This window comes from Bacillus sp. L75, assembly GCF_003676355.1.
GTDB lineage: Bacteria > Bacillota > Bacilli > Bacillales > Bacillaceae > Bacillus > Bacillus velezensis.
This window is the reverse complement of sequence record NZ_ML064909.1, coordinates 1-55,756: the sequence shown is the minus strand read 5'-3', so window position 1 is coordinate 55,756 and position 55,756 is coordinate 1. Positions and strand designations below refer to the sequence as shown.

Genomic DNA, 55,756 nt, shown 5'->3' with positions numbered 1-55,756 from the left:
TCATGAGAGGAGATGAATGAAACCTGTGCACGATTATGGCGCAGGGGCATCCGTTTGCCTCTGTGTCTTTTTGCTGTGCTGAAATATGGCATGCAATCAGCATTCGGAGACATCATAGCAGTAAGGGTTTGTAAATCAAACGGAAAATGAAAAAAAGGGGAAGACAACAAATGTACCATTCAATCAAAAGATTTTTGATTGGGAAACCGCTGAAATCACAGGCTGCCGGAGAGCAGAAACTCACGAAACTCAAGGCGCTCGCCATGCTTTCTTCAGACGCGCTGTCATCAGTTGCTTACGGAACGGAACAGATTCTGATCATTTTGGCTGCGGTAAGCGCGGCCGCGTTTTGGTATTCCATTCCGATCGCAGCGGGTGTTCTCATTTTGCTGCTTGCTTTGATTCTGTCCTACAGACAGATTATTTACGCTTATCCGCAAGGCGGGGGCGCTTATATGGTGTCAAAAGAAAACCTTGGTGAGAAGCCGGGCCTGATTGCGGGCGGCTCATTGCTTGTTGATTATATTCTGACGGTGGCGGTAAGCATTTCTGCCGGAACTGACGCGATTACATCGGCATTTCCGGCTTTGCACCCGCATCATTTGCTCATTGCTGTTTTGCTTGTGATTCTGATTATGATTTTAAATTTGAGAGGACTGTCAGAGTCGGCGTCCATTTTGGCGTATCCCGTCTATCTGTTTGTGGCGGCGCTTGTCCTTTTGATCGTCGTCGGGCTGTTTAAACTCATGACGGGCCAGGTTCATCCGGCCGAACACACGCCGATCGGCACACCTGTGGCGGGCATCACGCTGTTTTTATTGCTGAAGGCCTTTTCTTCGGGCTGTTCGGCACTGACCGGTGTTGAAGCCATTTCAAACGCGATCCCGGCCTTTAAAAATCCTCCGGCAAAAAACGCGGCCCGCACTTTGGCCATGATGGGGATTCTGCTGGCGATCTTATTTACGGGGATTACGGTGCTGGCGTACGGCTACGGCACGGGTCCGAAGCCTAACGAGACCGTTATTTCGCAAATCGCCGCGGAAACCTTCGGACGCCATACGGTGTATTATTTCATTCAAGGCGTTACATCATTGATTCTCGTGCTTGCGGCGAATACGGGCTTTTCCGCATTTCCGCAGCTGGCGTTTAATTTAGCGCGCGATCAGTATATGCCGAGAATGTTTACGGTACGAGGCGACCGGTTAGGATTTTCAAACGGAATCATCTTTCTCGGTATCGCGTCCATCCTGCTCATTCTTTTATTCGGCGGCCGCACGGAACATTTAATTCCGCTTTATGCCGTCGGCGTGTTCATTCCGTTTACGCTGTCGCAGACGGGAATGTGCATCAAGTGGATCAGGCAGAAGCCGAAGGGCTGGGCGGTAAAAATGCTGATCAACTCATGCGGCGCCGCCATTTCATTTATGGTGCTGTGTATTTTATTCGCGACGAAGTTCAATCTTGTCTGGCCGGTGCTGTTATTCATGCCTGCTGTCGTCATGCTGTTTTTCGTCATTAAAAATCACTACACCGCGGTCGGCGAACAGCTGCGGGTCGTTGATCAGCAGCCTGAGGAAATCAGGGGAACCGTCGTCATCGTGCCTGTCGCCGGTGTCACCACCGTCGTCCAAAAATCGATTCAGTATGCGAAATCATTATCGGATCAGGTCATTGCGGTTCATGTTTCCTTTGACAGAGAAAACGAAAAAAAGGTGGAAAAGCGCTGGGAAGAGCTTCATAACGGTGTCCGCCTCGTCACCCTGCATTCCTCATACCGCAGTCTGGTTCACCCGTTTGATAAATTTTTGGAAACGGTCGAACAGAAAGCGAAAAAAGAACAGTTCTCCGTGATGGTGCTGTTTCCGCAATTCATTACGAAAAAACGCTGGCAGACCATCCTTCACAACCAATCAGCCTTCTTGCTCCGCGTCCGGCTGTTTTGGAAGAAGGACATCATCGTCGCCACCCTGCCGTATCATTTTAAAAAGTAACGGCAAAGACCGCAGGCTAAAATGCTGCGGTCTTTTTTGTAAAGGAGGACGACATGGCACAAGGCGCTTTTGTCATCATACAAAATGACGGGCGGGACATATTGCTCGTAAAACGAAAAGACATTCCCTTATGGGATTTGCCCGGGGGCAGGATTGAAGAAGGTGAAACATCTGAAGCCGCAGCCGTCAGAGAGGCCTTCGAAGAAACCGGTTATAACGTGACCATCCTGCAAAAAGCCGGTGAGTATGAAAGGCCGGCATTTGAAGATACACAACATGTATTCATCGGAGCCATTAATGGGGGAACTCCGCTGATGAACGGGCCGGAAACCGCCGCTTTACGCTGGTTTTCCCCAAACCGGCTGCCGCTGTTCATGGTGCCGAACAGAAAACGGCAAATAAAAGACGGACTCAATGGGGCGGCAAATCAAAAGGCAGTCCTTAAAGACCGAAATCTGTTATCCATCCTTGATCTGCTAAGAAAAAAGCTGAGAGTATAGCTCGTGTTTCAACCTGTATGAAAAAGGGGATGAATACAGGTAAAAGGAGGATGCAGTATGCCAAGTAAAACAGCAGGACACGTAATGACGGAGCTGCTTGAACAATGGGGAGTCGGTCATATATACGGCATTCCCGGAGACAGCATTAATGAATTTATCGAAGAACTGAGACATGAACGGAATAACCTGACATTCATCCAAACCCGGCACGAAGAAGTCGCAGCCCTGGCAGCCGCGGCTGAGGCAAAACTGACCGGCCAGATCGGTGTCTGCCTTTCAATCGCAGGACCGGGGGCCGTTCATCTGCTGAACGGTTTATACGACGCCAAAGCGGACGGCGTTCCGGTGCTGGCGATTGCGGGACAGGTGGCTTCCGATGAAATCGGCCGTGACAGCTTTCAGGAAATCAAATTAGAGCAAATGTTTGAGGACGTGGCGGTATTCAACCAGCAAGTACATACGGCAGAAGCGCTGCCCGATCTTCTGAATCAGGCGATCCGCACGGCTTACAGCAAAAAAGGCGTTGCCGTTTTAACTGTTTCTGATGATTTATTCGCGCAAAAAATCAAACGGGAGCCGGTTTACACATCGCCGATATACCTCAAAGCTGATATAGAGCCGAAAAAAGAACATCTCGTGACATGCGCGCAATATATTAACAACGCAAAAAAACCGGTCATTCTCGCCGGCCAAGGGTTAAAATCAGCAAAAGAGGAGCTGCTCGCATTCGCCGATAAAGCGGCCGCTCCGATTGTCATTACCCTTCCGGCAAAAGGCGTCGTGCCTGACAGCCATCCCCACTTTCTCGGGAATCTCGGGCAAATCGGCACAAAGCCCGCCTACGAAGCAATGGAGGAATGCGATCTGCTGATCATGCTCGGCACATCGTTCCCATACAGGGATTATCTCCCGGATGATACGCCCGCCATTCAGCTTGATTCGGATCCGGCGAAAATCGGCAAGCGCTATCCCGTCAATGCGGGAATCGTCAGTGATGCGGCTCTGGGGCTGAAAGAGCTGACGGAATACATTGAATATAAAGAAGACAGAAGATTTTTGGACGCCTGCACCGAGCACATGAAGCATTGGTGGAAGGAAATCGAAAAGGATGAAACCGAAGCGACTCATCCGCTCAAGCCGCAGCAGGTCATTGCCCGGCTTCAGGATGCGGCCGCAGAGGACGCCGTCCTGTCAGTGGATGTCGGAACGGTTACGGTGTGGATGGCCCGCCATTTTAAAATGAAGAAGCAGGACTTTATCGTCTCAAGCTGGCTCGCCACGATGGGATGCGGGCTTCCGGGAGCGATTGCCGCAAGCCTTGCCGAACCTGAGCGGCAGTCCATCGCCATTTGCGGAGACGGCGGATTTTCAATGGTGATGCAGGATCTGCCGACAGCTGTTAAATATAAACTGCCGATTACGGTTGTCATATTAAACAACGAAAATTTAGGCATGATTGAATATGAACAGCGGGTCAAAGGCAACATTGACTACGTCACCCAGCTGCAAAATATGGATTACGCCGCTTTTGCAGAAAGCTGCGGGGCAAAAGGGATCAAAGTGACGAAACACGAGGAATTGGCTCCCGCTTTTCATGAAGCGCTCAACTCAAATGAGCCGGTCGTCATCGACGCCGTCATCGGCGACGAGCCGCCGCTTCCGGGAAAAATCACTTACGGTCAAGCGAAGGGCTTCAGCAAATACATGCTGAAAAACTTCTTTGAAAACCAAAAAATCGAAATGCCGTCACTCAAGAAAAGCTTAAAACGGCTGTTTTAAGAAGCAGGTGGTTATAAAAAAATAAACAGGCAGCATGCCTGTTTATTTTTTTGTTGGGCGGCTTGCTTGCATATAGCCGTCCTAAACGAAAACGGAGATTGTGAAAAGCCACAGCTGGCGAGCGATGGCTGATCAAAAAACTTATGAAGGACCAGGACAGTTCATAACAAACGTGGTTCGCACATCGCATCGCCCAGCCCTTATCAGCAAAAACAGAAACCAAGACAGGCGGGGCGACGTACACCGTCAAGAAAGGCGATACTCTTTCTGTCATTGCACAGGAAACTGGCGTGAGCATGGCGACCCTGCAAAGGTTGAACAGTATCAAGGACCCGAATTTTATCAAAGTCGGCCAAGTATTAAAGCAGACGGACTCGGCCAGCTCTCCAACAAAAGGCAAAAAATCATCTTACACGCTGCCATCAGGCGTTTTTAAAGTGACAAGCCCCTTAACTAAGGGAACGGCCGTGAAACAGATCCAGACAGCTTTGGCGGCTCTTTATTACTATCCGGACAAAGGAGCAAAGAACAACGGAATAGATGGCTATTACGGTCCGAAAACAGCAAACGCAGTCAAACGATTCCAATCTATGTACGGGTTAACTGCTGATGGAATTTACGGACCGAAAACGAAAGCAAAAATGTTGTCTCTTCTGAAATAAATGAAACAGCCCTTTAATAGGGCTGTACCACAATTCTATATATTTCATAAAAATAAAGAAGTATATAGAATTGTGGTTCGCATCAATGGTAGAATGTGTTTGTTGGAAGGCATTTCAAATACTTGTAAATTTGTATAAAATTTGAAGGGTAACCTTACGAAGAAATAGTGAAACAACACATTGCCTGATAAACATCGTGCAAAACCCAAATCCTATAGTTCAGTTGGCACTGCATATCCCGATTTTGTGTCATTATGCACTAGATAGAAATGATTAAAATATCCTAAATAATTAAAAAAAGGTGTTTACAACCTTATTTATATCCTATATCTTAGAAAAGAAGGAAAAATATTCAATAGGGGGATACTGACGTGAAAAAGAGTAAATTTTTACTTACCACCATGTTCTCTACAACTATGTTGATTTCCGGTTTAGGCTTGGGATTTGGGAAAAGTGCACATGCTGAAGGATTTCCGCAACTTACTAATGAAAAAGTCCAAACGGAAATACAGGAAATGAAAGATGCCGGCATGACAAGTGAGGAAGTACAGAAATTCTATGAAATGAGTAAAGAAGAGTATGCGTATGTACAAGAACATGCAGAAGACTTGTATAAGGGTTCCCAAAAAGAAATCAAAGAATTGAAAGCCTCTGGTCAAATTGATGAAGTTCTTCCTAAATACAAGGAGCCTGAATATCAGCCCAAGAACCAAATTGCAGCAAAAGCGTTAGGTACAAAAGGTGATGTTCTTACAAGCTATGAAATTAATTCTGGAAGTTGGTCTATTGGTGTAGGACATGCTGCGGTTGTTTCAACTAACAAATCAAAAACAGTTGAAGCATGGGCGAAAAGCTGGAGCCCTATAAACCAAGATGGAGTTCGCAGATATAATAATAACTGGGGAAGTAAAAAGAAAGTTTATGGTCTATGGGTTAAAGGATCGAATAACAATAAGTATATAAACGCTGCAAAATATGCGGAAAAGCAAGCAGATAATAAAAAGAAATATAATTTCAACTTTTTAAATAAAAAGACAACTGCTAAATTTTATTGTTCTCAATTAGCTTGGCGTTCTTGGAAAAACCAAGGTATTGATATTGACAATGTCAAATGGGACAGCGTTGTAACACCAATGGAGCTTGTAAAATCCAATAACACAACAATCTTTTATCACAAGGGTTAAACAAATTGACAAAAACAATCGGTGCTGCACCGGTTGTTTTGTCATTTCAAAGGGAGGAAAATATGAATAGACTTAAGACCCTGTTTATTTTCATTTGCATACTGATAGTCACAACCTCTTGCGGTCTCATCCAAACTGGGAATGAAAAAGAGGAAAGAAGCAGCAATAAAAAGACTGTATTAAAGGATATTGACAATGCAAAATTTATTGTTGGTTTTTCTAACACTTTAGATAGGGGAAGTGAGATTGGGGTTTACGGTGAAGATGGTGCTAAAATGGATAGCTTGGAATTGAAAGATGGTATAAATTTCACGATGTCTTCATATAACAAAAACGATACGTTCTTCTCATCAAATAGAAGCAATAATCACTTGATGATAGACAATAAAACCGGAAAAATAAACAAAATAAATGAAAAGAGTTTGTCAAAAACAACTGAGGATGAAGGTGCTTTCTTTATAAATAGTTCTGACGGTTATATCATCCATGACATTAACGTTGGATATACAGACAAAGGGCTGGAAAGTGAACTGGTATATTGGAAGGGAAACAGCCGAAAAAACAAGAAACAAATAAAGCTTGACGGAGAACTTGGATCAGCAATCGTCGCTAAAAATAAAATTTATGTCATTTCAAGTGATGAAGAAAGTATGTCCATCCTTTCAATTAACCCAGAGACAAATAAGCAAGAGAACAAGGCATCCATACCGAATAAAGGGATATACTTCATGGATGAAAAGGATGCATTCCAAGCTCTAGATGAAAATACATTTGTACTGGCAGTTAATGATAACGTGAATGAGAAAGAGAATTCTAAGCTCATATTAATAGACAGAGAGACTCTTAAGGTAAAAAAAGAAGTCGAGATGGAGAAAGGGTTTCATCCTGCAAAATTGAAAATATTAAAAGATAGCATCTTAGCTGTTTCTTTTGAGGGGAAGCTGCAGGTGTTTGATAAAAAAATGGTTAAGAAAAAATCTTTTGATTTTTATGCTGGGGATGATAACAAATTAATGAATGATGTTCAATTCAATGACAGAGAGATGTATGTTTTACTCAAAAACTTTGATATCCAGCGTGATAACAAGCTTGGAGATATCACGTCTTATGATTTGAAATCAGGCAAAAAGGTAAAAACAATCCCGCTAAAAGCAAAAAAAGAGTGGGAAATTGCCCGGTTCGAAATTTTAAAATAAGTAGGAGGTGTTTATATTAGCCCGTTTTTGAGCCCTGCATATATCATACTCATTATTCTTCCGGCAGCTTCTTTTATGCTGGGGATAATAGGGTATTTCATCTTTAAAAAAGTATGGACTATGGTTGTCGTCGTATTGATCCTGTCATTGATATTTATGTTTGTTGTGATAGGGGCAGAGCCAACATTTTTAATTTGGGTGTTTATCATGACGGGAGCCTGCCTTATCTCCGGTTCAATCACTAAGACTATAATGAATTTTACAAAGCGAAAATATTAAATGGAATAATCAAGAGTGTACATCAAAACCATAATCCCAAAAATCCCGCGACGAAAATTGCGGGATTTTTTCGTTTGTGTTTATTGTAGGAAAAGTTATAATATTACAAAAATAGTGATTAGAGGGAGGGATAAGTGTGGACCAAGTTTTACCGTCGTCCCAAGTTGGTGTCAAGATCAATGAATGGTACAAAATGATTCGCCAGTTCAGTGTGCCTGATGCTGAGATTTTAAAGGCTGAAGTAGAACAGGAAATAGAGGAGATGGAAGAGGATCAGGATTTGCTTGTCTTTTATTCATTGATGTGCTTTCGTCACCAATTGATGTTAGATTCCTTGGAGCCGGAAGACAGATATAGAGATCGCCCTACAGTCGACGAACTGCTTGAAAAAATAGAAAAACCACAAAAAAGACTTACAGGCCTCTTGAAATATTACTCATTGTTTTTTCGTGGAATGTATGAATTTGATCATAAAGAGTATGTTGAAGCGATAAGCTATTATCGCAAAGCAGAGAGAGAGTTGAATGCTGTATCAGATGAAATGGAGCAAGCTGAATTTCATTACAAAATAGCTGATGCCTATTATCAAATTGATCAGCACTTTGTTTCCCTCAATCATTTAAAAAAAGCCAAGCAATTGTTTGAAAAAAGTCAACTATACAAAGTGAAAGTGATTGGCTGTAATATGATGGTCGGTGCTAACATGTACGATATGTACAGGCTGACGGAGGCAGAATCATATTATCGGGAAGCATTAAGTATCGCCCGTGGCTTGGATGAGGAAAAAGTGAAAAGAATTATCGGAGTGATCTTTCATAACTTAGGCTTAGTTTATTTAAGAGGGAAAAATTTGATTGCTGCTGAAGAGAATTTCAAAAAGGCAATAGACGTGAAAGAACATATTGATACAGTGTATGGAGTGAGATCATTATATATGATGGCGAATGTCCTGTACCAATGTGATAAAGCCAAGGAAGCACGTTTCTTTTATGAAACGGCTCTAAATCGTGCTCGGACTTCTAATGAAGAAGAATATTTGGCTAAATTAAAAATCATTAATTCATTATAAGAAGAATATAATGAAACAGAAGTGAAACAAAGCTTAGGTTACTTGGAAAAGAAACGCCTTTGGTCTGATTTCGCAGAGCTAACCGAAAAATTAGGTGACTTTCATTTTGAGAAGAGAAACTATGTAGAGGGAAGAAACTTTTTAAAGAAAACCATACATGCCCAAACACAAATACTTAAGGTTACGGAGGCTATATAATGAAGAAACTTATAATCAGCTCCGCTTTAATCGGTATTCTTTTTACTGGATTATTAAGTGTGACAAATGTTTATACTGCTGAAATGAGTGACTCTGGAACTTTTTATATCGCTGAAAAAGCTATAAATATTTAAGTGTTCTCCAATTTTTGACCTCCACCTTTTAAGACTGGGGGATTTCTTTTTCTTATCCAGTAATCAACATACGCTGCCTCATAAGGTTCTTAACCGTTACTTGTATTGCGTTCACCTTTCCGTTTTGCTGTGAAGTGTTTTCTTGAACGATGCATGCATGAGAAAGACGCCGTCCATTTTTAAGCCTATCTTCAATCATTCAAGGACAAACAAAAGAGCTATCGAGAAGATCTCGACAGCTCCTTTGTTTGTTGAGCGGCTTGCTTGCATATAGCCGTCCTAAACGAAAACGATGATTGTGAAAATCGGCAGCTGGCGAGCGATGGCTGATCAAAAAACTTATGAAGGACCAGTGCAATTCATCTCAAGAACAGCCAGAGAGCGGTCACAACAGCGATCATAAAGTAATCTCCCTCATTCAGTGTAGTTCCATTTTTGACAAACACAAGTGCCGTCCGGTTTGTCTTTGTCCCTTTCGGGGTTTTAAGCGCAATGTTCTTCCCTATATTGTAATAAACAATTTTAAACAAATAATGCGCCAGCGAACAGAGTAAAAAGAGCAACATGAACTTGCCAATAAACAATATCATGTTTCATTACTCCCTATTGCAGTTTTTTCGTATGAATATATGACGGAAAAGTCAGGATGTTATATAAAAGAAGAAGTATTTTAAAGAGGCTGGTGTTATTCATTAATGAATGGCTCACCGTAACATCTCTAGATCCGGAATCATTTCAAAACGAAAGAGAAGCCCGAGGATTATTAAAAAACAGTCCCTAATTTGTCCGCTTATTTTTGAACATTTGATCTAAGATGAACATAAAGAGGGTGAATAAGAAGGACACCGTAATCATATCTATCAGAAATATATTAGAGGTTCTTTTTATTAATAGCAGCCATACCACCTGCAAAACTAAAGAAATAGAAAAATAGGATATATATGTCATGATTCTCATATTTGTTACCCCCTTAGCCTAATTTCTCTTTTGTGATCTTATCCAAATTAGTGAAAAGGATATCCAATCCCGAAAATAAGAAAGTGATGAACAATGAAAGAAGAATTTCTCCACCTTGAAATATAGATATGTTCTCAATGATATGATTGGAAACGTATTGGATTGAGAAGTAAACAGCAGCCCATGCAAAAATGAATTCAAGGATATAGGCTGACCAAGCAGGCAATGTCAAAACATGAGTCATTCCTTTTACAATTGCCGTAAGGATAAGCATATAAACTAAAGCTAAGATACTTACGACGACAGAAAATATGTATAAGTCTGAAAGTGAACCATAGATGATATATTCTCCGAAAAAATGATTTACAGTTATAGCTGCAAAATACATAACTAGGCTGGGTACAGTTATAGCCAAGAACAGGGAGAATCCAATAAGTACGATGAATGCTGCATGAGCTAAGCGGTTGGGCGGTGTATCCACGATCTCTTTTTTTAATAGAATCATAAAAATAAGAGATGAAATCACAAGGCAGCATAAGAAAGTGAGCAGAACAGTAAAAAAGACAGTCATGTGACATCTCCAATGAAAAAGTGCTATTAGAGTGAATCTAACAGCACTTTGCATTACTTCATACGTATTTTCCTGACGATCATTTATGAATGATTTTAAAATGCTTTCATTGCTAAAGTTGTCAATTGAGCGAGGTTTTTAGCCTGGCTGTCAGAAAGTCCGGACTTTTTAAGTGAAAGATAAAGATTCTTTTCCACGTCAGCCCAGCTTAAGGCGACATACTCGTTCAGCATTTTCTTTAAAACCGGTTCGATGTGTTCATTGAAAACGGATTCGAGTTCATTTCTTATTTTCTTTCCTGCTAATTTTTCAACAAGATTGAATAATTTTGTTTTATTTTTCAGCACTTCTCTGATTACATCTTTGACTGGTTTTGACACAGATGCATCGCTTTGTGCTTTAAGTCCGTAGGAAAATTGCGTATCAGTCTGATAAAAAAATGATTTGGTCGTTCCAGTGGCATTGGCAGTATTATTATGATTTTCTTTAGCTAAGGATGCGGGGACAAAAGCAGTAGTTACAAGGGCTAAAGATGCGGCAAACAGAATGCCTTTAGCTGCGTGTCTAATGGGAAATCCTCCTTTAGAAATGTAGTGTAGAGAGAAATGAAAGACTATGTATTTAGGCGGGACCGATATGATCCGCTTTGAACATTTTCCCCTCTCAGATACCATTCTATCAATAGGTATTTTTGGGGTAAATAGGATTTTAATACAGTATTTTTCTTATAATTCAAAATCTTCTTTAGTAGGATTCATTTTGGCTGCAGTTTCGATGAGATGGGACATGGGCTGGAGCCTATATAACACATGTACAGGCTGATTGAGGCGGAATCACATTATCGGAGCGGTTTATAATTTAGGGTTAATGAATAAAAATAAACAGGCGGCATGCCTGTTTATTTTCGTTTGCGTGAAAGAGCGAAGAAAAACGGGAAGGCGGAGCCGGCCAATAACGTACCGAATAAAAACATGCCCCCGATGAACACATGATAGTTCACCCCGCCGATCCAAAGCCCCGTGATTAAGGAAACGATGCTTAATGCGATCATCAAAAAGCCGGGAATCAGACGTTTCTTACCCGTTGTCCGATAAGCAAAAAGAGAACAGAAGATGCCGATGACAATCGGCACAATCCACAGATAAAAAAGGATAAATACTGACATAAGCAAAACTCCGATTTTTCTTCTATCATACCAAAAACGCCCGGAAAAAGATACGAACGGCACCCGGCGTCAAAAGAAAAACCGGCCGCAATGGCCGGTTTTTTTCTAACGGAATGAATCGTAGATCACAAACAGATTAAGCGCGATCACCAAAACCGCAATCAGCCAGGCGAGAGCCGTCACCCATTTTCGGTTCGTCAGGGCGCCCATCAGGCGTTTGTTGCTTGTAAACATAATCAGCGGCACGAGCGCAAAGGAGATGCCGAATGAAAGAACGACCTGGCTCCATACGAGCGCTTCTGTGGCGTTGACCCCCGAGATAATGATGATCATCGGCGGAATGATGGTAATGAAACGCCGCAAATAAAGCGGGATACGGTAACGGATGAAGCCCTGCATGATAATATCGCCTGACAATGTGCCGACAGAAGAGCTTGAAAGCCCTGCGGCCAGCAGCCCGATCCCGAAGAGAATGGCTGAAGCCGGTCCGATATAGTGGCCGAATTGCTGATAAGCCACGTCTAAATCTTCTACATACAGCCCGTTCTTGAAGAAAAGCGCGGCAGCGACGATGAGCATGCTTGCGTTAATCGCCCCGGCGATCACCATCGCGATGAGAATGTCAATCGTCTCGAATCTAAAAATCTTTTTCCGCTCACTATCCGTTTTTCCGACGACACGGCGCTGTGTCAGTGCGGAATGTAAGTAAATGGCATGCGGCATCACGGTTGCGCCGAGTATCCCGGTTGCCAAGAGCACACTGTCCATTCCGTCAATTTTCGGGATAAACAGCCCCTCGAGAACGGAGGCGGCGTCAGGTTTGGCAAAGAAGGTTTGCAGAGCGAAGGCGATCACCACGACGAACAGAAGTCCGGCGATGCCCGCTTCCAGCGCCCGATAACCCCGGCGCTGCAGCTCTAAAATCGCGAATGATCCGATCGCCGCGATAATGGCCGCTTCAACCATCGGTATGCCGAACAGCAGGTTGAGTCCGAGCGCCGCCCCGATAAATTCTGCCAGATCAGTTGCCATAATCACCAGTTCACCCTGTATCCACAGCCCGGCTGATACCCATTTCGGATACCGGTCTCTGGCGATTTCCGGAAGGTTTTTACCCGTGGCAATGCCGAGCTTCGCGGAAAGAACTTGAATTAAAAAAGCCATCAAGTTTGAAAAGAGGATGACCCACAGCAGCATATACCCATACTTCGAACCAGCTGAGATATTCGTAGCGAAGTTTCCCGGATCAATGTAGGCAATCGCCGCGATAAAGGCGGGGCCTAAAAAAGGCAGAAGCCGCTTGAATCCCTTGCTTTTGCCGTCAAGTGCATCCTGCACGGCTTTTGCTTGCAGTGATTGTGCTGAGATGTCTTTGCTCATTATGTCTCACCTAAATTCCGATAGATTTTTAGCTAAATAACAAAAAGTTTCCTAGACGCAAATTATTTTATCTACATCATAAATCCGCTATTATAAGATGTCAAGTTCTTTATGTTCAATAAACCGGCACATTGATGCCCTGTTTTATCTATGATATGTATCCCGCCGAAGAAAGGTCCGAAAATGAAAACGGCATCGTTCCGGGAAAGAAGCGATGCCGTTCGCAAAGCGTGTTTCCGCGTCGGATCATGCGCGGATGCGTGGAGCGTTCTTTTAAAAAGGTGAAAAGAGGACACTTGCCTATATAACTTCACAACTTTCTGTCCGCCCAACTGATTTGAGAAAAAGACGCTGTATTTCCTCCGTTTTCCCGGGTAAATAGAATAATAATGTTTCTTTCCATTGGAAGATAAAACCTCTCTGTACCATTCAAATGACCTCCGGAAAAACTCCGGCCGCTCTGAATAAACGTTTGAATCAACGATATTTCAGTGATTCCAGTCTAATAAACCGCTGTTATCTATCAAAAAAAGAATCGGCATGGTCACTTGCGAAGAAAAGAAGTTGGAGCATTAGACTTATTTCAGTCTCCCGGGCGAAAAAGTATAATAACGTCAGGAAAGCTTTCCGGCCATATGATAAAAGAGGGGGAATTTTCTTGGTACGTCGTTTGTCGATCATTTCTTTAGCCATGATTTTTGCTGTTTCTTTATTCGCTTTTGGCGGCTCTGCATCAGCAGCAGCTTTCAAACCTAAAGCTGAACCGGACGTTTCCATTTTAGCCAGCGGGGGCACAGTCGGTATTTACGGTGCTAATATGCGCTCATGCTCTAAGGTCAGCTGTTCAACGATCACAACATTCTCAAGCGGTAAAAAAATTACAGGTTCTTGGGTAACCGGAGAATATGTTCAAGGCCACTACACCAATTCCAATAAATGGCTGAAGGTCACGTATGCAGGAGCGACAGGCTACGTTTCAGTCACCACTTTATCCTATTATTACGGTTTATAATCAGAAAAACCTCGTTCTCTTGAGAGCGGGGTTTTTCCTTTATTCCGATTCAATTTCCGCGTTTCGTTTCATCATCGTGTTCCATCAGCTGATCGATTTCTTCCTTAGAAGCGTTTTTTTTCCACTCTTTCGCCTGACTTGTCGCAATGGGAATAGCCCGTCCTTCTTCATAACCCTCATCTACCATCGCATTCGCGATTTCGATCGCTTTTTTCTTCACAGGTTCCTCGAGATTCTTCAATGATTGCGGATAATCCTTCATAGACCAAGGCATGTCTATCACTCCTTTATGAAAAGTGTTTCCCGCCTGAAGAAAAAGAAAACCGCCTCATCAAAAAGAATGACAGCTATTTTTACGAGAGACCAGCAATTTCCGAATAAAATATAAAGGATAAAGAAGCAAGTACAGATTGAATGCCCACCACATAAGATCAAAATCACCGATAAATACCCAAAAGGCAATCGCTTGCAGGCCTGAACAAAAGGTCAGCACAAGTGATATTAATGCGAAAGAGCGCCATAACGCATGTTTCCGTTTATAAAGAAACAAGCTGTACAGCCCGGTTATCGAAATGAAAATATCTAAGGGAAAGAATGACCAGTTCCAGGCCATGATCATGGCGTTATCATAATCTTTAAACACCATGTTTTTTGGAATCCACTCAAAAAAAGTAACAATCCAATAAACGATAAATCCAATATCTGTAATGAGGAAGAGAACCTTTAACCCTTTCATCATCTGTTTCTGTCCGTATGAACGCTGATGCCGTTTGATGACGTTTCACTTTCAGAAATAAAGTTTAAGGAAACGACACCGATGATGATCAGAAGAACAGAGACGGCTTTTATGACAGAGAACTGTTCATGAAAGAAAAAAATTCCGATCACGGAAATCAGCACGATCCCCATTCCCGACCAGACCGCATACGCGATGGAGACACTTATATATTTCAAAGTCAAAGTAAGAAAACAAAGGCTGCCGATATAAAACAATAATAATAAAATACTTGGGACAAGTTTTGTAAATCCATTTGATAATTTCATGCTGACCGTACCCAATACTTCAAAAATGATCGCTAAACTTAAATAAATCCATTGCATTCAACATTCTCCTTCAATCGTATTATTCAAAATTATACAATATACAGAATTTGAAGGAAATTAAACAATGGGATGTTTTCCGGATAAAAAATCCGTCCGGATGTAAAAAGAAAACGCCATAAAGGTATACTATGAAGAAAGAAATCAGAAAGGACGTGCAGGACGGGTGACAGAAGAGCGGACAGACCTGGAAAGACAACTGAGAGACATTCAAAAATGGGAAAAGGCGCAGCAGAGGGTGATGTTCTGGCAAACATTCACCCGCTTGCCGTTTCAGCTTTTGGACAAGCTGACACCGCAATTTATTCAGAGGAAAATCGGACTCATTCTCGATGAAACGGGAACGTTTATTCAGTCAGGCGGACAGTACCTGACATCAGAAAAGCGCATCATGAAAAAGTTTCAAAAACGGCTGCCGCACGGTACATGTCAAACGCTTCACGACATCCGCAATGCGCCGCTTGCCGTCATGGACGAAATCGCAGAAGCCATAGCGCGTACAAGCGTAAAGGCCGCGACGGTGCAGGGAGCCGCAACGGGAGTCGGCGGCGTATTCACGCTGGCGGCAGACATTCCGGCGATGCTCGGCCTGTCCTTAAAGACGCTGCAGGATATCGCGGTTGCTTACGGCTTTGATCCGAAAGACAAAAAAGAACGCGTGTTTATCGTCAAATTGCTACAGCTTGCATCCAGTGACGTCATCGGAAAAAAAGCGATCCTGCAAGATTTACGGCAATATGATCAAAACGACCGCGCCTATCAGCGCGTCGCCTCGCAAATCCAAGGCTGGCGGGAAGTCGTTTACAGCTATCGCGATACGTTCGCCGCGAAAAAACTGCTGCAAATGGTTCCGGCCGCAGGCATCATCTTCGGCGCGTCCGCCAACCGTTCAGCTTTAGAAAGCATCGCGGAAACAGGCATCATGCTTTATAAAAAACGCCGGATTCTAAAACGCATGAAGGATACAGAATGATAAAAAACCACCCGAACACATTCAATGTGTTTTCTTTGTTTAGCAGTTCTGAAATCGGGAAACCAACAACCAACACCAATTAAAGGAGGAATTCAAAAATGGCACAAGATAATAACAAAATGAGCAGAGAAGAAGCAGGTAAAAAAGGCGGAGAAGCGACAAGTAATAACCATGACAAAGAATTCTATCAGGAAATCGGTGAAAAGGCGGAGAAGCCACAAGTAATAACCATGACAAAGAATTCTATCAGGAAATTGGTCAAAAAGGCGGAGAAGCCACTAGCAAAAATCACGACAAAGAATTCTATCAGGAAATCGGTGAAAAAGGCGGAGAAGCCACAAGCAAAAATCACGACAAAGAATTCTATCAGGAAATCGGTGAAAAAGGCGGAGAAGCCACTAGCAATAACCATGACAAGGAATTCTATCAAGAAATCGGCCAAAAAGGCGGAGAAGCCACTAGCAAAAATCATGACAAAGATTTTTATAAGGAAATCGGCCAAAAAGGCGGAAACAGACGAAGCAGCTAATAAAAGCATAAAAGGCAGACAACCTGCAGATCAAAAGCGATCCGGCGCATCAGCTGGATCGCTTTTTATTTTGGGAAAATCTTGATCTGAGCCGCCGTTGCGATACAATAAATGAAAAAGGGGTTTTTCACTCGTGTCTGACATGCTGAATTTGCTCGCTATCGCCAATAAAGTCAAAGAAAAACACGACAATTTTTCAATCGCGGAGATCAATGACCACTGTGTGCGCCTCGCAGTGTTTACGGGAGAATATGACTGGCACCATCACCCTGACTCAGATGAATGGTTCATCGTTCTGGAAGGGGAGCTGCTGATCGATTTTAAGGACAAAGAAACCGCAGTGCTCAAAGCAAATGACAGCCTGCTCATCCCGAAAGGCACGATTCACCGCACCCGCTCTTACGTCAGAACCGTGAATCTGTGTGTTGAGCATACGCGTGCGAAAACAGTCATCACAGAGGAACGTCATGCTGATCAAAAAAATTGTATGTGAAACAGACGCTGCAAACGCTGAAGCATTTGCGCAAGCACAGTCAAGGTGGGGAGCATTATCATGTGTAAATGGCTTCGTCAAACAGGCCGGCGGGTGGCGGAAAAACGCAGACGGCCTGTTCATCGCAGAGATCATCAGCGTTTGGGAGAACAGACAGGCCTATGATGATTTTATGGAGAACGAACATGACCGCATATACGAAGAAAACGAGCAGAAGGCAGCGATTCTTTCAATAGAAGTGATGCTGTATGAAGAGGATGAACCTGTCATTCACGAGCTGTTACATCACCCGGACATCCGATACGAACCGGACTGGACGGTTCAGAAGGCATAATGAAAGCCCAAAACAGTTTGTTTTGGGCTTGTGTCTTTACTCGCGTCCGGGAAGCGTGTTGTGGACATACGGCGGGACAGGATCCAGCTTAGCTATTTCGCCGTGCGCTTTCGGTTCCTTTTCGTATTCAAATGGTTCTCCGTCCGGCGCTGTTTCCTTCAGCCAATTTTGTTCAGCGCTTTCTCCGCCATCTGAGAAATGAATAAGCTTATGGGAGAATGACTGTTTTTCCAGTGCCTTCGGGAATGTGGAAGGAACGATCGGGCCTTCCTGTTCTTCTAATTCTTTAATGGCCGCAAGCCATTGGTTTTGATGCATGGTATCGCGGGCCAATAAAAAGCTGAGCATATCTTTCACGCCTTTATCATCGGTCATTTCATACAGGCGTGCGACTTGAAGCCTTCCTTGTGATTCGGCGTTCAGATTGGCGCGGAAGTCTGCCAGAAGGTTTCCGCTTGCGACGATATAGCCTGCGCTCCACGGAACGCCCGTGCTGCTCTCCGGCATTGCGCCGAGTCCTGAGACAATTGCATGATGCGGATTCATCCCGCCTAAAATGGACCCGATGACCGGATCATCAGCCGCTTTTTCCTGCTCTGCCAGCGGGGCGTCTTCTAACAGTCTCGCAATCATCGTCGCGATCATTTCGACATGGCCGATTTCTTCCGTCGCGGTATCCATCAGAAGATCCTTATATTTTTCATTGCCCCGTGTATTCCATCCTTGGAACAAATATTGCATGGCGACGGATATTTCCCCGTATTGTCCCCCTAAAATTTCCTGCATCTTTTTTGCGAACAGCGGGTCAGGACGATCCGGTTTAGCCGGATGCTGCAGTTTTTTCGTATGTGTAAACATGTCTCCATCTCCTTTTTTTGCTCTGTCCCTATTTACTTCCCCGGCGGGAAAAGGGATGAAACGGAGATGGGCGTATTGGTCCTGCTAAGGCTCGCGGCGCAAGGATAACAAATCCTGCACAAGCCCGCGGCCGATCACCTGTTCATATTGTCCGTAAATCGGGTCGAGGCGTTTCATCCATGTGTTCTTTTCCGCTTTGCTCAGCACATGAATATGAATGGATGAATTCTTCTTTATCTCTTCAAGCTGGTCTTTATTCATTTTCTCAGCGGAGGCTTCGTTCCACTCCGTCGTTTCTCTCATCGCCTCCGTTAAGATGGTTCTCGTTTTTTCTGTCTGCGAATTCCAGAAATGCTCGTCGGTCATCACGGCATAACCGAGGTACCCGTGATTGCTGATTGTCAAATAATGTTGAACATTATAAAATTTTTTAGAATAGATATTTGAAATCGTATTTTCTTCTCCGTCTACGAGATTGCTTTCCAATAGCTGAAACGTGGAATTAAAGGAATCCTGCCGCGGGCGCGCGCCGAGCAGACGGTACTGGTCTTCGATCACGCTGCTCGGCATGATCCTGAGCGCCTGTCCTTTCAAATCGTCCGGAGTGAAGATCGGCCCTTTATTTGACGTAAGCTGCTTAAACCCGTTCGTCCAGTACGCCAGACCTTTCAAATGATGCTTTTCTAAAGAAGCGAACAGGCGTGTGCCGATTTTGCCGTTCAGGCCTTCTTGCACGGCTTTATAGTTTGTAAACGCGTAAGGCAGATCCAAAACACCCCATTCGGGAGACAGTGATCCGAGCTTTGAGGTGGAGGGAGCGATGAATTGCACGTCCCCGTTTTGGAGGGCGTTTATTTCTTCATTATCTGAATAGAGGCTCCCGTTTGGAAACACCTCTACTTTAATGGTGCCGCCGGACTTTTGATAGACCAGGTCGGCAAACTTATTCGCCGCCCGCCCTTTTGGCGTGTTTTCAGCAACGACATGGCTGAATTTGAAAACGATTTGATCTTTCAGGCCTTCCTGTTCGTCATCATAATACGGTTCTTCCGTTGAGAAACGATCATGAAAGCCGATGAATAAAGCGGTTCCGATACCGAGTACCATCAGGCTGAGACAAGTCAGCAAGCTTTTCATCGAAAACCCCCTCCGCCATTTTCTATAACAAGCATAATCGGGCGGGCCGTTTTCGTAAAGAGACGGAAAGGAAGAGGCCAATGACGAAAAAAAAGCTCACCATCCGCTGGAAAATCACCATACTTTCGTATATCGTCGTGCTTTTTACCTTTTTGATCGTCGGCATCGTGCTGATCGGCAATATTCAGCATACAGAGGAGCGCGAGCTGAAAAAACGGCTGATGAATACCGCGCGGACGGTATCTGAGATGACCGATGTCAAACGCGCCCTCGAGCAGAAAAAACAAAGGGAAGACGTGCGCCATGCGGTCGAAGAAATAAGGATCATCAATGAAGCGGACTACATCGTCGTCATGGATATGGATCATATCCGCTATTCACATCCCGTCAGCACAATGATCGGAAAGCGTTCAAGGGGTGAGGACGAAGCCGCGGCGTTCGCCGAGCACATTTATTTTTCCGAAGCAAAGGGAGAAATCGGCACCGCCGTCCGCGCTTTTTATCCCATCAAAGACCGGGATTTGAATCAGATCGGCGTCGTTCTGGCCGGTAAAACGCTGCCCGGATTCGGTGAAATTCTTCTTCAGCTGAAACATGAAATACTGTTTATCGTTCTGCTGGCGCTCGGGTTCGGACTGGCCGGCTCCTTTTTGCTGGCCCGCCACATCAAAAAACAAATGTTTTGGCTGGAGCCCCATGAGATCGTGAGAATGTATGAGGAACGGACCGCTACGTTTCATTCAATGAATGAGGGCGTCATCGCGATTGATAATCAGCATCACATCACCATTTTTAATGAAAAAGCGAAGCAGATATTCAATGTCAGACAAGAAACAGACGGCAGGCTGATCTGGGACGTGTTAAAAGATTCCCGCCTCCCTGAAATCGTCGAGCGGAACCGAGCGGTATATAATGAAGAAATCCAAGTCAGCGGAAAGGTGATTATGAGCAGCAGAATTCCGATCGTCATGAAAAAGAAGGTCATCGGAGCCGTCGCCATTTTTCAGGACAGGACGGAAGCGGCGAAAATGGCGGAAGAACTGACAGGTGTGAAAAATTTTGTCGATGCGCTCAGAGTTCAAAATCATGAACATATGAACAAGCTTCACACCATCGCGGGACTGATTCAGCTCGGAAAATCAGAAAAAGCGCTCCAGCTTGCTTTTAAGGAATCATCAGAACAAGAAAGTGTCACCGATTTTCTTCATCAGGCCATTCAGAATGACGCTGCGGCGGGGCTGCTGTTAAGCAAAATCAAAAGAGGAAAAGAGCTTGGCATTTCTGTGAAAATTGATGAAAACAGCAGTTTCTCGGCATTTCCGGAGCATGTCGACCAGCATGACATCGTCGTCCTGCTCGGCAATTTAATTGAAAATGCGTTCGGCGCATTCGAAACAGCGGACACGGAGGACAAACATATTGACATCAGTATCGAGCAAAATGATGAAGTGCTTGCTATATTAATAGAAGACAACGGAAGCGGGATTTCCGATCAGCACATCCCGCACCTTTATGACAAAGGGTTTACCGTCAATAAAACGGGAGGAACGGGATACGGCTTGTACCTCGTTAAACAAATCGTCGACAAAGGGATGGGCGTTATTGAAGTCGACACACGGCAGGGACAGGGAACGGCATTTTCTATTTTATTTCCGATGAAGGGGGAGGAATCATTCGATGGACATCAAGGTGCTGCTTATTGAAGATGATCCGATGGTGCAGGAGGTGAATAAAGAATTTATCACCGGTGTTTCAGGGTTCAGCGTCATCGCCACAGCCGCTGACGGAGACGAGGGAATCAGGCTTATAAAAGATCTGCGGCCCGGGCTCGTGGTATTAGACGTATACATGCCGAAAAAAGACGGAATTAAAACGCTCCAGGAAATCAGAAAACAAAAGCTCGAAGTAGACGTCATCATCGTCTCGGCTGCAAAAGACAAAGAAACAATCCAGCTTATGCTGCAAAACGGTGCGGCCGACTATATTTTGAAGCCGTTTAAGCTGGAGCGGATGAGACAGGCGCTCGAAAACTATAAACAATATAAACGGAAAATTGAAGAGCATGACACCATGTCGCAAGAGCAGCTTGACATGCTGCTTAAAATTCCGCAAAATCCGTCCCGCGATCTGCCGAAGGGGTTAAATCATTTTACGATGAATGAAATTTTGACCTATATGAAACAGCAGACGGAGCCGCTTTCAGCTGAAGAAGCCGCCAAAGCGCTCGGAATCGCCAGGGTGACAGCGCGGCGTTATCTTGATTTTCTTGAAAAAGACGGCCAGATTAAGCTCGACATTCAATACGGGGGAGTGGGCCGGCCGGTTAACCGCTACAAATTCGTCCGCTAGCCGAGACCAAAAAGACCAAAATGTCCGTTATGATCATAAGCTTCCCCTCTTCGTTTGAAAACGCTATCATTTTTGTATAGACGCAGCGAGAGGCAAGGGGGAGTAGGGATGAAAATTTTCAAAAATCTTACGGTGCAGGTCATCACGGCGGTTATCATCGGCGTCATTGTCGGACTCGTATGGCCTGAGGCCGGGAAGCAGATGAAGCCGCTCGGCGATACATTTATCAATGCGGTAAAAATGATTATCGCACCGATCATATTCCTGACGATCGTGCTTGGCATCGCCAAGATGGGAGACATGAAAAAAGTCGGCAAAGTCGGGGGAAAAGCATTTATTTATTTTGAAGTCGTGACCACCATCGCCCTTATTATCGGACTTCTGGTCGTCAATATCATGAAACCCGGTGAGGGGCTTGATTACAGCAAGCTTGAAAAAGGGGATGTCTCTCAGTACACGCAAAACGGGGGACAGGGGATTGACTGGATTGAATTTATCACTCACATCGTTCCGTCAAATATGGTTGACGCTTTCGCAAAAGGCGACATTCTTCAGGTCTTATTCTTTTCTGTTTTATTCGGTGTCGGCCTGGCGGCGCTCGGTGAAAGAGGCAAAAGCATTATTGATTTCTTTGATAAACTGTCGCATGTTTTTTTCAAAATCATCGGCTACATCATGCGCGCGGCGCCGATCGGCGCATTCGGGGCCATGGCCTATACGATCGGACACTTCGGCCTTGATTCCATCAAGCCGCTGGCGAGTCTGATGCTGTCTGTATACGTTACGATGTTCCTGTTTGTATTTGTCGCTTTGAATATCATTTGCAAACTATTCGGTTTCAGCTTGTGGAACTATCTCCGTTTTATTAAAGATGAACTGCTCATCGTTCTCGGCACAAGCTCTTCTGAGTCCGTCCTTCCGCGGATGATGGATAAAATGGAGCGCTACGGCTGTTCCAAATCGGTTGTCGGCCTTGTCATTCCGACGGGATATTCTTTTAACCTGGACGGCACCTCGATTTATCTGTCCATGGCGACGGTTTTTCTGGCGCAGGTGTTCGGCGTTGACCTTACCATCGGCCAGCAGGTTACGATCATTCTCGTGCTGATGCTGACATCAAAAGGCGCGGCGGGCGTAACCGGAAGCGGATTTATCGTGCTCGCCTCCACTTTATCGGCGCTTCAGGTTATTCCGCTGGAGGGGCTGGCGCTGCTCCTCGGCGTCGACCGCTTTATGAGTGAAGGAAGGGCGATCGTCAACCTGATCGGAAACGGAATCGCCACCATCATCGTAGCCAAGAGCGAAAATGAGTTTGACGAAGTGAAAAGCACACAGGCCGTTAAAGAAATGAAAACGGCGGTATAAAAGGAAAGGAACGGCATGCATCGGGCATGCCGTTCTTTTTTTCGGCCGCCATGAGTAAAAAAGATAAATTTGTTTAAATTTATTAGGAGGTGGACAAAGACCTTAGCGTCATTTTGTTATATAATTTACAATTAGAGAGTGAAAGATGAAATCTAAGGGCTTTTTGTCCTAGCAGGAGTGTATAAATGGCGGCTATTTTTAAATTTTTTCAGCATCCGGGTGTCAGACGTTTTTCCGTTTTTCTTGTTTTGACTGGGGTGTTAGTTGTATTCCGAAGTATGATTAATTTGATTTTGCTTACGTTTATTTTTACTTTTCTGATGGATCGGCTGGAGACTGTCATCCGGCACGTGTTGAACCATTTTTTCCGGATCAGCCAGAGGGTGGTCATCACCGTTTTATATATTGCGCTGGCTGTCGGGGCGACTGTCGGTGGCTTTGTCTTTTACCCGATTGTTGCCAAGCAGATTGAACAGCTGATTAAGCAGATCAAGCACATCGCGTATCATCCCGATGTCATTCCGTTTTATGATGAGATATCGAGCGTGTTCGGCGATATCAATATCGGTTCCTATGTAAAAGAAGGCTTTAATGTACTGTATACATACTTGGCCGATATCAGCACTTTCGGTTTGCAGGTCGTGATGTCACTGATTCTCAGCATGTTTTTCCTGTTCGAGAAAAAGCGGCTCACGGAGTTTATGAAAAAATTTCAGCACAGCAAGCTGTCTGTTTTTTACTACGAACTTGCTTATTTCGGCAGCAAGTTTGCGAGAACATTCGGCAAAGTGCTTGAAGCCCAATTTATTATCGCGCTGGTGAACTGTATCCTCACCTTGATCGCATTGGCGATTCTGCATTTTCCGCAGCTGTTCGGCCTGTCCATCATGGTCTTTTTCCTCGGGCTCATTCCCGTTGCGGGTGTGGTGATTTCGCTCATTCCGCTCAGCATCATCGCGTATACGACGGGCGGCGCAGCGTATGTCATCTACATCGTGCTGGTCATTTTCGTCATCCATGCGATTGAGACGTACTTCCTTAATCCGAAACTGATGTCAGCGAAAACGGAACTGCCGATCTTTTTTACCTTTACAGTTCTGATTTTCTCGGAACATTTCTTCGGCATTTGGGGCTTGATTATCGGAATTCCGATTTTTGTGTTCCTGCTCGATATTCTGGATGTCGTCAATAATGAAGAGAAGGAAAAAAATGGACCGGTCCCGGATAAGACATAACGTCGGCTCCGGCTCTTCACGAATATATGACTAATGTTATAATGCAGACAGTGCCTATGTACGGGCACTGTTTATTTTTTGTGAAAAAGGAGGAAGGCTGTATGACTGAGCCGATTTTACATATTGAAGGCCTTGACAAAACAATAGGCAAAAAGCACATTTTAAAAAACATCAGCATGGATGTCAGGCAGGGCGAGATCATCGGTTTGCTCGGTCCGAACGGGTCGGGAAAAACCACACTTATCCGAATCATCGTCGGTCTTTTAAAGAAAAACAGCGGCACGATTACAATTAACGGCTTTCAGCACGATGCTGATTTCGAAAAAGCGCTTGAATCCGTCGGAGCGATCGTGGAAAATCCTGAATTCTACCCGTACCTGACGGGGTGGGAAAATCTGAAGCACTTTGCCAACATGCACAAAAACATCAAAGAGGACAGGCTTCAGGAAGTCATCGAGCGGGTCGGGCTCACCAATGCCGTTCATGACAAAGTTAAAACGTATTCCCTTGGCATGCGTCAGCGTCTCGGGATTGCGCAGGCCATTCTTCACCGTCCGAATCTGCTCATTTTAGATGAACCGACAAACGGGCTTGATCCCGGCGGAATGAAGGATTTCCGCGATCACTTAAAGGAACTCGCGGAGCTTGAAGGGACGAGCATCCTTTTTGCGACGCATTTATTGCGTGAAGTGGAGGACCTTTGCGACCGTGTCATCATCATTCAAAAAGGTGAGATCAAAACAGAGGTTGTTCTGCGCGGCGCTGAGGAAAAAGAAGAAAAAGCCGTCCTCGACATTCAGCCGGCTGACGAAGCATTCGAATGGCTGTCCCAACAGCAATTTGCTCCGGAGAAAAACGGCGGGGGCATTACCGTCACCGTAGCGAAGAAGGACATCCCGGCATTAAACCGTGCGCTCGTCGGACAAGACTTTCTCGTGTATTCCATCATGCCGTATGCGGAATCGCTGGAGGATGAATTCATGAAAGTGACGACGGCGCTTCAAGAGGAGGAGGAGACGAATGTTTAAATTGACAGCGAATGAGCATATGAAACTCTTTAACCGAAAAGTCTCATTAGTGGCGCTGATTCTGATGGCCGTTCTCCAATTTATTATGGCGCTTGTCATTAAACGGCTTGTCATCAGTTCCGGAACGGATGAGAATTTCATCGGCTATATGGCGTACGCGCCCGGGCTGAATATTCTGCTTGAGGCATTAACGATCGTGATCGCGGCAACGATCATTTCCGCTGAATTTGATAAGAAAACGATCAAATTTTTGTTAATCCGCCCGGTAAAGCGGGAGCGGATTTTTGTATCTAAACTCATTACCGTATTTTTGGTCAGCTTGTACCTGTATGCGGCGTACTATATTCTGTCTCTGCTGTTCGGCATGGCTTTCTTCGGCGTGTCGGTGACATCTGAATCAGGGACGCTTCTTATGAACACCTTGAAAGTAATCGGCACGAACTGGGTCGAGGCGTTTGCGATGGCATGCTTTGGCTTGCTGTGTTCTTCTGTATTCCGAAACAGCGCAACGGCCGTCATTTTGTCATTTATCGTGCTGTACGGCGCAAAATCACTCGTGACGATTATGTCGCTCTTCCAAAACAAATGGGGAAGTTTTCTGCTGTTCGCAAATACTGACCTGACGCAATATATGAGCGGGGCGAAACCGCTGTTTGCGGGAATGACGCCGTTATTTTCCGCAGGCATTATCATTATCCATATTGTATTCTTCTTAGCCGTCGCTTGGTGGAGCTTTTGCAAACGCGATGTTCGGGTATAAAGTAAAGGAATGACATTTTTGTGAAAAAGATCACGATAAATCAATAATTTATGCTATTTTGATTTATAATAAAGGTAATGACGGAGGTGCTCACTTGAGAAATTTTATTACCGCATTACCGATTGTGTTATTGCTTGGTTTTTCCTTTGTGTCATTCATGTTCCAATTCGAACATCTTGTTTATTTCAGGCTTGCGCTGGGTTTGTTTTCTACAGTGGGGCTGTTTCTCTTATATAAAATGAAGTCGGGATTCCGTTATTTCATCATCTACCTGTATGCAAGCTGGATCGTGCTTGCGGCAGTTACCGCGTTTGAAGAGCCGATTTTTTCAAGCTTTTTCTTTGGCGGGCTTGTGATGACGATGGGTTATCTCACATATATGCTGATTTATCTCGGGCTTAAGCAGGACCGCGGCCCGGAAGCAGTCTGAACGCGCTATTCCATGGAATAGCGTGTTTTTTTGTACAGCCTCACAGTTGCGAAACGAGACTTGAATCTCTATAATACTTATTAACTTTATCGGAATTATAATGGGGGGATTCCAGTGTCTTTATGGATACAGAATGAACGGCAGAGGGAATGGATGGAAAAAATCGGCCTGCTTGCAGACGAATTTCAAAAAACAGCCGCGCTTGATGATGAGGCGGGCCGTTTTCCCGCGGAGAAAATTCAAAGACTGCGCGACGCGGGATATACGGCGTTAACGGTACCTGAGGTATTCGGCGGTGCAGGCATTTCCGTTTATGATATGGTGCTGTTTCAGGAACGGATGGCGCGGGGAGACGCGGCCGTTGCTCTCGGAATCGGCTGGCATTTATCCGTCATGGGTGAGCTCGGAGAAGGAAACAGCTGGGATGAAGATGTCTTTTCATTTATCACAGAAGAGGTGAAAAAGGGAGCTGTCCTGAACAGGGCAGCGACGGAACGGCAGACCGGCAGTCCGACGAGGGGAGGAAGACCCGGCACCTCCGCTGTCAAAAAAGACGGAAAATGGGTGCTGAACGGCCGAAAAACCTTTACAACCCTTTCACTGACTTTGGATTATATGCTTGTGACGGCATGGATTGAAGAAAAACAAACGACCGGTGTTTTTCTCATTCATAAAGATCAGTCAGGCGTTTCAGTCGAAGAAACATGGGATATGATTGCCATGAAGGCGACCGGAAGCCATGATCTCCTTTTAGATCATGTCACGGTCAGTGACGAGCGGCTTGTGGAGCTTATCAGCGGGCCGAGAGCGGCGAAAGTGAATGGCTGGCTGCTTCACATTCCCGCTGCTTATCTGGGCATCGCTCAAGCGGCAAGGGACTATGCCGTCCGGTTTGCATCCGAATATTCGCCGAACAGCCTGAACGGACCGATTAAAGACGTGCCGGCCGTTGGGCAGCGTGTCGGGGAAATGGAGCTTGAATTGTTAAAAGCGAGACAGTTTCTCTTCACGGCGGCGCAAATGTATGATGACCCGAAACGCCGTCCTTTCATCAAAAGCGAGCTTGGCGCCGCAAAACATATTGTGACAAATGCGGTCCTTTCTGTTGTTGATAAAGCAATGAGAATCACCGGCGCAAAAAGCCTGGAGCGAAACAATCCGCTTCAGCGGTATTATCGGGATGCCCGGGCCGGCCTTCACAATCCGCCGATGGACGATGCGGTCATCGGCAAATTAGCGGCGGAAGCCTTTGAGCAATAAAAAAAAGAGCCTGAAAAAGGCTCTTTTTATGTATGGCTGTTGTGCCGGAGCAGTTTTTGATGCTTGCGGTCAATTCTGTCATAGATCACATTCATCAGCTTTTGATTATTCATAATGGCCGCCTTGTTTTCTTTTATCAGCTGTTCGTATGTTTTTATTTTACGTTTCGCCATGAGCCCGCACCTTCCTTACATATTTGTATTCGCTTTCTAATTCTCCGAGCGATAATTCATATAAATGCCGTTCCGACTTTTTGTATATTCCGTTATTGATCAGCAAATGGATCAGATGTTTTTTTCGTCCTTCAACTGATGATCTGAGCTGAGGAGAAGACCTCATGATTACCCTCCTAATCAAATGATATTGAGAATCATTATCAGTTAATGAAAGTATACAATGGGCATATTCATATGTAAAGGGAAAATACCGCCAATTTTTCGACAAAAAGTTTCCCGGGGAATAATGCTGTCGAATATTGCACTTGCTCAGATCAAAGCTGCTATTTTTCCGCTTTTCCATCCATACTATGAATGAGAATGGAGGAGTCCTTACATGAATGATCAAACGGCAAACTTAAAACGGGGCGAAAAAGGCGCGATTCTTAATATCGCCGCGTACCTCATCCTTGCCGCCGTCAAACTGGTGATCGGTCTTATTTATCATTCCGAAGCGCTCAGAGCGGACGGGTTAAATAATGCCACGGATATTGTCGCATCACTGGCTGTGCTGATCGGGCTCCGGATTTCCCAGCGCCCCGCGGACAGTGATCATGCCTACGGACATTATCGGGCTGAAACAATTTCTTCATTAATTGCGTCTTTTATTATGATGGCGGTCGGTATTGAAGTGCTGATCGGAGGAGCAAAGGCGATTGTCAGCGGAACGGAGGCCGAGCCGAGCTTCATTGCGGCATGGACGGCGCTCGGAAGCGCGATTGTAATGTACGGCATGTATGTATATAACAGCCGTCTTGCGGATCGGGTTAAAAGTTCTGCGCTTCATGCGGCGGCGAAAGACAGCCGTTCTGACGCCTATGTCAGTATTGGGGCGTTTATAGGCGTCTTAACCGCCCGGCTTCATCTGCCGTGGGTTGATCCGGTCATTGCTTTTCTGATCGGAATCATCATCTGTAAGACGGCATGGGACATCTTCAAAGATGCTTCCCACTCATTGACGGACGGGTTTGATCTGAAAGATTTGGAGCCGTATAAACACACGGTGAAAGAAATAAAAGAGGTCAGCAGGCTGAAGGATGTGAAAGCAAGGTATTTGGGGAGCACGGTTCATGTGGAACTGGTCATTACGGTAGATCCGGGACTGTCTGTGAAAGAAGGCCATGAAGTAGCCGATGAGGTCGAATATGCAATAAAACATGAACATGATGTGACTCATGTCCATGTTCATGTAGAGCCTGAAGTCATAAACAAAGATCGTGAAACGAATTAAATATGCTGTGATAAAAACTCTGTGACTTCTTCGGGCGTTTTCGCGTTTGCGCTGTGAAGATGCGCTTTCTTTTCGCCGTTTTTAAAGATCAGAAGGCTCGGTATGCCCATTACCTGATATTTGTCGGCAAGCTCAGGGAGCTCGTCTCTGTTCAGTTCATACCAATCATTTTGATTATATTCTTCCAAAATATCGCCGATGAACATATTCATGCGCGTGCAGTCAGGGCACCAGTCAGCGAAAAATTTCACGATGATTTCCTTGTCGGATTGAATAAGTTCATTAAATTGTTCTGTTGTACTGATTTTTTTCATATGACACATCTCCTTTTCCATGCCATTTTAATATAAAATAAAAAGGAATTACATACAAATGCTTTCATATTCAGAATGCCCAAAAATAATTAGATCATTTTCTGAGGAAAGTGATAAGATAGTAAAGATGAATTGTTGTGGGGGGAATATCCATTGAAAACAAGTCTAGGATTGGTGTACGGCGGAAAGTCAGCCGAACACAATGTATCGCTGCAGACAGCATTAGCTGTAACAAAAGCGCTTAATACTGAGAAGTTTGATATACATCCGATTTACATCACTGAAAAAGGAGAATGGCAAAGAGGCCCGCTGCTGACTGAGCCGGTTTCCAACGTGAAAATGCTTCAGCTGGAACAAAACGGTGAAAGTTTCGCTCTATCAGCATTGAACCGGGAAATGTTTCCTGAAGCGTCGCCTGACGAAAAGGCGCCGATCGATGTCGTATTTCCGCTTCTGCACGGACCGAACGGTGAAGACGGCACCATTCAGGGTCTGCTGGAATTGCTGAACGTTCCTTATGTCGGCAACGGGGTGCTTGCATCATCAGCCGGCATGGATAAAGTCATCATGAAGCATTTGTTCGCTCAAGCGGGGCTTCCGCAGGCGAAGTACGCCGCTTTCTTAAAAAAGGACTGGAAACAGACGCCGGACAGCTGCTTACAGCAGGTTGAAGAGGAGCTGGGATATCCGTGCTTCGTCAAACCGGCGAACCTCGGATCAAGCGTCGGAATCAGCAAATGCCGAAACCGTGAAGAGCTTGAAAAAGCCTTCGAACTGGCTTTTGAGTATGACCGGAAAATTGTGGTGGAAGAAGGAATCGCCGGCAGAGAAATCGAAATCGGCGTACTCGGAAATGACGAACCGAAATGCTCCGCCGTCGGTGAAATCGCGCCGAAAACCGACTTTTACGATTACAAAGCGAAATATGAAGACGGCGACACGGATTTAATGATTCCCGCGCAAGTGACGGATGAACAATATGCGGAAATCAGCGAGATGGCGATTAAAGCCTTCAAAGCGATTGACGGATCAGGCCTTGTCCGCGCCGATTTCTTCCTGACCAATGACGGTCAAGTGCTCATTAACGAAGTGAACACAATGCCGGGCTTTACGCCATTCAGCATGTTCCCGCTGCTTTGGAAAGAAGCAGGCGTAGAGTACAGTGATCTGATCGAACAGCTGGTTGAGCTGGCAAAAGAACGCCATGCCGAAAAACAGCTGATTAAACATACATTTTAATGAAGACGGACACTGCCTGAAGGGGCAGTGTCTTTTCCCGTAACAGACAACATTTTCAGAAAGCGAGGTGCCACCTTTGATAAAGCGAACTGTAAAACGAATCGCAGACATGGTCAAAGGCACACTGACAAATCCCGTATTTGAACAAACAATGATTGAGGGCGCCGCAACGGATACGCGGACTTTGGAAAAAAATCAGCTGTTCATTCCTTTAAAAGGCGAGCATTTTAACGGCCACACCTTTGTGCCGCAAGCATTCGAAAAAGGCGTTTCCGCGGTGTTGTGGGAACGCTCCGAATCGAATCCGCCGGAGGAGCGTGCTGTCATCTTGGTCGATGACACGCTGGAGGCGCTGCAGACATTGGCAAAAGCTTATTTGGAAGAGCTCGGCACACGGGTTATCGGGGTGACCGGGAGCAACGGAAAAACGACAACGAAAGACATGCTTCACGCCGTTCTCGGCACGCAGTACCGCGTTCACAAAACCGCCGGCAATTTCAACAATCATATCGGCCTGCCGCTGACTGTGCTTGCCATGCCTGAAGATACAGAAATCGCCGTTTTAGAAATGGGAATGAGCGCGAGGGGCGAAATTGATTTTCTGAGCCGTCTTGCTGAACCGGAAGCTGCCGTCATTACCAATATCGGCGAATCCCACATGCAGGATTTAGGCTCAAGAGAAGGAATTGCGGAGGCGAAACTTGAAATTATAAACGGACTTCGGGAAGACGGCGTTCTGTTTTATTTCGGGGATGAGCCGCTGCTTCGCGAAAAGACGTACACTTGCCGGACAACGACATACGGCGCAGGCGCGGACAATGATCTCCGCCTGAAAGAAATAAAACAGGCGGAAGAAGGCACGTACTTCAATATCGACGGAATCGACCGTTCTTTCTTTATTCCCGTTCTCGGCAGACATAATGTGATGAATGCCATGGCCGCATACGCCGCCGGCATCTATTTCGGCATTACGCCGGAAAATGCCGCTCTGGGACTGAGCCGCCTGAAGGTGACGGGTATGAGATTGGAACTGGTCAAAACGGAAAACGGCATCTCAATCGTAAACGACGCGTATAATGCGAGCCCGACGTCAATGAAAGCGGCGGTCGAATTAATCGAAACGATGAAAGGCTATCGGAAGAAAATGCTCGTGCTCGGTGATATGCTTGAACTCGGGGATAATGAAAAAGCATTCCACGAAGAATGCGGGGCCGCGATCAATCCGGCGGAAATCGATCATGTATTTACTTACGGCACACTCGGCGCATTCATCGCTGACGGAGCGCGCCGGCATTTTGAAGAAGGGCGCGTCAGCCATTATCTTGACAAAAAAGAACTGCTTCACGCGATACAGAAAAGTGCCGCTTCCGGCGATCTCCTGCTGTTTAAAGCATCAAGAGGTATGAAGCTCGAAGAAATCGTTAAAGATTTATTAGAGAAGAACTGAAAAAATACCGATCAGCATTATAAAATTATCAAAAATGAAGAAACTAATTCAGGGTGAAATAATTCTGTCCGTATGAAAAAGAAATCCCGCCGGCTGGGAAAACCCGCACGGTGCGGGGGCCGGCATCATTCGCGGGAAGAATCCGGTCAGGCCGCTTCCGGCCGCCTGACCATCTCGCCTTATTGAAAAACACATACTGTAATGGTAAGATTAAACGTAAAGTAATTCGGGCTTTGTATACGTACGATCCTGTCTTTTGAATGAAAGGACAGTTTTTAGTGGTAAATCACGACATTACTGAAACAGCAATTAGAAGGAGTTTGAATAATTTGACTATAACGTTTCAAGATTTTCAATTAAGTTCTGATCTCATGAAGGCAATTAATCGTATGGGATTTGAAGAAGCAACGCCGATTCAGGCACAAACGATTCCGCTCGGACTTTCAAATAAAGACGTCATTGGACAAGCGCAAACAGGTACAGGTAAAACAGCTGCGTTTGGTATACCCCTTGTTGAAAAAATGAACCCCGAGTCTCCTAATATTCAAGCAATCGTAATCGCGCCAACCCGTGAATTAGCCATTCAAGTATCTGAAGAGTTATATAAAATCGGACAAGATAAGCGTGCGAAAGTACTGCCTATTTATGGTGGACAGGATATCGGACGTCAGATCCGCGCATTAAAGAAAAACCCGCATATCATCGTAGGTACGCCGGGGCGTCTTCTTGACCATATCAACCGCCGCACGATCCGTTTAAACAACGTGAATACGGTTGTTATGGATGAGGCTGATGAAATGCTGAACATGGGATTCATTGATGATATTGAATCCATTCTCTCAAACGTGCCGAGCGAGCACCAAACGCTCTTATTCTCAGCAACAATGCCTGCGCCGATCAAACGGATCGCAGAGCGTTTCATGACTGAGCCGGAACACGTAAAAGTAAAAGCGAAAGAAATGACTGTATCAAACATTCAGCAGTTCTACTTGGAAGTGCAGGAACGCAAAAAATTCGATACGCTGACTCGTCTTCTTGACATTCAGTCTCCGGAACTTGCGATCGTATTCGGACGTACGAAACGCCGTGTCGATGAGCTTGCTGAAGCCCTGAACCTTCGCGGATATGCGGCTGAAGGAATTCACGGCGACTTAACGCAGGCGAAACGTATGGTTGCGCTTCGTAAATTTAAAGAAGGTGCGATCGAAGTGCTTGTAGCGACTGACGTTGCCGCCCGCGGACTTGATATCTCAGGCGTTACCCACGTTTACAACTTTGACGTGCCTCAAGATCCTGAAAGCTACGTTCACCGTATCGGAAGAACGGGGCGTGCAGGAAAAACGGGTATGGCGATGACGTTTATCACACCGCGTGAGAAAAGCATGCTTCGCGCGATTGAACAAACGACAAAACGCAAAATGGACCGTATGAAAGAGCCGACGCTTGACGAAGCATTAGAAGGACAGCAGCAGGTGACGGTTGACCGTCTGCGCACGGCGATCAGCGAAAACAACCTGAACTTCTACATGACGGCAGCTGCGGAATTGTTAGAAGATCATGATGCAGTGACAGTTGTGGCTGCAGCCATTAAAATGGCGACAAAAGAGCCGGACAGCACGCCTGTACGCCTCACTGATGAAGCGCCGATGGTCAGCAAACGCTATAAAAACCAGCGTACTTCTAAGCGCAGAGACGGCCAAGGCGGCGGCTACCGCGGCGGCAAAGGGAAAACCAACAACCGTTCTTCCTACGATAAAAAACGCTCAAGCGACCGCCGTTCTTCAGGTGACAGACGCCAGAAAAAATCATACTAAAACACAGGAAGCGGACCCTTGTACGGGGTCCGCTTTTTTTTGATATGCCGGAAAGTGAATCTTTTTTGCAAATCAGCCGTATTTGTATGTATGATAAAAAATGGGAGGTAGGTATGTTGAGAGCACAGCCAAAAAATCGAATCAGTCCAAGCGGCTTAAAAGTCTGGCGTCTTCAGGAAATCATCCTGTCCGCCTTCTGTCTTCTGGCCGTTATAGCAGCAGCTGTTTTAAGCCATTTCTTCCATTGGCCGTATTGGATCACCGGAGTCCTCGGCATCATTTGGATATTCGGTTCAGTGATATCCGTCTATGCCATACCGAAAATCAGGCACAGGATCTGGCGCTATGAAGTCCATGAAAATGAAATTGATATTCAATCCGGCATTTTTATTGTCAAACGGGTCATTGTGCCGATGGTGAGGGTGCAGCACGTAGATACTTCACAAGGCCCGCTCCTCAGAAGGTACCGTCTGGCCTCAGTCAAAATCTCCACGGCGGCAACCGTTCATTCCATTCCGGCGCTTGATATGGAGGAAGCTGACCGGCTGAGGGATTCCATTTCCCGTCTGGCAAGGGTGACGGAAGATGATGTCTGAGCCGAAACGTCTGCACCCGGCGGCCGTGATTTTGAACTTATTCCATATTATTATCGAAACCATTAAAAACATTATTCTGCCATTTTTTCTCGTCTATATTGTAAACTCCAACCACTTCATCCGCTTTTACGGAGGCATTGCGCTCGCCGTCCTGCTTATCTGGCTGATTACGGCTAGTGTGATCGAGTGGAGAAAATTTACATACCGGATTGAGGACGGAGAATTCAGAATTGAAGAAGGCTTGTTTTTTACGAAAAAGAGATACATCTCCATTGACCGGATTCAATCAATGAATACGAGTGCCGGCATCATTCAGCAACTTTTTAAGCTTGTTAAGCTTCAAATCGAAACGGCCGGCGACGGGAAAAACGCCGAGGCCGTCTTATCCGCCATTACTGTGGAAGAGGCGGAACGGATCAGAGCGGCTGTTTTTCAGCAAAAAGCGGAGCAAAAAGAACGAGGGGAGACCGCAGCGGAGCAGGAGCCGATGCGCGGGGAAGATGTGCAATCCGTTTACCGACTGTCTGTAGGTGAGCTGCTTATGGCCGCCTCAACATCCGGGGGAATCGGTGTCATCATCTCAGCGGTATTCGCCCTCTTTTCTCAGATTGATGAAGTACTTCCGATGGACTGGCTCTATGACAGGTTTTCTTTTCTCAAGCATGCGAGCATCGGTATATACGCCGTGATCATTTTCATAGGATTGTTCATCGCCTGGCTGTTAAGCATCGCCGGTATGATGATCAAGCATGCCAACTTTAAGATAGAAAAAAAGGAACACGAATTGGTCATTACGAGAGGAATTATTGAAAAACATCAAGTGACAATCCCGCTCCGTAAAATCCAAGCCATTAAAATGAAAGAAAATGTGATCAGGCAATTATTCGGATACGCGACGGTGGCGATTGTCAGCGCCGGCAGTGCGGGGAATGAGAAAGAAGGAGCTCAGACGATTCTGTTTCCGATCATCCGCAAATCAAAGCTCGGAGTGATGCTGAACGGTTTCACACCGGATTACGTGCTGGAAGAAAACCGAAATCATTTGCCGAAAAGGGCGCTGCGCCGGTATTTATTCCGATCCATAATCTTCTCGGTTTTCGTGATCATCCCGCTTTGTATTCTGTTTAAACCGTGGGGATATGCATCGCTCCTTGTGCTTCCCGTCGAACTGGTGCTTGGATATGCCTCGTTTAGGACAGCGTCATGGTGCATAAACGGCGGCAGGCTTCAGATCACCACGAGGCTGGTCGGGAAGACGACCACGATTATGCTGAGAAGAAGAATGCAGATGTTTGAAGTCAGCCGCTCCTTTCTGCAAAAAAGAAGGCGGCTCGCATCTGTGGCTACCGCAGTGAAATCAGCTCACCACATGGAGCATGTCATGCTGAAGGATGTCAGCGAGGAAGATGCCGAACGCATCGGGCGCTGGTATTCATATGAAAAAGCGGACGGTTAATACCGCCGCTTTTTTTGCTGCACGCATAAAAAGGAAAGCAAAAATCCGCCTGCCAGTCCGAACAAATGCGCCATAATGTTAATATTAGAGTTGATAAACGTCGACAGCACCGCGATGATAAGCAGGGTCATAATCATTTTCGACTGATCCCGGCCGATCAGCTCCTTGCGGAAAACAGTCAAAAACACATACACGCCGAAAAGTCCGAAGATCGCGCCGGATGCGCCGACATGCACATAATCAAGCGGTTCGGCAAGATACGTGCCGATATTGCCGATGATGCCCGATGCGATGTACACAACCAGAAAACGGACTTTTCCGAGCATCTGCTCAAGCGGGGGCGCGAATAAAAAGAGAGACATGGAGTTAAACAAAAGGTGAGTGAAATTCGCGTGTAAAAACATCGGTGTCACCAGCCGCCACCATTCTCCCGAGGAAACGCCGTAATTATAGCCGGTCACAGCATCTGACCACATCATGACGGAATGAAGCGGCATACTGAAAAACAGCCACAAGAACGCCTGCAGCGCCAAGATACAGCTGACGGCCGGATAACGTCTGATAAAAGTCTGGAAATTTTCCGTTCGTATAAACATCGCAAGCCCCTTTGCATCTGATTTGTTACATATATAGTAACACGTTTATGACATAAACCGTTTTTTAGTACGGACTTTTAGGAGGAATTCACATGATTTTCGGAATCGGAATCGACATCGTTGAACTGCACAGAATTGAAAACATGCTCAGCCGGCAGGCAAGATTTCCGCAAAGAATATTGACGGAGGCTGAATACGCCCGTTTTACATTGCTGTCGGACAAAAGGAAAATTGAATTTCTCGCGGGAAGATTTGCGGCAAAAGAAGCCTTTTCGAAAGCATACGGCACAGGTATCGGCAAAGAGCTCAGCTTTCAGGATATTGAAACCGGAAACGACAAAGCGGGAAAGCCTGTGCTGGCCTGCGCCAAGCTTGACGGCGCGGCGGTTCACGTCTCCATTACCCATACAAAAGAATACGCCGCGGCACAGGTCGTGATTGAAAGGTTGTCACGCTAGTCTGCATATTAGCCGGAACCCCTTCATATATTTGATAGTGCATTAAGGGAGACAAGTTGTTTGAGGCTTTTATGGTACGCGTCCGTCCGTTCAGGGCGTACCGTTAAAGTCAAACAAGCGATTTCTTCCCTTTACATCAATTGAGAAGAAGGGGTTGAAAAAAGGTGAGAAAAAGCTTTGTTTTGCTTTTAACGGGACTGCTTGCCGTCCTTATTCTTTCGGCCTGCGGCCAAAAATCACAGGAAGATATCGTGAACGGTTTAGATAAGAAGGCGAAAGAATACACCTCGTACAAAGCGAAAGCCAAAATGACCATCGAAACGGGGAGTGATCCGCAAGTATACAATGTGGAAATCTGGCATAAAAAGCCTTCCCTGTACCGGGTCTATTTGGAAAATCCGAAAAAAGACCAAAACCAAGTCATTTTACGGAACGCCAACGGAGTCTTTGTCCTCACGCCGTCGTTAAATAAGAGCTTCAGATTCCAAAGCGACTGGCCGAATAACAGCAGCCAAGTATATTTGTTTGAGTCACTTGTAAAAGACGTGCAGCATGACAAAGACGCCGTCTATTCCGCCAAAGATAAAAAGTACACATTTGAAACAAAAACAAACTATCAGCACAACAAAATGCTGCCGATTCAGGAAATCACTTTCAACAAAAAGGACATGAGCCCGTCGCTCGTCAAAGTCATGGATACAGACCGGAAAGTGATGGTAAAAGTCGAATTCAAAAGCTTTGAATTCAACAAGCCGTTTGATAAAGACTCTTTTGACGAGAAGAAAAATATGACGCTTTCCCAGATGGACGTCGCCACAAGCGCCAAGCCGTCTGATTCATTTGCGGTCAAAACACCGCTTCAAGTGCCGGCCGGCGTCAAAAAGCTTGAAGAGAAAGATATTTCAACGGCGGACGGCAAACGGATCGTCATGACTTACGGCGGAGAAAAATCCTTCACCCTTATTCAAGAAAAAGCCCATATCGCAAAAGCCGCCTCTGCCGTCACGCTGAAAGGCGAACCGGTTAATCTCGGCTTCACGGTGGCCGCATTATCTGATACGTCTTTAACGTGGACATATGACGGAGTGGATTATCTTCTGTCATCACAGGATCTGACAAAAGATGAAATGGTGGCCGCCGCCAAAAGCATGCAGGGACAGTCGTCAAAATAATGTCAAAAAAGAGGCCGCCGCTGTCGGTCTCTTTTTTGATTCCATTTCACTTTGCAGAATAATTTTAGTATGATAATAACAATATGAATTGAAAATAATGCTAGGAAGTGTATCGAATGAACACAGCATCCTTTTACAGAGAAACGTGGGCGGAAATCAACCTGTCCGCGATTAAAGAAAATGTCACGCATATGAAAAAACACATCGGGCAAAACGTCCATCTCATGGCGGTTGTAAAGGCGAACGCTTACGGCCACGGAGATTTGGAAGCCGGGAAAGCCGCGCTTGAAGCGGGTGCCTCTTGTCTTGCCGTAGCCATACTGGATGAAGCGATTTCATTGAGAAAACGGGGCATTACAGCGCCGATTCTCGTGCTTGGCGCCGTGCCGCCCGAATATGTACAAGCAGCTGCCGAGTATGACGTAACACTCACGGGATATTCTGTTGAATGGCTTCAGGAAGCTGCGCGCCACCTCGGAAGTGCAACATTGCCGTTTCATCTGAAAGTCGACACCGGCATGAACAGACTCGGAGTCAAAACGGAGGAAGAAATCCAAAGCGTGTTAAAAATCCTCAGCCAAAATCCCGGTTTAGTCTGTAAAGGCGTATTCACCCACTTTGCTACCGCGGATGAGAAAAACAGAGATTATTTCCTCTTCCAGTTTGACCGCTTTAAAACATTGATCGCTCCGCTCCCTTTAAAAGAATTGATGGTGCACTGCGCGAACAGCGCTGCCGGACTTCGTCTTAAAAAAGGCTTCTTTAACGCGGTTCGTTTCGGCATCAGTATGTACGGGCTTCGTCCTTCTGCTGACATCCAAAGCGAAATTCCGTTTCAATTAAAGCCGGCTTTTGCGCTGCACTCTGTTTTATCCCATGTGAAAAAGATCCGCAAAGGGGAAAGCGTCAGCTACGGCGCAACATATACGGCAGAGAAGGATCAATGGATCGGAACGGTTCCCATCGGCTATGCGGACGGGTGGCTCCGCAAGCTGAGCGGCACGTCTGTGCTGATCGGCGGCAAACGGATGAACATCGCGGGAAGAATCTGCATGGATCAATTGATGGTCGAATTAGATCAATCTTATCCGCCGGGCACCAAAGTCACCCTGATCGGCAGCCAGAAGGGAGAAACGATCACGATGGATGAAATCGCAGGGCGGCTTGAGACGATTAATTACGAGGTCCCTTGTACCATTAGTTCCCGCGTTCCCCGTATGTTTTTGGAAAATGAGAGTATAATGGAAGTAAGAAATCCTTTACTGCAAGATAATACAAACAAGTAGCCGTCATCCGGAAAAAGAGAATTTATAAAACAGCTTTGCTTGACGTTTGAATAATGGTATCATTATGTCTGGATGGATGTATTGGTCGTATCCGTAAGTTTGGTGGAGGTGTATGTTTTTTGTCTGAATCCAGCGCAAGAACCGAAATGAAAATCAGCTTGCCTGAAAACTTAGTAGCTGAATTGGATGGTGTAGCGATGCGGGAGAAACGAAGCAGAAACGAACTGATATCACAAGCAGTGAGAGCGTATGTCAGCGAACGGACAACTCGCCATAACCGTGATTTGATGAGACGCGGGTATATGGAAATGGCGAAAATCAACTTGAATATCTCTTCTGAGGCTCACTATGCTGAGTGCGAAGCAGAAACGACCGTTGAGCGCTTAGTCAGCGGAGGATAATCATTTTGATTGTAAAGCGCGGCGATGTTTATTTTGCTGATTTATCTCCTGTTGTTGGCTCAGAGCAAGGCGGCGTACGCCCGGTTTTAGTGATCCAGAATGATATCGGAAATCGCTTTAGCCCGACTGCTATTGTTGCAGCCATAACAGCCCAAATACAGAAAGCGAAATTACCAACCCACGTCGAAATTGATGCAAAACGCTACGGTTTTGAAAGAGATTCCGTTATTTTGCTGGAGCAAATTCGGACGATTGACAAGCAAAGATTAACGGATAAAATAACTCATCTGGATGATGAAATGATGGATAAGGTTGATGAAGCCCTGCAAATCAGTTTGGCACTCATTGATTTTTAGTCATATTTTGGTTGCTCATATAGAGCAACTTTTTTTGTTTTCGAAAAACATAAGCGCTATAATAAAGAGATAATAATCAAACAAAATTTGTTGTTTTGTGTCGGGAGGTCAGTGAAACCCATGTCGAATCAGAAAGTGTATCAGTTCATCATTGATCAGCATGATGAACTGCTTGATACTTGGACAGCCAAACTAAAAGAAGTAGGCAATCAGGAAGACTATCAGCTTACGAATCACATATGTGAAAATATTTGTAAAGACTATATAGACATTCTTTTATTATCGACTAAGAATGACGAGGCTACGGAAGAGCAGATCAGTGAACTCGCACTGCGCGCCGTTCAGCTCGGCCTGTCACTGAAACTTCTTTCAGCCACCCTGTCAGAGTTTTGGAAACTGCTTTACGAAACGATGGTCGACCTTAATATGGCCGATCAGAACAGAGCAGATTTGATTTTGGAAATAGACAGCTTTTTCAATCCGATCAATACGGAAATTTTAAATCAGTATTCTATCTCCTGGGAAAAGACGGTTACTTTGCAAAAAATCGCGCTTCAGGAATTGTCGGCTCCGCTGATCCCGGTATTTGAGCATGTAACGGTCATGCCGCTTGTCGGGACGATTGATACGGAGCGTGCAAAGCACATTATGGAAAATCTGTTAAACGGCGTCGTGAAGCACCGTTCACAGGTTGTATTAATTGATATCACGGGCGTGCCGGTCGTTGATACGATGGTGGCGCACCATATTATTCAGGCATCAGAAGCGGTGCGGCTTGTCGGCGCGAAATGCCTGCTCGTCGGAATCCGTCCGGAAATCGCGCAGACGATCGTTAATCTGGGAATTGATTTGTCGCAGGTTATTACGAAGAATACCCTTCAAAAAGGAATTCAAACAGCGCTTGAAATGACAAATCGAAAAATCGTTTCATTGGGGGAATAACATTGTGAGACATCCAAAAATCCCGATCCTGAAACTGTATAACTGCTTATTGGTATCCATCCAATGGGAACTTGACGACCAGACAGCTTTGCATTTTCAAGAAGATCTGCTGAACAAAATCTATGAAACCGGCGCAAACGGGGTCGTCATTGACCTGACATCCGTTGACATGATCGATTCATTTATCGCGAAAGTGCTCGGCGATGTCATCACCATGTCTAAATTGATGGGCGCAAAGGTCGTATTGACGGGAATTCAGCCTGCTGTGGCGGTCACATTGATTGAACTCGGAATCTCACTTGAGGAAATTGAAACGGCGCTCGATTTAGAGCAAGGGCTTGAGACATTGAAGCGGGAATTGGGGGAATAGCGATGAACGACCAATCCTGTGTGAAAATCATGACAGAATGGGATATCGTAGCCGCCAGACAGCTTGGCCGCAACGTTGCGAAGGAATTAGGCTTCGGCACGGTGGACCAGGCCAGAATCACGACGGCTATCTCAGAATTGGCCAGAAACATTTACTTATATGCAGGCAAAGGCCAGGTCAGCATAGAACAAGTAAACGACAGAGGGAAAAAAGGCCTTAAAATTATAGCAGAAGACAAAGGACCCGGAATCCCCGACATCCGTAAAGTGATGGAAGACGGCTTTTCAACGTCAGGCGGACTGGGAGCGGGACTTCCGGGCGTCAAAAGGCTGATGGACGAATTCAGCCTGCAATCTGTTGCAGAGGAAGGAACAGAGATTCAAGCCGTGAAATGGCTTCGGTAGGAGGTTAGAACGTGGATTTCAGGGAGGTTATAGAGCAGCGGTATCATCAGCTGCTTAGCCGATATATAGCCGAATTAACAGAAACATCTTTATATCAAGCCCAAAAATTCAGCCGAAAAACGATTGAACATCAGGTTCCTCCGGAGGAGATTATCAGTATCCACCGAAAAGTAGTAAAGGAACTGTATCCGGATCTGCCGGAAGATGTTTTTCATTCGCTGGATTTTTTAATAGAAGTCATGATTGGCTACGGGATGGCTTATCAGGAACATCAAAGTCTGAGAGATATCCAGCAGGAGCTTCGTTCAGAAATTGAAATTGCCGCAAATGTTCAGCAGACGCTGCTTGGCACAAAAATTCCTGAAGAAGAAGATCTGGATATCGGGGCGATCAGCGTCCCCGCCAAACAGATGAGCGGGGATTATTATCACTTTGTCAAAGACAAGGAATCGATTAACATCGCGATAGCCGATGTCATCGGAAAAGGAATACCCGCCGCATTGTGCATGTCGATGATCAAGTATGCCATGGACTCTCTTCCGGAGATCGGCATTCACCCCTCCCAAGTGCTGAAAAATCTTAACCGCGTTGTAGAACAGAACGTGGACTCAAGCATGTTTATCACCATGTTTTACGCAAACTACAATACGAAAAATCACCAATTTACATATGCCTCTGCGGGGCATGAACCGGGCTTCTACTACTCTGAAAAAGAAAAAAAGTTTTATGATCTGGAGGCAAAAGGATTGGTGCTGGGAATTTCTCAGGATTTTGATTACAGCCAATATGAACAGCACATGGACGAAGGAGACATGATCGTTCTTTTTTCTGACGGCGTCACCGAATGCCGTACCGAAAACGGTTTCTTAGAACGCAGCGACATTCAGCGCATGCTGGAAGAACATATGGACTGCTCCGCGCAGGATATGGTCAAAAATATTTACGACAGCCTGCTGAGACTCCAGGACTTTCAGCTTCATGACGATTTTACGTTAATTGTTTTGAAAAGAAAGGTTTAAAAAAACAGCAGCACGGGTAAAAAGCCATTAGCACGAGTAAGGATAACTTTCAGAGGTGATACGATGAATTTAACGGTAGATATGAAGGAGAATCTTTCAGATATACAAATCAATATCGCTGGAGAAATCGATGTATACTCAGCTCCGGTGGTTCGTGAAAAGCTGATGCCCCTGGCAAACGAGGGGAAAGACATGAGAATCTGCTTAAAAGATGTAAATTATATGGACAGTACGGGTTTAGGCGTTTTTGTAGGCGTGTTTAAAACGGTGAGCAAGGAAGGCGGCTCTCTGAAGCTTGAGAATCTTTCCGACCGGCTCGTCCGTCTGTTTGAAATTACGGGGCTTAAGGACATCATCGACATTTCGGCAAAGTCAGAAGGTGGCGTGCAATGAGTACATCAGTTGATTATATAGAGATGAAAATTCCGGCCGAACCGGAATATGTAGGAATCGTCAGGCTTACGTTATCAGGGGTCGCAAGCAGAATGGGCTATACCTATGATGACATTGAAGATTTAAAAATCGCTGTCAGCGAAGCTTGTACAAACGCTGTCCAGCATGCATACAAAGATGAAAATAAGGGAGAAGTATCCGTGCGGTTCGGTGTGTTTGAGGATCGGCTGGAGGTCATTGTCGCCGATCAGGGAGACAGCTTTGATTTTGATCAGAAGCAGCAGGATCTCGGGCCGTACACACCTTCGCACACAGTCGATCAATTGTCAGAAGGAGGGCTCGGTCTGTATTTAATGGAAACGCTCATGGATGAAGTCAAAGTTCAAAGCAACTCTGGCGTAACCGTGGCGATGACAAAGTATTTAAATGGGGAGCGAGTTGATCATGGCACAACCATCAAAAACTACGAAACTAACTAAAGATGAAGTTGATCGGCTCATACGCGACTTTCAAACACATGATAATAAAGAAGCCCAGGAAACACTCGTCGAGGTGTATACCAATCTCGTCGAAATGCTGGCAAAGAAATATTCAAAAGGAAAAAGCTTTCATGAAGACCTCCGCCAGGTCGGGATGATCGGACTTCTCGGAGCCATTAAACGGTATGATCCCGAGGTCGGCAAATCCTTTGAAGCATTTGCGATTCCGACCATCATCGGCGAGATCAAACGCTTCCTCAGAGATAAAACATGGAGCGTACACGTCCCGAGACGGATTAAAGAACTCGGGCCGCGCATTAAAATGGCGGTGGATCAGCTGACGACAGAGACGCAGCGGTCGCCGAAAGTCGAAGAAATCGCAGCCTTTCTCGATGTGTCAGAAGAGGAAGTGCTTGAAACGATGGAGATGGGAAAAAGCTATCAGGCGCTGTCTGTCGATCACAGCATCGAAGCGGATGCGGACGGAAGCACCGTCACGATTTTAGATATCGTCGGTTCGCAGGAGGAAGGATACGAACGCGTCAACCAGCAAATGATGATCAAAAGCGTGCTTCATGTGCTGTCCGACCGCGAAAAACAGATTATCGATCTAACATTTGTGCAAAATAAAAGCCAAAAAGAAACAGGGGACATTCTCGGAATATCTCAAATGCACGTCTCGCGCCTGCAGCGGAAAGCGGTGAAAAAACTGAGAGAGGCCTTGATTGGAGATCCCTCCATGGAGCTAATGTAATGATTCAGGTTGAAGAAAATGAACATGTTCAAACTCTTGTATACCAATTAAATAAAGAAGGCAAGTCCATATGCGGCGACAGCTTTTTTATGAAGGCGAATGAAGAAGAATTAGTTTGCGCGGTAGCGGACGGTCTCGGCAGCGGATCTCTTGCCAACGAATCCTCGTCAGCCATTAAAGACATCGTGGAAACGTATGCGGATGAGGATGTGGAAAGCATCATTGAGCGCTGCAATCAAGCGATGAAAAACAAAAGAGGGGCGACTGCCTCCATCTTAAAAATCAATTTCATCAAAAGGGAATTGACATACTGCTCGATCGGCAATGTCCGTTTCTTCCTGCACTCCCCATCAGGCGAAGTCTTTCATCCGCTGCCGATTTCGGGTTACCTCTCAGGCAAACCGCAAAGATACAAAACGTATACGTCATCATACGAAAAAGGGGCGAGGTTCATCATCTACACGGATGGGCTTGAGGTTCCGCATATCCGCACCTGCTTAAAGCAGGGACACTCAATAGAAGATATATCAAAATCACTTCATCCGTACACAACATCCAGACGTGATGATTTGACCTATATTCTAGGGCAGCTTTTATCGTAAGGCTGCTTTTTTTATGTTCCGCCGTTTTTTGATACACTAGAGAAAGAATGAAGAGATGGAGGCTTTTGTGATATGGAAACGTTAGCCCTTTTGAAAAAACAAATTGCTGAAGAAACAGCGTTATCCCAAAAACATGTCGAAAGTGTCATCCGCCTGCTGGAAGACGGCAATACCGTCCCGTTTATTGCGCGGTACCGAAAAGAGCAGACCGGCTCAATGGACGAGGTGCAGATTCAGGCAATCTCCGAGCGGTGGCAATACATACAAAACCTGACGCAGCGGAAAGAAGAAGTCATCAGATTGATCTCTGAGCAGGACAAGCTGACGGAAGGGCTGAAGCAAAAAATCGAACAAGCGGTTAAGCTTCAGGAAGTCGAGGATTTATACCGTCCCTTCAAACAAAAACGGAAAACAAAAGCCACCGTCGCCAAAAGCAAAGGTCTTGAACCGCTTGCGGACTATATTCTTTCTCTCCCGAAAGAAAACCGCCTTCACGACATCGCTGATCAATATATCAGTGCAGAAAAAGAAGTCGCTTCAAGAGAGGAAGCCATTGAAGGCGCGAAGCACATCATAGCCGAGCAAATCTCGGATGATCCTCATTTCAGAAAGTGGATTCGCCAGGAAACGTATAAAAAAGGAATTCTCACTTCCGCGGCAGGCAAGTCAGCCGCAGATGACGAGAAAAACGTCTATGAAATGTACTACGAGTACGAAGAGCCGATCCAAAAGGTCGTTCCTCACAGAGTGCTTGCGATGAATCGCGGTGAAAAAGAAGGCATTTTAAAGATTGCGATCGAACCGCCCGCCGATCAGATAAAAGCTTATTTAGAAAAGCAAATTATCAAACACCGTGAAACGCCTGTGAAAGAATCGCTGAAAGAGGCCATTGAGGACAGTTACAAACGTCTGATCCAGCCGGCTATTGAGCGCGACATCCGCAAAGAGCTGTCAGAAAAAGCAGACGCGCAGGCGATTCATATTTTCGCTGAAAACCTGCGTAAGCTCCTGCTGCAGCCGCCGATGAAGGGGAAAGTTGTGCTCGGCGTCGATCCGGCCTTCCGTACGGGGTGCAAACTGGCAGTTGTTGATGAGACGGGAAAAGTGCTGAAAATCGACGTCATTTACCCGCACGCTCCCGTAAAAAAGACAGCGGAAGCCCGGAAAAAAATCAAAGAATTGCTGGATCGGTACGAAGTCGAGGTTGTGGCGATCGGAAACGGCACGGCATCACGGGAGACAGAGCAATTCGTCGTTGATGTGCTGAAAGAAACAGAGCGTGACATTTATTATGTCATCGTCAATGAGGCCGGAGCAAGCGTGTATTCCGCGTCAGAAATCGCCCGTGAAGAATTTCCGGATTTTCAGGTCGAAGAGCGCAGCGCCGTCTCCATCGCGCGGAGGTTGCAGGACCCGCTGGCCGAGCTTGTAAAAATTGATCCTAAATCCGTCGGCGTCGGGCAATACCAGCACGATGTCAGCCAAAAGCAATTAAACGAATCTCTCCGTTTTGTCGTAGAGACCGTCGTCAACCAAGTCGGGGTGAATGTCAATACAGCATCAGCCGCGCTGCTTCAATATGTAGCTGGGTTATCCAAAACCGTTGCCGGCAATATCGTCAAAAAAAGAGATGAACTAGGCAAATTTACAAATCGCAAAGAACTGAAAGAAATCCCGCGTCTCGGCGCAAAAACATATGAACAATGCATCGGCTTTTTGAGAGTGCCCGGAGGACAGGAACCGCTCGACCGCACCGGGATACACCCGGAAAGCTATAAAGAGACAAAGGCGCTGCTCAAAAAACTGCAGCTCACTGCGGATCAGATCGGAAGCGCGGACGTAAAAGAGAAAATCAGCGCACTGCCGCTGTCTGAAACGGCTGAAGAGCTCGGTATAGGGGAAATTACGCTTGCGGATATTTGCGGGCAGCTGACAAGGCCGGAGCGCGATCCCCGTGACGAAGTGCCGAAGCCTTTGCTGAAAAAAGACGTTCTGCAGCTTGAGGATTTAAAGGAAGGAATGGAATTGCAGGGCACCGTCCGCAACGTTGTAGACTTCGGCGCTTTCGTCGATATCGGCGTCAAGCAGGACGGGCTTGTGCACATTTCAAAACTGAGCAATCAATTCGTCAAACATCCTCTCGACGTCGTATCGGTCGGAGACATCGTCACCGTATGGGTCGAAGGGGTGGACGTGCAAAAAGGCAGAGTGTCGCTGTCTATGGTAAAATAAAAGCACTGCTTACGAGCAGTGTTTTTTTCTGTAGAAATACCAGCACTGATTCAGCAGTTTAATTTGGTAATTGTCCTTTTCTAAAAACGCTTTTTGCATTTGTTTCATCAGCCAATTCGGCATGGCTCATTCCTCCTCAGCTTTTAGTTAGAGGTCGGTTTTAACTCATTGTATGCGAACGGTGAATTGTCCCGTTCAATGTTTTTAAAGCGGGGTGCACTTATGGATAACGAACAACTTCAAAGGCTGACGGAAGACATCTCTGCACAGGATTTCGGAAAACCGTTCCGTCACCGGGCCTTTTTCAATGACCGGCTGAAAACGACAGGCGGCCGGTACATGCTGTCTTCCCATAACATCGAATTAAACCGAAAATATCTTCTCGAACACGGGCAGAGCGAGCTGGAAGGAATCATTAAACACGAGCTGTGTCATTACCATCTTCACCTTGAAGGAAAAGGGTACAAGCACAGAGACAAAGATTTCAGAGACCTGCTTCAGAAAGTCGGAGCGCCGAGATTCTGCACGCCGCTGCAAACCAAAAAGACACAAAAGAAAACATATATGTATAGATGCGCGGCCTGCGGCCAACAGTATATAAAGAAGCGGGCAATGAATCCGGAAAGATATGCCTGCGGAAAGTGCAGAGGAAAAATCAAAAGAATTTTTTAAAAAGGCTTGACTCATTTTAATGTTCTATGTTAAATTATAAAAGTCGTTGAGAGACAACGACACTTTCTTAAAAAAATAAATGTTGCTTCTTGACACAATATGTCGCATCATTTATAATAAAGAAAGTCTGATTATTCCACAGTAGCTCAGTGGTAGAGCTATCGGCTGTTAACCGATCGGTCGCAGGTTCGAATCCTGCCTGTGGAGCCATATGGAGAAGTACTCAAGTGGCTGAAGAGGCGCCCCTGCTAAGGGTGTAGGTCGCGTAAGCGGCGCGAGGGTTCAAATCCCTCCTTCTCCGCCAGATAAGTTCTCAACCAGACGGCCCGTTGGTCAAGCGGTTAAGACACCGCCCTTTCACGGCGGTAACACGGGTTCGAATCCCGTACGGGTCACCATTTACCTTCGTTGGGCTATAGCCAAGCGGTAAGGCAACGGACTTTGACTCCGTCATGCGTTGGTTCGAATCCAGCTAGCCCAGCCATTTTATTTAAAATTTTTGAATCACTTTTAGAGCGAGCCATTAGCTCAGTTGGTAGAGCATCTGACTTTTAATCAGAGGGTCGAAGGTTCGAGTCCTTCATGGCTCACCACTTGTCACGCGGGTGTGGCGGAATTGGCAGACGCGCTAGACTTAGGATCTAGTGTCTTACGACGTGGGGGTTCGAGTCCCTTCACCCGCACTTTCTTTTCAAAGTGCTGATCATCATCACTAGCTTATATGCTTAGTGGAAAGACAGCTTCATAGCACGCGGTCGTGGCGGAATGGCAGACGCGCTAGGTTGAGGGCCTAGTGGGTGAATAACCCGTGGAGGTTCAAGTCCTCTCGGCCGCATCAATGATACCAAGGGTTTTGACACCCTTGGTATTTTTTGTTTATAGAAATTTATCTGTTACTGCCCACTTACTTATAGTAAGTCATCTAGTTTGATGCCCTTCGTTTTTTATTTTACTTATCTTGGTGAGTGGTCAAGGTCTCTTTACTCCCATTTACTGTCCAGAAAATATGAAAAAACATCAAAAAAGGTGTAAATAATGATAACGAGCGCTGTATAACCCTTAAATATAGGACATGATAATACTCGTAAGGTTGAGGGGAAAAGAGCAGGAAAAGCAGGAGAAGAAAATTGGAGAAAAGTAATTACTAATCGGTTTGATTTGCATCATATAGGATTTAATACAAAAACCTTTTATTTAAGGAATCTATTAAAAAACTAAAAAAATGATGAAATTACGGAAAGGTAATAAGTGATTACCTTTCCGTAATTCGTTAATTATTTCTTTGAGCAATTTTATATTTCATCTTAACACTACCACCTTGAGCCGTTGGTGAAGCTGTAAATGTGTAATTGTATGTCCAACCAAACCAACCATTTTTAACCTCGGCAGAAATGTTGCCTTGCTTGCCTGGTGCGATGGTTCTTGAGACTTTTCCATCAATTGATATTTTTATGTCATTACTTCCGTTATTTGAAATCCAGAAGTTTACTTGTGCTCCGTCATTCTCATCTAATTCGAACTCCCGACTCCAGCTTGATTGATCAACAGAACCCTCTGAAATTTCCCTATCTAGAGCTTTGAATACTCCACTTGTAACTGCATAATTTTTCGACGATACACTTGTAGTCGACTCCGCAAAAGCAGGTATAGTACAAGTTCCAACAATTACACCAGCTATCAGAGTCGATGTTACTCCTTTGAAAATGGACTTAAGATTCACGATCAAGCACTCCTTTTAATTTCATTTATTATACATACATATTTCGTATGCATGATACAAATAATACCATGTAAAATAATTACAGTAAACATTCTTTTGGATAATAATGTTTGTAACTCAACTTTTGTACCCCATACATCCCAAATCAGACAAGTAAGCCTTGATATAGCTAGGTAAGTGGAATTTGCGATCTTTTATTGAGGTACTGCTACTAAAGATTTTCCGATACCCGCAAAACCAAAAAACACTATCCTTTCTCTAAAGTAACGAAAAGGGTAGTGTTTTTTGTTCTATTCAAGATTAATACGTACTCTTTTTTACTCAAAATCGGACAAGTCAAGATACTACCAAAAGAAAAAACTATCGCACCTATTGGGCGAGACCACCTTACTTCCTTTGTTAGTGGTTTCTTAGATCTTAGCTGGAATTACAAATTTAAAGCTAATATTTTCAGTGATTTTTTTAAAAAAAGTAATGCCTAATTTTTGCCCGAAAAAAAGAAGAAAACAAGTGGAAATGTAGATAAAGAATGCTTTATTTATAAGGTTTATGTAATACATGATACGTTTTCACTAGGTTGAGGGCCCAGCGGGTGAGTAACCCGTGGAGGTACAAGTCCTCTCGGCCGCATCAATGATACCAAGGGTTGCAGACGCCCTTGGTATTTTTTTGAGGAAAGTTCTCGTAAGCTGACTGCTTATTCTTATTATGAGAAGCTTGGGGATTCTTATGAAGAAATGGCACATATGCCGGGTGATGGCGACCGACTTGGTCTGTATAAGAAAACACCTGATTATGAAGAAGTTAAAGGGAAGGAAACCGAAAATTAAGGAGTAGACTTTATGTCTGCTCCTTTTTTATGCTTCGATATTTCTTTCCCTATCTTTTAGAGGTTTGAGGGCTATTTGTCTGACTCAAGTGAAAATGATTCAGCCTCTACAGTTTTTTTCATGAGTAAAGCATCTATACTATAGGGTACTCTTTTAAAATAAATTAATATGAATGCACCTGCAGATGCAGAGAATACAGAATAGTCAAGAGAAGTCTTAAAACCTGTTCCTACTGTTAAACCTAGAGCGAAAATAATCAACATAGCACCACTCAATACAGCAGTTATTCTTGTTTTGAAACCAATGATCAAAAGTATTCCTAAGATGGTTTCAAACATAGTTGCTATCCATCCTGCTATTGGTACAAGAGCATTTGGTATAAAAGGAGTTAAGGCAGCGACATAATCCGTGTAATTTTCAATGTTTCCCCATACGACATTAGGCTTGCCAGGTGTCCCCCATAGTCCGAATCGATCGGCTACAGAAGATAAAAAGCTAATTCCTAAAGCGAGCCTAAGATACAGAGTCATTAATGCTTTCATTTTACATTTCTCCTTCCTTTTTTGAAATTAATCTGTAAAAAAGAAGATTGTTATTCTTTTTTATAAGAGACCGTATAAATCGGCGATTAATATAGTCTTTAATATGAGTATAACATTTGCGCTTTCTTATGCAAGAGAAGCACCAATACGTACGGCATTGTTTTTACAAATTCAAACGCCGAGAAGGAAAACGAAAAAACATAATATGACTTGTAATTTAAAGGCATCTTGAAGCACAAAAAAGCTCTGACTAATTAATTTAGTCAGAGCTTTTTTTTATGAAGTATTCCCGAGTATCTGTCCTTGTTTTTTTAGGCAATACTACGTCCAATTCTTTATTTAACCATGCGAGCGTTTTATTACGAAGATAATTACGCATCTGTTCTTCTGCTTCAAGCATTACCAAGTTAATTGTACAAGAAGAATTGCTGGATTCACAGGAGTTGCATTTGTCACGATAAAGCAGACCATTGCTTACAATATTTTTACATTGAAAAATGGGTTTTGGTCCTTCAACAGCCTCTATTACATCCCAAAAGGAAATATCTTCTGGGGATTTTGCTAACCTATATCCTCCCTTTACACCAGGGACAGAATTTACAATACCAGCTTTAGATAATTTACCGAAAACTTTTGAAAGAAATGTTTCTGAAAGTCCTTGGAACTCTGCAAGGTCCCGAATCCCGACACTTTCCTTGGAGGGAACATCTATTAAATAAACCAGACAATGTAAAGCATATTCAACCCCAACACTGTACTGCATATAAACTCACCTGCTTTTGATTTTAAGGGTTATCATATTGTATCTTAGGAGTATTTTTGGTGATAGTCAATCATAAAACCCTTCTTTAGTATATGATTTGTTCCGTTTGACAAAATAAACTGCAGGGTTTATATTAAAGACCGAGTTGATCGTCGATTAAATTAATCTTTAATATAAAATAAAAGGAGAGTTTTAAATGAGCAAAACACTTATCATTAATGCACATCCAAAAGTGGATGATACGTTGTCATATAGTTTACGGGTAATGAAACACTTTTTGGAAATTTACAAAGAATTAATTCCAGAGAGTGAAGAGCTTGAGCAGATTAACTTGTATAGTGATGAAGTGCCTATGGTTGATAAAACAGTTTTAAGCGCATGGGATAAGGCTGGAAAGGGCGAAGAACTGACAAGCGATGAACAAAAAGTAACAGAACGCATGACAGAAGTATTGAAACAATTCAAAAGTGCAAAAACGTATGTCATCGTTTTGCCTTTGCATAATTTCAATATTCCATCAAAATTAAAAGACTATATGGACAATATCATGATCGCACGCGAAACATTTAAATATACTGACACTGGGTCAGTGGGTCTGCTTAAAGATGGACGAAGAATGCTTGTCATACAAGCTAGCGGATCAATTTATACAAATGATGACTGGTATGAAGAAGTTGAATACTCTAATAAATATTTGAAATCAATGTTCAATTTCCTCGGTATTGAGGATTATCAAATTATCCGAGTGCAAGGAACAGCTTTACTATGTCCGGAGGATGTTTTACAAAAAGCAAATAAAGAAGTTGAAGAAGCTGCTTCAAGATTAGCAGGTAAATAAGAAATAGCATGAAGATCATTGTTGCCGGGGGGACTGGAGTAATTGGTCGGTCCCTTCTTCCTAAATTAATACAAAACGGCCATCAAGTATTTGCATTGACCCGAGGTAATCGGTCGAACACGTTCCTCAAAAGAATAGGGGTAACTCCTGTAAAAGCAGATGCAATGGATCGAGATGCTGTTCTTAATGTTTTTAGGAAAATTCAACCTGAGGTTGTTGTCCATCAGCTTACCTCTTTAACAAGTTACAATCTTGAAGAAAACGCGAGAATCAGAATTATAGGTACGAGAAATATTGTTGATGCGTGTCATAAAGTTGGAGTGAAGAGGATAATTGCTCAAAGCCTTTCTATGGCCTATGAACCCGGATTAATACCTGCCAATGAAGATGTCCCTTTAGATCTCAACGCGCCGAATTCAAGGAAAATAAATGTAATTGGAGTGGCATCATTAGAATCCGCAGTTGCTGAATTACCCGAGTATGTCATCCTGCGGCATGGGCTGCTTTACGGATCAGGTACATGGTATGAAAAAAACGGAATGATTGGTCGGCAGGTATTAAAAGGAGAAATTAAAGCCGATGATAGCATCACATCATTTTTACATGTGGAAGATGCAGCACAAGCCTCAGTTGAAGCATTAAACTGGCCGAATGGACCGGTTAATATTGTGGATGATGAACCAACCACGGGAAAAGAATGTCTCACGCTATTTGCGAGCGAGATCGGAGCACCAAAACCAATATTTATAGATGGAAGTGAACGAGGAAAACGTGGGGCCTCAAATGGAAAAGCGAAAAGAGAATATGGTTGGAAGCCCACTTATCCATCTTGGCGTATTGGTTTTAAATTATTAGTCACTTAATAATTCAGAGCGAGTGTAACTTCATAATTAAAGCCTTGGATTTTTCATTAATATGGAATTTCTTCACAAAGGAGAGAGACTTAATATGTCGAAAATTTTATATATTACCGCTAATCCAAAATCAGTTGAAAATTCAGTTGGTCATAGGGTAGGACGTGCGTTTCTGGAATCTTATCGTGAATCTCATATAGGGGATGAAATTAGGACAATTAATTTATATGAAGATGAATTCCCAATAATCGATGAAGATATCCTTAATGGCTGGGACAAATTGCGGGATGAGGGTTCAGAGTTAAGGCAAGTAGAGAAGCATAAAATTAACGCACTCAATAATTTCACTGACAGGGTAGCAAGTGCTGATAAATTTGTATTTGTATCTCCTATGTGGAACTGGGGGATTCCTCCAAAATTGAAAGCTTTCATCGATTCCTTTGTTGTAGTAGGGAAAACATTTCACTACACTGAGAATGGACCGGTTGGTCATCTAAAAGGAAAAAAAGCTATTCACATTCAGGTGAGTGGTGGGGTTTACTCGCATGAACCTTTTGCGAAAATGGATTATAGCCACCCGTATTTAAAACATGTACTTAATATCATTGGTATACAGGATGTAGCAGTATTATATGTTGAAGGACATGAATTCAATCGAGACGAAGCGAAAGAAATTATTCACAAAGGTATATCAGATGCGAGAAAGTTAGCAACAACTTTTTAATACAAATCAAATAAATATAAAAACATATTAAAAGGGGAGAGGATTTGTAATGGCTACGAATATTAGAAAAGCTGAAGCTAAGGATATTGACCAATTAACTGAGATAATGTATGAATATATCGTTGATTTTTATCAGAGACCGAAACCTTCAATTGAAAAAGTTCACCAACTTTTTTATACACTTCTTAATCAAAAAGAAGGTATCCAATTTGTTGCAGAACAAAATGATAAGCTAGTTGGTTTTGCTACATTATATTTCACTTACAATACACTATTTGCACAAACAACAAGTGTACTAAATGATTTATACGTTTTGGAAGATGCGAGGGGGACAGATGCTGCGAATGGCCTCTTCAAAGCATGTGAAAAATTTTCTAAAGACAATGACTATGCTGATATGTTTTGGCTAACTGCTCATGATAATAAACGAGCTCAGCGTTTTTACGAAAAGATGGGTGGAACTCCTGAAAGATGGGTCCCTTACTCAATTCAATTTTAGTAAACGACATTAAAACATTGCAAGAATATGTATCAATGGGAATCTGAAAAAAATGAAATTACGAGATTTAAATTAATGGTGGGAAGATGATGTGTTAACACATGGCTGGGCTTATGGAACTGGAGGTACTAAATTGCATGGAAAAGAACTGCTCTTAGCGATCTCCTTAGGCGCACAGGAATCTGATTATCAAGCAGGCGGAGAATATAATATCACGATCAGCGAGCTTATCAGACCGTTTCAAGTCACTGCTAACTATATAGGAATGCGTTTTCTTCCTGCCTTTACACAATATGGGACACTTCACCTTTCAAAAGAAGATGTTAAGAACAGTGCGGAGAAATTGGTTGACTATCTTAAAGCTGAGCATTGATCCGGTATTCGCGAGGGAAGCTGAAATAAATGATGTGAAACTAATTACAGCAGGGCGATGAGTGCATATTTCTTGATGAAATGCAGATTTCCTTGGTCTCTAATAGGTGCCCAGTTTGTGCTCAGAATTCATGAAAAATGATGAAAATAAGTATAAATAAAATAAACAGATGCTTTGAATAAAAGTTTTTTGTAACTCATGATAGGTTTTTACTAGGTTGAGGGCCCAGCGGGTGA

General features: G+C 44.5%; 62 protein-coding genes, 7 tRNA genes, 5 pseudogenes and 1 riboswitch (1 of these 75 cut by a window edge). Of the genes and pseudogenes, 56 read left to right on the top strand and 18 right to left on the bottom strand.

From position 1 onward, the window contains the following. A riboswitch (cyclic di-AMP (ydaO/yuaA leader) is annotated at positions 1 to 14 on the top strand (it extends 133 nt beyond the left edge of the window). A gap of 156 nt (positions 15 to 170) precedes the next feature. The 9 genes and pseudogenes from D5S11_RS14550 (at position 171) to D5S11_RS20360 (ending at position 8,992) form a co-directional block, all read left to right on the top strand. Next, a complete protein-coding gene (locus D5S11_RS14550) occupies positions 171 to 1,991 on the top strand; it encodes an APC family permease (RefSeq protein WP_007410187.1) in 1,821 nt (606 codons plus the stop codon). Between the two features lie 53 nt (positions 1,992 to 2,044). Continuing rightward, positions 2,045 to 2,491: an NUDIX hydrolase gene (locus tag D5S11_RS14545; protein ID WP_007410188.1), complete on the top strand. Its 447-nt coding sequence runs from the start codon at positions 2,045 to 2,047 to the stop codon at positions 2,489 to 2,491. Between the two features lie 57 nt (positions 2,492 to 2,548). Further along, positions 2,549 to 4,270: a pyruvate oxidase gene (locus tag D5S11_RS14540; RefSeq protein ID WP_014416943.1), complete on the top strand. Its 1,722-nt coding sequence runs from the start codon at positions 2,549 to 2,551 to the stop codon at positions 4,268 to 4,270. Between the two features lie 407 nt (positions 4,271 to 4,677). Then, positions 4,678 to 4,932, top strand: a pseudogene (locus D5S11_RS20490) (peptidoglycan-binding domain-containing protein); the annotation flags it as partial. 416 nt (positions 4,933 to 5,348) lie between these two features. Next, positions 5,349 to 6,116 (top strand): septation ring formation regulator EzrA, encoded by a 768-nt coding sequence (locus D5S11_RS14530; RefSeq protein WP_094032336.1) that lies wholly within the window; start codon positions 5,349 to 5,351, stop codon positions 6,114 to 6,116. Positions 6,117 to 6,178: 62 nt separating this feature from the next. Beyond that, complete coding sequence (locus D5S11_RS14525; protein ID WP_108725158.1) at positions 6,179 to 7,312, top strand: hypothetical protein; 1,134 nt, start codon at positions 6,179 to 6,181, stop codon at positions 7,310 to 7,312. Between the two features lie 75 nt (positions 7,313 to 7,387). Beyond that, on the top strand, positions 7,388 to 7,591 hold the full coding sequence (locus D5S11_RS14520; protein WP_228767510.1) for a DUF2651 family protein: 204 nt from the start codon (positions 7,388 to 7,390) through the stop codon (positions 7,589 to 7,591). A gap of 136 nt (positions 7,592 to 7,727) precedes the next feature. Next, on the top strand, positions 7,728 to 8,660 hold the full coding sequence (locus D5S11_RS14515) for a response regulator aspartate phosphatase (RefSeq protein ID WP_234418057.1): 933 nt from the start codon (positions 7,728 to 7,730) through the stop codon (positions 8,658 to 8,660). Between the two features lie 197 nt (positions 8,661 to 8,857). After that, on the top strand, positions 8,858 to 8,992 hold the full coding sequence (locus D5S11_RS20360; protein ID WP_254922222.1) for a hypothetical protein: 135 nt from the start codon (positions 8,858 to 8,860) through the stop codon (positions 8,990 to 8,992). A 359-nt stretch (positions 8,993 to 9,351) separates the two neighbouring features. Here the strand turns inward: D5S11_RS20360 and D5S11_RS20240 are convergent, their stop codons facing one another. From D5S11_RS20240 to D5S11_RS14485, 5 genes are all read right to left on the bottom strand, one after another. After that, entirely contained in the window at positions 9,352 to 9,582 is a 231-nt protein-coding gene (locus tag D5S11_RS20240; protein WP_108725157.1) for a hypothetical protein, read from the bottom strand. A 380-nt stretch (positions 9,583 to 9,962) separates the two neighbouring features. Continuing rightward, positions 9,963 to 10,520 (bottom strand): hypothetical protein, encoded by a 558-nt coding sequence (locus D5S11_RS14500; RefSeq protein ID WP_007410197.1) that lies wholly within the window; start codon positions 10,518 to 10,520, stop codon positions 9,963 to 9,965. A gap of 95 nt (positions 10,521 to 10,615) precedes the next feature. Beyond that, positions 10,616 to 11,194: a hypothetical protein gene (locus D5S11_RS20070; RefSeq protein ID WP_020953893.1), complete on the bottom strand. Its 579-nt coding sequence runs from the start codon at positions 11,192 to 11,194 to the stop codon at positions 10,616 to 10,618. A gap of 224 nt (positions 11,195 to 11,418) precedes the next feature. Then, on the bottom strand, positions 11,419 to 11,685 hold the full coding sequence (locus D5S11_RS14490) for a hypothetical protein (RefSeq protein WP_014416946.1): 267 nt from the start codon (positions 11,683 to 11,685) through the stop codon (positions 11,419 to 11,421). Between the two features lie 105 nt (positions 11,686 to 11,790). Beyond that, positions 11,791 to 13,068, bottom strand: a complete 1,278-nt coding sequence (locus D5S11_RS14485) for an Nramp family divalent metal transporter (RefSeq protein ID WP_094032124.1) — start codon at positions 13,066 to 13,068, stop codon at positions 11,791 to 11,793. A gap of 655 nt (positions 13,069 to 13,723) precedes the next feature. Here D5S11_RS14485 and D5S11_RS14475 point away from each other — a divergent pair. Further along, positions 13,724 to 14,077, top strand: coding sequence for a hypothetical protein (locus D5S11_RS14475; RefSeq protein ID WP_007410203.1), 354 nt, complete (start codon positions 13,724 to 13,726; stop codon positions 14,075 to 14,077). A gap of 58 nt (positions 14,078 to 14,135) precedes the next feature. On the opposite strand, the pseudogene D5S11_RS14470 reads toward D5S11_RS14475, so the two are convergent. From D5S11_RS14470 to D5S11_RS14460, 3 genes and pseudogenes are all read right to left on the bottom strand, one after another. Beyond that, positions 14,136 to 14,351, bottom strand: a pseudogene (locus D5S11_RS14470) (DUF2188 domain-containing protein); the annotation flags it as partial. Between the two features lie 57 nt (positions 14,352 to 14,408). Further along, complete coding sequence (locus D5S11_RS14465) at positions 14,409 to 14,816, bottom strand: DUF5360 family protein (RefSeq protein WP_085341742.1); 408 nt, start codon at positions 14,814 to 14,816, stop codon at positions 14,409 to 14,411. Then, a complete protein-coding gene (locus D5S11_RS14460) occupies positions 14,813 to 15,178 on the bottom strand; it encodes a DMT family transporter (RefSeq protein WP_007410206.1) in 366 nt (121 codons plus the stop codon). Before D5S11_RS14460 ends, D5S11_RS14465 begins: the two co-directional genes overlap by 4 nt. 166 nt (positions 15,179 to 15,344) lie before the next feature. Here D5S11_RS14460 and D5S11_RS14455 point away from each other — a divergent pair, with 166 nt between their 5' ends. The 4 genes and pseudogenes from D5S11_RS14455 to D5S11_RS14440 all read left to right on the top strand — a co-directional run bounded on the left by D5S11_RS14455 (position 15,345) and on the right by D5S11_RS14440 (position 17,507). Further along, entirely contained in the window at positions 15,345 to 16,151 is an 807-nt protein-coding gene (locus D5S11_RS14455) for an EcsC family protein (protein ID WP_012116852.1), read from the top strand. A 98-nt stretch (positions 16,152 to 16,249) separates the two neighbouring features. Next, positions 16,250 to 16,680: pseudogene (gene gsiB, locus D5S11_RS14450) on the top strand (glucose starvation-inducible protein GsiB). A 133-nt stretch (positions 16,681 to 16,813) separates the two neighbouring features. Next, positions 16,814 to 17,173 (top strand): cupin domain-containing protein, encoded by a 360-nt coding sequence (locus D5S11_RS14445; RefSeq protein ID WP_007410209.1) that lies wholly within the window; start codon positions 16,814 to 16,816, stop codon positions 17,171 to 17,173. Then, positions 17,148 to 17,507, top strand: coding sequence for a DUF4937 domain-containing protein (locus tag D5S11_RS14440; RefSeq protein WP_012116855.1), 360 nt, complete (start codon positions 17,148 to 17,150; stop codon positions 17,505 to 17,507). Before D5S11_RS14445 ends, D5S11_RS14440 begins: the two co-directional genes overlap by 26 nt. A 36-nt stretch (positions 17,508 to 17,543) precedes the next feature. On the opposite strand, the gene D5S11_RS14435 is transcribed toward D5S11_RS14440, so the two are convergent. Both D5S11_RS14435 and D5S11_RS14430 read right to left on the bottom strand, forming a co-directional pair. Next, positions 17,544 to 18,365: a manganese catalase gene (locus D5S11_RS14435; RefSeq protein ID WP_012116856.1), complete on the bottom strand. Its 822-nt coding sequence runs from the start codon at positions 18,363 to 18,365 to the stop codon at positions 17,544 to 17,546. A gap of 84 nt (positions 18,366 to 18,449) precedes the next feature. Further along, a complete protein-coding gene (locus D5S11_RS14430; protein WP_039062641.1) occupies positions 18,450 to 19,502 on the bottom strand; it encodes a TRAP transporter substrate-binding protein in 1,053 nt (350 codons plus the stop codon). An 80-nt stretch (positions 19,503 to 19,582) separates the two neighbouring features. On the opposite strand from D5S11_RS14430, the gene D5S11_RS14425 reads away from it, so the two are divergent. From D5S11_RS14425 to D5S11_RS14390, 8 genes are all read left to right on the top strand, one after another. Further along, on the top strand, positions 19,583 to 21,205 hold the full coding sequence (locus D5S11_RS14425) for a two-component system sensor histidine kinase DctS (protein WP_007410213.1): 1,623 nt from the start codon (positions 19,583 to 19,585) through the stop codon (positions 21,203 to 21,205). After that, positions 21,180 to 21,851, top strand: coding sequence for a two-component system response regulator DctR (locus D5S11_RS14420; protein ID WP_003156219.1), 672 nt, complete (start codon positions 21,180 to 21,182; stop codon positions 21,849 to 21,851). Before D5S11_RS14425 ends, D5S11_RS14420 begins: the two co-directional genes overlap by 26 nt. A gap of 108 nt (positions 21,852 to 21,959) precedes the next feature. Further along, positions 21,960 to 23,216, top strand: coding sequence for a C4-dicarboxylate transporter DctP (gene dctP / locus D5S11_RS14415; protein WP_007410214.1), 1,257 nt, complete (start codon positions 21,960 to 21,962; stop codon positions 23,214 to 23,216). 185 nt (positions 23,217 to 23,401) lie between these two features. Next, on the top strand, positions 23,402 to 24,451 hold the full coding sequence (locus tag D5S11_RS14410; RefSeq protein ID WP_007410215.1) for an AI-2E family transporter: 1,050 nt from the start codon (positions 23,402 to 23,404) through the stop codon (positions 24,449 to 24,451). A gap of 101 nt (positions 24,452 to 24,552) precedes the next feature. Then, positions 24,553 to 25,479 carry an ABC transporter ATP-binding protein gene (locus D5S11_RS14405; protein ID WP_007410216.1) on the top strand — a complete coding sequence of 309 codons (927 nt, stop codon included), beginning with the start codon at positions 24,553 to 24,555 and terminating at the stop codon, positions 25,477 to 25,479. After that, positions 25,472 to 26,239 (top strand): ABC transporter permease, encoded by a 768-nt coding sequence (locus D5S11_RS14400; RefSeq protein WP_007410217.1) that lies wholly within the window; start codon positions 25,472 to 25,474, stop codon positions 26,237 to 26,239. Before D5S11_RS14405 ends, D5S11_RS14400 begins: the two co-directional genes overlap by 8 nt. A 94-nt stretch (positions 26,240 to 26,333) precedes the next feature. After that, entirely contained in the window at positions 26,334 to 26,669 is a 336-nt protein-coding gene (locus D5S11_RS14395) for a hypothetical protein (RefSeq protein WP_007410218.1), read from the top strand. Between the two features lie 114 nt (positions 26,670 to 26,783). Further along, positions 26,784 to 27,929: an acyl-CoA dehydrogenase family protein gene (locus tag D5S11_RS14390; protein WP_108725156.1), complete on the top strand. Its 1,146-nt coding sequence runs from the start codon at positions 26,784 to 26,786 to the stop codon at positions 27,927 to 27,929. A 26-nt stretch (positions 27,930 to 27,955) separates the two neighbouring features. On the opposite strand, the gene fbpB is transcribed toward D5S11_RS14390, so the two are convergent. Together fbpB and D5S11_RS14380 are read right to left on the bottom strand one after the other, a co-directional pair. Next, positions 27,956 to 28,102, bottom strand: coding sequence for a Fur-regulated basic protein FbpB (fbpB, locus tag D5S11_RS14385; RefSeq protein ID WP_003156206.1), 147 nt, complete (start codon positions 28,100 to 28,102; stop codon positions 27,956 to 27,958). After that, a complete protein-coding gene (locus D5S11_RS14380; RefSeq protein WP_003156203.1) occupies positions 28,089 to 28,268 on the bottom strand; it encodes a Fur-regulated basic protein FbpA in 180 nt (59 codons plus the stop codon). Before D5S11_RS14380 ends, fbpB begins: the two co-directional genes overlap by 14 nt. Positions 28,269 to 28,481: 213 nt before the next feature. On the opposite strand from D5S11_RS14380, the gene D5S11_RS14375 reads away from it, so the two are divergent. Next, the gene (locus D5S11_RS14375; RefSeq protein ID WP_015239191.1) at positions 28,482 to 29,375 is read left to right on the top strand and encodes a cation diffusion facilitator family transporter; all 894 of its coding nucleotides are present in this window, start codon (positions 28,482 to 28,484) and stop codon (positions 29,373 to 29,375) included. Here D5S11_RS14375 and D5S11_RS14370 read toward each other — a convergent pair. Continuing rightward, the gene (locus D5S11_RS14370) at positions 29,372 to 29,689 is read right to left on the bottom strand and encodes a thioredoxin family protein (protein ID WP_003156200.1); all 318 of its coding nucleotides are present in this window, start codon (positions 29,687 to 29,689) and stop codon (positions 29,372 to 29,374) included. The two genes, D5S11_RS14375 and D5S11_RS14370, sit on opposite strands and share 4 nt — an antisense overlap. A 153-nt stretch (positions 29,690 to 29,842) precedes the next feature. On the opposite strand from D5S11_RS14370, the gene D5S11_RS14365 reads away from it, so the two are divergent. The 5 genes from D5S11_RS14365 (at position 29,843) to D5S11_RS14345 (ending at position 36,241) form a co-directional block, all read left to right on the top strand. Continuing rightward, complete coding sequence (locus tag D5S11_RS14365) at positions 29,843 to 30,928, top strand: D-alanine--D-alanine ligase (protein ID WP_043021431.1); 1,086 nt, start codon at positions 29,843 to 29,845, stop codon at positions 30,926 to 30,928. Positions 30,929 to 31,004: 76 nt separating this feature from the next. After that, the gene (locus D5S11_RS14360) at positions 31,005 to 32,375 is read left to right on the top strand and encodes a UDP-N-acetylmuramoyl-tripeptide--D-alanyl-D-alanine ligase (protein ID WP_007410223.1); all 1,371 of its coding nucleotides are present in this window, start codon (positions 31,005 to 31,007) and stop codon (positions 32,373 to 32,375) included. Between the two features lie 329 nt (positions 32,376 to 32,704). Further along, positions 32,705 to 34,189: a degradosome RNA helicase CshA gene (gene cshA / locus D5S11_RS14355; protein ID WP_020955353.1), complete on the top strand. Its 1,485-nt coding sequence runs from the start codon at positions 32,705 to 32,707 to the stop codon at positions 34,187 to 34,189. Between the two features lie 116 nt (positions 34,190 to 34,305). Further along, on the top strand, positions 34,306 to 34,785 hold the full coding sequence (locus D5S11_RS14350) for a PH domain-containing protein (RefSeq protein ID WP_007410226.1): 480 nt from the start codon (positions 34,306 to 34,308) through the stop codon (positions 34,783 to 34,785). Further along, positions 34,775 to 36,241 carry a PH domain-containing protein gene (locus tag D5S11_RS14345; protein WP_032866891.1) on the top strand — a complete coding sequence of 489 codons (1,467 nt, stop codon included), beginning with the start codon at positions 34,775 to 34,777 and terminating at the stop codon, positions 36,239 to 36,241. Before D5S11_RS14350 ends, D5S11_RS14345 begins: the two co-directional genes overlap by 11 nt. On the opposite strand, the gene D5S11_RS14340 is transcribed toward D5S11_RS14345, so the two are convergent. Then, complete coding sequence (locus tag D5S11_RS14340; protein ID WP_020953896.1) at positions 36,238 to 36,837, bottom strand: rhomboid family intramembrane serine protease; 600 nt, start codon at positions 36,835 to 36,837, stop codon at positions 36,238 to 36,240. The two genes, D5S11_RS14345 and D5S11_RS14340, sit on opposite strands and share 4 nt — an antisense overlap. 92 nt (positions 36,838 to 36,929) lie before the next feature. Between D5S11_RS14340 and acpS the strand changes: the two genes are divergently transcribed. From acpS to D5S11_RS14270, 14 genes are all read left to right on the top strand, one after another. Beyond that, positions 36,930 to 37,295: a holo-ACP synthase gene (gene acpS, locus D5S11_RS14335; protein ID WP_007410229.1), complete on the top strand. Its 366-nt coding sequence runs from the start codon at positions 36,930 to 36,932 to the stop codon at positions 37,293 to 37,295. A gap of 164 nt (positions 37,296 to 37,459) precedes the next feature. Further along, positions 37,460 to 38,467, top strand: a complete 1,008-nt coding sequence (locus D5S11_RS14330; RefSeq protein ID WP_043021433.1) for a LolA family protein — start codon at positions 37,460 to 37,462, stop codon at positions 38,465 to 38,467. A 116-nt stretch (positions 38,468 to 38,583) separates the two neighbouring features. After that, positions 38,584 to 39,753: an alanine racemase gene (gene alr / locus D5S11_RS14325; RefSeq protein WP_043021434.1), complete on the top strand. Its 1,170-nt coding sequence runs from the start codon at positions 38,584 to 38,586 to the stop codon at positions 39,751 to 39,753. Positions 39,754 to 39,872: 119 nt separating this feature from the next. After that, positions 39,873 to 40,154, top strand: a complete 282-nt coding sequence (gene endB / locus D5S11_RS14320; RefSeq protein ID WP_003156188.1) for a type II toxin-antitoxin system antitoxin EndoAI — start codon at positions 39,873 to 39,875, stop codon at positions 40,152 to 40,154. A gap of 5 nt (positions 40,155 to 40,159) precedes the next feature. Continuing rightward, on the top strand, positions 40,160 to 40,510 hold the full coding sequence (ndoA, locus tag D5S11_RS14315) for a type II toxin-antitoxin system endoribonuclease NdoA (protein ID WP_003156187.1): 351 nt from the start codon (positions 40,160 to 40,162) through the stop codon (positions 40,508 to 40,510). A gap of 120 nt (positions 40,511 to 40,630) precedes the next feature. Then, on the top strand, positions 40,631 to 41,452 hold the full coding sequence (locus D5S11_RS14310) for an STAS domain-containing protein (RefSeq protein ID WP_043021435.1): 822 nt from the start codon (positions 40,631 to 40,633) through the stop codon (positions 41,450 to 41,452). Between the two features lie 4 nt (positions 41,453 to 41,456). Further along, positions 41,457 to 41,822 carry an RsbT antagonist protein RsbS gene (gene rsbS, locus D5S11_RS14305; protein WP_003156180.1) on the top strand — a complete coding sequence of 122 codons (366 nt, stop codon included), beginning with the start codon at positions 41,457 to 41,459 and terminating at the stop codon, positions 41,820 to 41,822. A gap of 2 nt (positions 41,823 to 41,824) precedes the next feature. After that, on the top strand, positions 41,825 to 42,226 hold the full coding sequence (locus D5S11_RS14300; RefSeq protein WP_003156178.1) for an anti-sigma regulatory factor: 402 nt from the start codon (positions 41,825 to 41,827) through the stop codon (positions 42,224 to 42,226). Positions 42,227 to 42,237: 11 nt separating this feature from the next. Next, a complete protein-coding gene (locus D5S11_RS14295) occupies positions 42,238 to 43,245 on the top strand; it encodes a PP2C family protein-serine/threonine phosphatase (protein ID WP_007410233.1) in 1,008 nt (335 codons plus the stop codon). Between the two features lie 63 nt (positions 43,246 to 43,308). Beyond that, the gene (gene rsbV, locus D5S11_RS14290; protein WP_003156176.1) at positions 43,309 to 43,638 is read left to right on the top strand and encodes an anti-sigma factor antagonist RsbV; all 330 of its coding nucleotides are present in this window, start codon (positions 43,309 to 43,311) and stop codon (positions 43,636 to 43,638) included. Continuing rightward, a complete protein-coding gene (rsbW, locus tag D5S11_RS14285; protein ID WP_003156173.1) occupies positions 43,635 to 44,117 on the top strand; it encodes an anti-sigma B factor RsbW in 483 nt (160 codons plus the stop codon). Before rsbV ends, rsbW begins: the two co-directional genes overlap by 4 nt. Next, entirely contained in the window at positions 44,083 to 44,871 is a 789-nt protein-coding gene (gene sigB / locus D5S11_RS14280; RefSeq protein WP_003156171.1) for an RNA polymerase sigma factor SigB, read from the top strand. Before rsbW ends, sigB begins: the two co-directional genes overlap by 35 nt. Then, complete coding sequence (gene rsbX, locus D5S11_RS14275) at positions 44,871 to 45,473, top strand: phosphoserine phosphatase RsbX (RefSeq protein WP_007410234.1); 603 nt, start codon at positions 44,871 to 44,873, stop codon at positions 45,471 to 45,473. Before sigB ends, rsbX begins: the two co-directional genes overlap by 1 nt. 72 nt (positions 45,474 to 45,545) lie before the next feature. Then, on the top strand, positions 45,546 to 47,705 hold the full coding sequence (locus tag D5S11_RS14270) for a Tex family protein (RefSeq protein ID WP_043021436.1): 2,160 nt from the start codon (positions 45,546 to 45,548) through the stop codon (positions 47,703 to 47,705). Between the two features lie 9 nt (positions 47,706 to 47,714). Here D5S11_RS14270 and cmpA read toward each other — a convergent pair whose 3' ends face one another. Then, positions 47,715 to 47,828 carry a cortex morphogenetic protein CmpA gene (gene cmpA, locus D5S11_RS14265; RefSeq protein WP_003156164.1) on the bottom strand — a complete coding sequence of 38 codons (114 nt, stop codon included), beginning with the start codon at positions 47,826 to 47,828 and terminating at the stop codon, positions 47,715 to 47,717. Positions 47,829 to 47,927: 99 nt separating this feature from the next. Here cmpA and D5S11_RS14260 point away from each other — a divergent pair, with 99 nt between their 5' ends. From D5S11_RS14260 to D5S11_RS14225, 8 genes are all read left to right on the top strand, one after another. Continuing rightward, complete coding sequence (locus tag D5S11_RS14260) at positions 47,928 to 48,377, top strand: SprT family protein (RefSeq protein ID WP_043021437.1); 450 nt, start codon at positions 47,928 to 47,930, stop codon at positions 48,375 to 48,377. Positions 48,378 to 48,512: 135 nt separating this feature from the next. Then, positions 48,513 to 48,587 (top strand) — tRNA-Asn (locus D5S11_RS14255). A 3-nt stretch (positions 48,588 to 48,590) separates the two neighbouring features. Then, positions 48,591 to 48,681, top strand: a tRNA-Ser gene (locus tag D5S11_RS14250). Between the two features lie 19 nt (positions 48,682 to 48,700). Next, positions 48,701 to 48,775, top strand: a tRNA-Glu gene (locus D5S11_RS14245). A gap of 11 nt (positions 48,776 to 48,786) precedes the next feature. Continuing rightward, positions 48,787 to 48,861 (top strand) — tRNA-Gln (locus D5S11_RS14240). Between the two features lie 33 nt (positions 48,862 to 48,894). Beyond that, positions 48,895 to 48,970, top strand: a tRNA-Lys gene (locus D5S11_RS14235). 8 nt (positions 48,971 to 48,978) lie between these two features. Then, positions 48,979 to 49,060 (top strand) — tRNA-Leu (locus D5S11_RS14230). Positions 49,061 to 49,128: 68 nt separating this feature from the next. Continuing rightward, positions 49,129 to 49,212: transfer RNA gene (locus tag D5S11_RS14225), tRNA-Leu, on the top strand. Between the two features lie 435 nt (positions 49,213 to 49,647). On the opposite strand, the gene D5S11_RS14220 is transcribed toward D5S11_RS14225, so the two are convergent. Beyond that, the gene (locus D5S11_RS14220) at positions 49,648 to 50,097 is read right to left on the bottom strand and encodes a hypothetical protein (RefSeq protein ID WP_007409585.1); all 450 of its coding nucleotides are present in this window, start codon (positions 50,095 to 50,097) and stop codon (positions 49,648 to 49,650) included. Positions 50,098 to 50,768: 671 nt separating this feature from the next. Between D5S11_RS14220 and D5S11_RS14215 the strand changes: the two are divergent. Further along, positions 50,769 to 50,927: pseudogene (locus D5S11_RS14215) on the top strand (cystatin-like fold lipoprotein); the annotation flags it as partial. 71 nt (positions 50,928 to 50,998) lie between these two features. On the opposite strand, the gene D5S11_RS14210 reads toward D5S11_RS14215, so the two are convergent. Next, entirely contained in the window at positions 50,999 to 51,469 is a 471-nt protein-coding gene (locus D5S11_RS14210; protein WP_020955360.1) for a MauE/DoxX family redox-associated membrane protein, read from the bottom strand. A 259-nt stretch (positions 51,470 to 51,728) separates the two neighbouring features. Further along, a complete protein-coding gene (locus tag D5S11_RS14205) occupies positions 51,729 to 52,232 on the bottom strand; it encodes an RrF2 family transcriptional regulator (protein ID WP_004393007.1) in 504 nt (167 codons plus the stop codon). Between the two features lie 196 nt (positions 52,233 to 52,428). Between D5S11_RS14205 and D5S11_RS14200 the strand changes: the two genes are divergently transcribed. The 5 genes and pseudogenes from D5S11_RS14200 to D5S11_RS14180 form a co-directional block, all read left to right on the top strand. Beyond that, entirely contained in the window at positions 52,429 to 53,070 is a 642-nt protein-coding gene (locus tag D5S11_RS14200; RefSeq protein WP_108725155.1) for an FMN-dependent NADH-azoreductase, read from the top strand. An 8-nt stretch (positions 53,071 to 53,078) separates the two neighbouring features. Continuing rightward, entirely contained in the window at positions 53,079 to 53,933 is an 855-nt protein-coding gene (locus D5S11_RS14195) for an NAD-dependent epimerase/dehydratase family protein (protein ID WP_108725154.1), read from the top strand. Positions 53,934 to 54,018: 85 nt separating this feature from the next. Further along, complete coding sequence (locus D5S11_RS14190) at positions 54,019 to 54,648, top strand: FMN-dependent NADH-azoreductase (RefSeq protein WP_025284278.1); 630 nt, start codon at positions 54,019 to 54,021, stop codon at positions 54,646 to 54,648. A gap of 49 nt (positions 54,649 to 54,697) precedes the next feature. Then, positions 54,698 to 55,147, top strand: coding sequence for a GNAT family N-acetyltransferase (locus D5S11_RS14185; RefSeq protein WP_025284279.1), 450 nt, complete (start codon positions 54,698 to 54,700; stop codon positions 55,145 to 55,147). A 79-nt stretch (positions 55,148 to 55,226) separates the two neighbouring features. Next, positions 55,227 to 55,520, top strand: a pseudogene (locus D5S11_RS14180) (NAD(P)H-dependent oxidoreductase); the annotation flags it as partial. Between the last annotated feature and the right edge of the window lie 236 nt (positions 55,521 to 55,756).

Excerpts from the sequence above, each read along its gene's own strand:
- D5S11_RS14550 (WP_007410187.1), top strand. The coding sequence starts at position 171 with ATGTACCATTCAATCAAAAGATTTTTGATTGGGAAACCGCTGAAATCA.
- D5S11_RS14545 (WP_007410188.1), top strand. The coding sequence starts at position 2,045 with ATGGCACAAGGCGCTTTTGTCATCATACAAAATGACGGGCGGGACATA.
- D5S11_RS14540 (WP_014416943.1), top strand. The coding sequence starts at position 2,549 with ATGCCAAGTAAAACAGCAGGACACGTAATGACGGAGCTGCTTGAACAA.
- D5S11_RS14530 (WP_094032336.1), top strand. The coding sequence starts at position 5,349 with ATGTTGATTTCCGGTTTAGGCTTGGGATTTGGGAAAAGTGCACATGCT.
- D5S11_RS14525 (WP_108725158.1), top strand. The coding sequence starts at position 6,179 with ATGAATAGACTTAAGACCCTGTTTATTTTCATTTGCATACTGATAGTC.
- D5S11_RS14520 (WP_228767510.1), top strand. The coding sequence starts at position 7,388 with ATGCTGGGGATAATAGGGTATTTCATCTTTAAAAAAGTATGGACTATG.
- D5S11_RS20360 (WP_254922222.1), top strand. The coding sequence starts at position 8,858 with ATGAAGAAACTTATAATCAGCTCCGCTTTAATCGGTATTCTTTTTACT.
- D5S11_RS20240 (WP_108725157.1), bottom strand. The coding sequence starts at position 9,582 with ATGATATTGTTTATTGGCAAGTTCATGTTGCTCTTTTTACTCTGTTCG.
- D5S11_RS14500 (WP_007410197.1), bottom strand. The coding sequence starts at position 10,520 with ATGACTGTCTTTTTTACTGTTCTGCTCACTTTCTTATGCTGCCTTGTG.
- D5S11_RS20070 (WP_020953893.1), bottom strand. The coding sequence starts at position 11,194 with ATGGTATCTGAGAGGGGAAAATGTTCAAAGCGGATCATATCGGTCCCG.
- D5S11_RS14490 (WP_014416946.1), bottom strand. The coding sequence starts at position 11,685 with ATGTCAGTATTTATCCTTTTTTATCTGTGGATTGTGCCGATTGTCATC.
- D5S11_RS14465 (WP_085341742.1), bottom strand. The coding sequence starts at position 14,816 with ATGATGAAAGGGTTAAAGGTTCTCTTCCTCATTACAGATATTGGATTT.
- D5S11_RS14460 (WP_007410206.1), bottom strand. The coding sequence starts at position 15,178 with ATGCAATGGATTTATTTAAGTTTAGCGATCATTTTTGAAGTATTGGGT.
- D5S11_RS14440 (WP_012116855.1), top strand. The coding sequence starts at position 17,148 with ATGCTGATCAAAAAAATTGTATGTGAAACAGACGCTGCAAACGCTGAA.
- D5S11_RS14435 (WP_012116856.1), bottom strand. The coding sequence starts at position 18,365 with ATGTTTACACATACGAAAAAACTGCAGCATCCGGCTAAACCGGATCGT.
- D5S11_RS14430 (WP_039062641.1), bottom strand. The coding sequence starts at position 19,502 with ATGAAAAGCTTGCTGACTTGTCTCAGCCTGATGGTACTCGGTATCGGA.
- D5S11_RS14425 (WP_007410213.1), top strand. The coding sequence starts at position 19,583 with ATGACGAAAAAAAAGCTCACCATCCGCTGGAAAATCACCATACTTTCG.
- D5S11_RS14420 (WP_003156219.1), top strand. The coding sequence starts at position 21,180 with ATGGACATCAAGGTGCTGCTTATTGAAGATGATCCGATGGTGCAGGAG.
- dctP (WP_007410214.1), top strand. The coding sequence starts at position 21,960 with ATGAAAATTTTCAAAAATCTTACGGTGCAGGTCATCACGGCGGTTATC.
- D5S11_RS14410 (WP_007410215.1), top strand. The coding sequence starts at position 23,402 with ATGGCGGCTATTTTTAAATTTTTTCAGCATCCGGGTGTCAGACGTTTT.
- D5S11_RS14405 (WP_007410216.1), top strand. The coding sequence starts at position 24,553 with ATGACTGAGCCGATTTTACATATTGAAGGCCTTGACAAAACAATAGGC.
- D5S11_RS14400 (WP_007410217.1), top strand. The coding sequence starts at position 25,472 with ATGTTTAAATTGACAGCGAATGAGCATATGAAACTCTTTAACCGAAAA.
- fbpB (WP_003156206.1), bottom strand. The coding sequence starts at position 28,102 with ATGGCGAAACGTAAAATAAAAACATACGAACAGCTGATAAAAGAAAAC.
- D5S11_RS14380 (WP_003156203.1), bottom strand. The coding sequence starts at position 28,268 with ATGAGGTCTTCTCCTCAGCTCAGATCATCAGTTGAAGGACGAAAAAAA.
- D5S11_RS14375 (WP_015239191.1), top strand. The coding sequence starts at position 28,482 with ATGAATGATCAAACGGCAAACTTAAAACGGGGCGAAAAAGGCGCGATT.
- D5S11_RS14370 (WP_003156200.1), bottom strand. The coding sequence starts at position 29,689 with ATGAAAAAAATCAGTACAACAGAACAATTTAATGAACTTATTCAATCC.
- D5S11_RS14345 (WP_032866891.1), top strand. The coding sequence starts at position 34,775 with ATGATGTCTGAGCCGAAACGTCTGCACCCGGCGGCCGTGATTTTGAAC.
- D5S11_RS14340 (WP_020953896.1), bottom strand. The coding sequence starts at position 36,837 with ATGTTTATACGAACGGAAAATTTCCAGACTTTTATCAGACGTTATCCG.
- acpS (WP_007410229.1), top strand. The coding sequence starts at position 36,930 with ATGATTTTCGGAATCGGAATCGACATCGTTGAACTGCACAGAATTGAA.
- alr (WP_043021434.1), top strand. The coding sequence starts at position 38,584 with ATGAACACAGCATCCTTTTACAGAGAAACGTGGGCGGAAATCAACCTG.
- D5S11_RS14310 (WP_043021435.1), top strand. The coding sequence starts at position 40,631 with ATGTCGAATCAGAAAGTGTATCAGTTCATCATTGATCAGCATGATGAA.
- D5S11_RS14300 (WP_003156178.1), top strand. The coding sequence starts at position 41,825 with ATGAACGACCAATCCTGTGTGAAAATCATGACAGAATGGGATATCGTA.
- rsbV (WP_003156176.1), top strand. The coding sequence starts at position 43,309 with ATGAATTTAACGGTAGATATGAAGGAGAATCTTTCAGATATACAAATC.
- rsbW (WP_003156173.1), top strand. The coding sequence starts at position 43,635 with ATGAGTACATCAGTTGATTATATAGAGATGAAAATTCCGGCCGAACCG.
- sigB (WP_003156171.1), top strand. The coding sequence starts at position 44,083 with ATGGCACAACCATCAAAAACTACGAAACTAACTAAAGATGAAGTTGAT.
- rsbX (WP_007410234.1), top strand. The coding sequence starts at position 44,871 with ATGATTCAGGTTGAAGAAAATGAACATGTTCAAACTCTTGTATACCAA.
- D5S11_RS14270 (WP_043021436.1), top strand. The coding sequence starts at position 45,546 with ATGGAAACGTTAGCCCTTTTGAAAAAACAAATTGCTGAAGAAACAGCG.
- cmpA (WP_003156164.1), bottom strand. The coding sequence starts at position 47,828 with ATGCCGAATTGGCTGATGAAACAAATGCAAAAAGCGTTTTTAGAAAAG.
- D5S11_RS14260 (WP_043021437.1), top strand. The coding sequence starts at position 47,928 with ATGGATAACGAACAACTTCAAAGGCTGACGGAAGACATCTCTGCACAG.
- D5S11_RS14210 (WP_020955360.1), bottom strand. The coding sequence starts at position 51,469 with ATGAAAGCATTAATGACTCTGTATCTTAGGCTCGCTTTAGGAATTAGC.
- D5S11_RS14205 (WP_004393007.1), bottom strand. The coding sequence starts at position 52,232 with ATGCAGTACAGTGTTGGGGTTGAATATGCTTTACATTGTCTGGTTTAT.
- D5S11_RS14200 (WP_108725155.1), top strand. The coding sequence starts at position 52,429 with ATGAGCAAAACACTTATCATTAATGCACATCCAAAAGTGGATGATACG.
- D5S11_RS14195 (WP_108725154.1), top strand. The coding sequence starts at position 53,079 with ATGAAGATCATTGTTGCCGGGGGGACTGGAGTAATTGGTCGGTCCCTT.
- D5S11_RS14190 (WP_025284278.1), top strand. The coding sequence starts at position 54,019 with ATGTCGAAAATTTTATATATTACCGCTAATCCAAAATCAGTTGAAAAT.
- D5S11_RS14185 (WP_025284279.1), top strand. The coding sequence starts at position 54,698 with ATGGCTACGAATATTAGAAAAGCTGAAGCTAAGGATATTGACCAATTA.